Source organism: Thiocystis violacea (assembly GCF_016583565.1).
Taxonomy (GTDB): domain Bacteria; phylum Pseudomonadota; class Gammaproteobacteria; order Chromatiales; family Chromatiaceae; genus Thiorhodococcus; species Thiorhodococcus violaceus_A.
Map to the genome: position 1 here is coordinate 1 of NZ_NRRF01000033.1, position 54572 is coordinate 54572.

The following is a 54572-nucleotide window of genomic DNA, read 5'->3' on the forward strand; positions in this document are numbered from 1 at the left end:
CGCGCGGGTCGTTAAGGGGGGCGAAATGATCGACAATACTGGCAGACATGGGAACCTCCTGAGGCTGTTTCCCGATAGACTGCCGCAACCGGTTCTTTTTGAAAAATATTATACGCGCTCGCCCTGAGGCGGAAAACGATCGCCGCGCTCTTGGCGGCGAGGAGGGTGTCCGATCCCTATGCCCAGGATCTTCTGTCAGCGGATGGCATCCAGCGCATAGGGTTTCGGGTCTAGGATGGGTGCGCGATCAAGGAGGAGATCCGCGGCCAGCCTGGCGGACGCGGGGGCGGTGACCAGTCCGTTGCGGAAGTGGCCGGCGTTGAAGAAGAGGCCGGAGATGCCAGGATAGCGGCCAATGTAGGGGATGCCGCTGGGGGAGCTGGGTCTCAGTCCGGCCCAGTGGTCTTCGATCGGCGTGTGTCTGAGCACGGGGAATAGCTCGACCGCGGCGCGGTAGAGCGCTTCCTTGTCTTCGGCCGTCGTCGTCTTGGAGAAGCCGACGTGCTCGATGGTGCTGCCGAACAGCACCCGGCCGTCGCGGCGTGGGATGACATAGTGTCCGTCGCGCAGCGTGACGTGGTTGATCTGACCGGGTTTGCCGTAGAAGAGGATCATCTGCCCGCGTACCGGTTCGATGTCAGGCTTGCTGCCGAGCTGCTCAAGCAGCTTGGCGGTCCAGGCACCCGCGCAGATCAAGGTCTGCTCGGCTTCGATCCGCCCTTTCGGCGTGCGTACCCCGATGGCCCGGCCGTCTTCGACAAGAAGCTCCAGGACTTCCTCGCGCTCGCGCAGTCGAATGCGTTTCTCGAGGGCGCGTCTGACCGCCTTGGCGAGTCGCGGTGTGCGCAACTGGCCGATGTCCGGGAAGAGCAGGGCGCGATCCGGGCGAGGGCCGAGTTCCGGCTCGATCTGGTGCAGACGCGCTGCCTCGACGACCTCTAGCCGCTGGTTGTGCCGCGCGCTCCAGTCGAGCGCGGCTTCCAGATCGAGCGTGTCGAGGATGAGCAGGCCGCTCTGGGTCAGCTCTGGATCGATTTCGGTTTCGTCGTGCAGGGTAGTCGTCAGCGCGGGGTAGACTTCCTGGCTCCAGGTCGCCAGCTGGGTCACGGGCTCGGGCGCGCGCCAGGGATAGAGGGGCGAGATGATGCCGCCGCCGGCCCATGACGCCTCGCGGCCGGTCTCTCCCATCTCGATCAGGGTGACCTCAGCGCCCGCGAGTAGCAGCTCGCGCGCGGTCAGCAGTCCGATGATTCCGCCGCCGATGACGAGCACGTCTTTCATCGCATGGCCCCCTGGTCCGTTGTGATCTCGATTCTGGATGCCGGCGCCGAGACCGGTTCAGGTTCTGGCGTCGGCCGACTCGCCGGTGAGCTCGCGCGGGAGGGGGAAGACGACCTGCTCGCGGATGCCGTCCTGCTCCTCGACGCTGGCGGCTCCCCAGTCGCGCAGCTGCGCGATGACGCGCTCGACCAAGACTTCCGGGGCCGAGGCGCCCGCGGTCAGGCCGATCCGCGGCGAGCCGTCCAGCCATGCGCGCTGGATGTCCTCGGGTCCGTCGATCAGGTGGGCCATGCAACCCTGCTTCTCGGCGAGTTCGCGCAGCCGGTTGGAGTTCGAGCTGTTGGGCGATCCGACCACCAAGAGCAGGTCGATGCGCGTCGCAAGCTCGCGCACGGCATCCTGGCGATTCTGGGTCGCATAGCAGATGTCGCTCTTCTTGGGACCCTGAATGGCCGGAAAGCGTGCCTGCAGGGCGGCGATGATCTCGCGGCTGTCGTCCATGGAGAGCGTCGTCTGCGTCACGTAGGCGACGCGTTCGGGATCCGGGATCTGCAGCGAATCGATGTCGCTCGGGCGCTCGACGAGATGCATGCTCCCGCCATCGTCTTGGCATTGTCCCAGGGTCCCTTCCACTTCGGGGTGGCCGCGGTGACCGATGAGGATCACGGCCATGCCGTTCTTGCAATGCCGGGCGACCTCGAGGTGGACCTTGGTGACCAGCGGGCAGGTCGCGTCGAACACACGCAGGTCGCGCGCCTCGGCCGCTTGACGAACGGCCTGCGAGACGCCGTGGGCGCTGAACACCAGCGTCGCACCCTCGGGAACTTCGCTCAGCTCCTCGACGAAGATGGCGCCGCGCGCCCTCAGCCCTTCGACGACGAAGCGATTGTGGACCACTTCATGGCGCACATAGATGGGCGCGCCGTAGCGCTCGATCACGCGCTCGACGATGGCGATGGCTCGGTCGACGCCGGCACAGAATCCGCGGGGGTTAGCAAGCTGAATATTCATGGGTGATGAGCATAGGGGAAGAGGGGATGTTGAAACAGCTGGGGCCAAGTAAGGTTTTCCGGGGCGGGCGCCCGCGCTCTAAGGCGGCGCTGCGACCGGACTCAGACCGCTCCCTGCGTCGGCGGGTGTCGCGGCGTCCTGCGGCTCGACCGCGAGCACCTGGATGCGGATCCAGAGGGGTCGTCCGGAGAGGGGATGATTGAAATCGACCTGCACACGTCCATCCTCGACGGCCAGGATGATGCCGCTCACCTCGTCTCCACCAGGGCTCGCGAAGCTGACTACCTGCCCAGGCGTTGGATGCAGTTGCTCGGGGAAATCGTCCTGGTCCACCCAGTGGTGGTTGGCCTCGTCGTAGGTTCCGAAGAGATCGGAGCCGTTCGCGACCAGTTCGGTGTCCGCCCCGGCGCGGAGACGCTGGAGGTGGGCCTCGAAGGCCGGCGTGAAGGTGCCGTCGCCGATCCGGCAGCGGATGGGATCTTCTTCGAAGGTGGACAGCGCGATCAGGCCATCGTGGAAGCGTACCTCCAGGTGCAGGCAGACGCCGCAGCCGGGGGAGATGCCTCGATCGACGGGTGTTGCTGTCTGATCCGTCTCGGTCTGCTGCTGCATGCGCGACGACGCTCGCTCGGTCTCCGCTGGGTCCGTTTAGATCAGCTCTTGGGTGACAAAGAGATAGCCCAGAGACACGACGACCACGGCAATCGCGACATATGGGAGTAGAATACAAATGCCCGGTAGATCGTTACAGATCCGACTGTACTTACAGAGTTTACAGCTTTTCATACCCTGTCCGTTCGTCTGTGGTGAGGTTGGGATCGGGTTCGCCGGGCGATGAGGTCGACTGGCTCACAGATCACGAGCGCCGCTATCCTTGCGCAAATCCACCGCTTAATCAACGCATCCCTGGTCCGATTGGGCCGAACGCCGCCGCGTCCTGTGCGCAGGTCTCCGCGGGTCTCGTCAGGCGGACTCGCGGTCTCTATCTGGCTCGAGGCGGGCGTGGTGGAGTACCCGGCGATTCGACTCATCAACCCCGTTAATATGGATACAAGCCGAGGCATTTCACCCTTTGAACGCATCCTCTTTGAACGCAGCCTCTCTTTCTGGCATCTCGTCCTCTTCGGACTCGACCGCTGACGGCATCGGGGCACGGATCGGCTTCATCAGCCTCGGTTGTCCCAAGGCGACGGTCGACTCCGAGCGGATCCTGACCCAATTGCGCGCCTCGGGGTATGCCATACAGCCGAGCTATGAGGGCGCGGATCTGGTGATTGTCAACACCTGCGGTTTCATCGATGCCGCCGTCGAGGAGTCGCTCGAGGCCATCGGTGAGGCACTGGCCGAAAACGGCCGCGTGGTGGTGACGGGGTGTCTCGGTGCGCGCGCCGAGGTGATTCGCCGCGCTCACCCCGAGGTGCTCGCGGTGACCGGACCTCAGGCGTTGGAGGAGGTCATGGCGGCGGTGCGGCAGCATTTACCGGCCCCGCATGACCCCTTCACCAGCCTGGTGCCGCCGCAGGGGGTGCGGCTGACGCCGAGTCACTTGGCCTATCTGAAGATCTCGGAGGGCTGCAATCATAGATGCAGCTTCTGCATCATCCCAAGCCTGCGCGGCGATCTGGTCAGCCGAGGTATCGGCGCGGTGCTCGAGGAGGCGCAACAGTTGGTCGAGGCCGGCGTGCGGGAGCTATTGGTCATCTCCCAAGACACCAGCGCCTATGGGCTGGATCTGCGCCATCGCCCGGATTTCTGGGGCGGTCGACCCTTGAAGACCCATATCACCGATCTGGCGCGTGCCTTGGGCGATCTGCCCGCCTGGGTGCGCCTGCACTACGTCTATCCCTATCCGCATGTGGATGCGCTGATCCCCTTGATGGCCGATGGCCTGATCCTGCCCTATCTGGACATGCCGCTTCAGCACGGCAGCGAGTCCGTGCTCAAGGCGATGCGGCGGCCGGCGGCGACGGAGCGGGTCTTGGAGCGTTTGGCCCGCTGGCGCGAGCAGTGTCCCGAGCTGGTGCTGCGCAGTACCTTCATCGTCGGCTTCCCGGGGGAGACCGAGGCCGAATTCGAGCGGCTGCTGGATTTCCTGCGCGAGGCGCGTCTGGACCGTGTCGGCTGTTTCGCCTATTCGCCGGTGGCAGGCGCCGCGGCCAACGCACTGCCCGATCCCGTTGCGGAGGCGGTCAAGGAAGAGCGCCGTGAGCGCTTCATGGCCGTGCAGGCGGAGATCAGTCGGGAGAAACTGGCCGCGCGCATCGGCCAGCGGCTCACCGTTCTCGTCGATGCCGTCGAGGAGGACGCCATCATCGCGCGCAGCTATGCCGATGCGCCCGAGATCGACGGCGAAGTCATCATCCCGGGCGCCTGGGAGATCGAAGTCGGCGACTTCATCGAGGTGGAGGTGACGGATTCAGGCGAGCACGATCTCTGGGCCGTACCGGTCGAGGACTGATCGCGGCTGGCCGGCGCTCAGCTGTGCTCGACACTCTCAGAACGCCGATCCAGCCTCCTTGCCGAGCTTTTTCAGAATGAGCGCCAGCGGACAGAATCCGGTGAAGGCGGACTGGAAGAGATTGGCGCCGACAAAGGCGGTGAACCAGAGCCAGTAGGGGCTCACGAAGTGGGCCAGGCCGATCGAAATGACGATGAAGGCGCCTGCGACGGCAAAAACGATGCGTTCGATGGTCATGGGATTCTCTACACTTAAGGGATGAAAGGGACGAGGGATGAAAGGGACGGGCGCATACCCCGATCTTACTCAGCTCAGATGGCTTTGTTCAACCGAGCCAGTCCCTGCTGGATCACCGGAATCCGGTCTCTGGGGCGTTAGGGACGACTCGAGCGCTGGTCAACCTGGCTGCAAGGGGTGGTGGATCCATGGAACCCGAAGACTTTCCTCGGCTGCTGGCTGGCATGATGCGGCCTGACGCCTACCCGCATGCGGTCGAGACCGTCGAGCACCTCGAGACGCATATCTCCCATGTCTTCCTGGCCGGCGCCTATGCCTACAAGCTCAAGAAGCCGCTCGATCTTGGCTTCCTGGATTTCTCCACCTTGGAGCGCCGCCACCTCTGCTGTGACGAGGAGTTGAGGCTCAATTGCAGGCTGGCGCCGGAGCTCTATCTGGGCGTGGTCGCCCTGACTGGCGAACCCGACGCGCCGCGGGTCGGCGGGGAGGGTGTCGCGCTGGAGTTCGCCGTCCACATGCGGCGTTTCCCTCAGGCGTCGCTGCTCGACCGGCTGCCCCTGTCCTCCGAGCTGATGCGACGCTTGGCCGAGCTGGTCGCTGAGTTCCATGCCAGGATCCCGGTCGCTGACGAGGCGTCGGCCTATGGCGCCCCGGTCGTCATCCTCGAGCCCATGCTCGAAAACCTCCGTCAGATCAGGTCGCGCTCGGTGATTCCCGCGAACATCGCGCGCTTGGATCACCTGGAGGTTTGGACACGGAGGCGTTTCGCCGAGCTGACGCCCGTGATGGAGAAGCGTCGGCGCGAGGGCTTCGTGCGTGAGTGCCATGGCGATATGCATCGCGGCAACATCGCACTGGTCGATGGCGAGATCTGCATCTTCGACGCCATCGAGTTCAACCCCAATCTGCGTTGGATCGATACCGCCAGTGAGATCGCCTTCTTCGTCATGGACCTGGAGCAATCCGGCGAGAGGGCGCACGCCCAGCTCTTCCTCAATCGCTACCTCGAGCGCAGCGGCGACTATGGTGCGCTGAGGGTGCTCGATTTCTACAAGGTGTATCGCGCCATGGTTCGCGCGAAGGTGTTGGCCATTCGGCTTGGCCAGCGCGATCTCCAGCCCTCGGAGGAGGCGGACATTCGCCGCCAGTGCACGCATTATCTGAGCCTGGCGGAGTCCTATACGCAGCCCCGCCGGCCGCATCTGCTCATCGCCTGCGGGCTGCCGGGCTCGGGCAAGAGCCGGCTGTCCTATCGACTGCGCGAGGTTCGGCCGATGATCCATCTGCGCTCCGATCTGGAGCGCAAGCGCTTGTTCGGTCTCCACGAGCTCGAGCGCACCGCGACGCAGGTCGGCAAGGGCATCTACTTCCCCAATGCCACCAACTGGACCTACGACCGTCTGCATCGGCTGGCGGACGCCATCCTCGCGAGTGGCTACGACGTTCTGGTGGATGCCACCTTCATCGCCCGAGAGCGGCGCGAGCGCTTTCATGACTTGGCAGCCAAACATCGTGCCGGGTTTGGGATCCTGGCCTTGGATGCGCCGCTGGATGTATTGCGCGAGCGTGTGATGCGCCGCTTGTCTCGGGGCGACGACGCCTCGGAGGCGGATCTGGCCGTCCTGGAGCGTCAGCATGCCGGCCGGCAGTGCCTCAACGATTGGGAGCGCGGTTATGCCGTGCTGGTCGATACCAGTCGCGAGCCGCAGCTGGTGGATGTCCTCTCGCGCATCGACGCGATTCTCGATCAGGAGACGCCGAAGATTCAGAGGTCGGAGGCCCACCCGGAGGCGGGGGAGCGACAGCGGCTTCAGGGTTAGATCTCGCGCCTCGAACGTGGCCGCCGCGGTCTGTGTGACGTCCCGCTACACCAGGATCAGCGCCACCCCGGACACCATGATGAGCCCGGCCGGGATGCGCGCGACCATATTCTCTTCGCCGAACAGCAGGGCGCCATAGAGGATGCCGAAGAGCAGACTGGTGCGCTTGACGGCGATCATGTAGGCCACCTCCACCTGCTGGATCGCCAGGAAATGGGTGAAGACCATGACGGCGAGCAAGCCGCCCACGGTCAAGACGGCCCAGGGCCGTTTCCCGAGCTTCAGCAGTCGCCGCGGCCGTGGCAGCACCACCAGGACGAAGACCGTCAGCCCCAGCACGCCGAAGTAGAAGGCGCCGAAGGACTCCGGCGGGACGTACTGCATGGCGCCCTTGCCCAGGGTCGCGGTCACCGCGTAGATGACGGCGACGCCCAGCATCAGTCGGGATCCACGCGCGTAGAAAATGGCGGTCAGCGGTCTCATCCAGGTCCGCCAGTCAGTCATCCGTGCCTGGGTGGCGTTCAGCAGCCAAGCCCCGAGGACCACGAGCAGGATGCCGCTCGCGCCACGCGCCGAGACATGCTCGCCGAGCAGCGCCCAGGCGATCGCGATCACGAAGACCGGCGAGAAGGCCAGATAGGGCACCGTGAGCGACAGGGGATGATCACGAATGGCGGCCATGTAGAGCAGCATGGCGGCCAATTCCAGAGGCACCAGGGCGGCGATCCAGAGCCAGAAGGCGAGGGGGAGTTCGGCGAGCGGGGGAAGGCCCGACAGCAGCGGTGTCATCAGCAGTCCGGGGACGCAGAAGCGCACGATCAGAAGCTCGACGGCCGAGAATCCTTGCAGCCAGGCCTTGGTGGTGGCGTCCGCGCTGGCGAGGCTCAGGGCGCAGAGTAGGGAGAGGGTGATCCAGGTCATGTCTGTCCCGCGGCGGGTTGGCGATCCAGCATCCTGGCCCGAATGGCGATGGCGTCTGACGTGAGCGGCTCGTTCCGGATGGCTGCGCGATCAGCGGCCAGGGTCGGGATTCGGCGCCTGTGCCCCTGTGCTTGAGGCCAGATCCTTCCGCGAGTTCAGATCGTTCGCGTGGGGGCGATGATCTCGACCCCAGCGCCCGGGCGGTGTGCGTTCTCGCTGATCCGCCGCCGCCACGCCCTGGCACCGGGCTGCCCTTGGAAGAGCCCAAGCAGGTGCCGGCTCATGGCGCTCAAGGGCACACCGGCGGCGAGCTGACGCTCCGCATACGGCAGGAAAGCCGTCAGAACCTCCTGTCGCGTTGGCACGGGATGGGTGTCGCCAAAGATGCGCCGATCCGCCTCGGCCAGAATCCACGGGTTGTGATAGGCCTCGCGGCCGATCATGACGCCGTCGAGATCGGCAAGGAAGCCGGCCGCCTCATCGAGTGTCTTGATGCCGCCATTGATCGCCAGGCAAAGACTCGGAAACGTCTCTCTGAGCCGCAGCACAAGGTCGTACCTCAAGGGTGGAATGTCGCGATTTTCCTTGGGGCTCAAGCCCTTCAGCCATGCCTTGCGGGCGTGCACGATGACGGCGTCGCAACCGGCCTGCGTCACCTGGCCGATGAAGTCGATCAGCGCTTCTTCGCTGTCCCGATCGTCGATCCCGATCCGGCACTTCACCGTCACCGGCACCTCCACGACATCCTTCATCGCGGCGACGCAGTCCGCCACCACAGCCGGTTCGGCCATCAGACAGGCGCCGAAGCGCCCGTTCTGCACCCGATCCGAAGGACAGCCGACGTTCATGTTGATTTCGTCGTAGCCCCAGTCCGCACCCAGCCGCGCACAGCGCGCCATGTCCGCGGGATCCGAGCCGCCGAGCTGCAGCGCGACCGGGTGCTCGGCGGGGTCGTAGCGCAGGAAGCGGTCCCGGTCGCCGTGAATGAGCGCGCCCGTGGTCACCATTTCGCTATAGAGCAGGGTATGCCTGCTGATCAGGCGCAAGAAGTAGCGGCAGTGCCTGTCGGTCCAGTCGAGCATGGGGGCGACGGACAGGCGACGGTCCAATTCAATCACTGGCTTAACTGCTATACCGCTGTTTTCGTTGCCTTGTTGGTACATTATTCGTCACTCTTCCACACCGTTAGCGATATACTGCTACCTGATGCACTGTGCCTGATTTGTACCAACTGCACCAAGTCAGGCAGGTGGTACACCGGGAAGTGGTACATCAGGGGATTGGCCGGCGCGTGCAGCGAACACGCGCCAGCCGTTGGCACAGTCTGACGTGGAGACCGTACCGCATGGCAGCTTATCAGCAGCGCGGGAAGCGATGGCGCGCCATCGTGCGCAAGAAGGGGCACCCGCCGATCTCGAAGACCTTCCAGACGAAAGGCATGGCGGAGCGATGGGCGAAGGAGACCGAGCGAGACATGGAGGGGCGCGCGTTTCGCGATCCGCGCCAACTGGAAAACCTGACTGTCTCCGACCTGATCGTCAGGTATCGGCGCGAGATGCCAGACCAGGGCAAGACGAAGGCCGCATGTCTGCGCATGCTCGAGCACAACCTCGGCCCCTTGGTCCTGGCTGCGCTCGACAAGCCGCGCATCATCGAGTATGGCCGCATGCGTGCATCGGAGCATGGCGCGGGGCCCGCAACCGTCGCTCAGGACTTGATCTATCTCAGGGGCCTTCTGGAGACGGCTAGGGCGCATTGGGATATCCCTGTGTCCGTGGAAGCCGCTACCGACGCGCGCGCCGTGCTGAGGCGAGAGGGGCTTGTTGCAGCGTCTCAGGAGCGGGACCGCCGACCGACGCCCGAGGAGTTGGAGCGGCTGTACGCCTACTGGCAGCGTCCCGCCCTGCGCAACATGACAACGCCCATGCATGACGTCGTGTGCTTCGCGATCGCATCGGCGATGCGCCTATCCGAGATCTGCGCGATTCGATGGGATGACATCATCAAGCAGGACCGGACCATCGTCATTCGGGATCGCAAGCACCCGACCAAGAAGGCCGGCAATGATCAAACTGTCCCGCTCCTTCGGGACGCCTGGAGCATCGTTCAGCGTCAGCCGCGCACGGAGGGCGAGCCGCGCATCTTCCCCTTCAAGCCGCAGTCAGTGAGCGCCAATTTCACGCGCGCTGTGCTGCGCTCGAAGATCGACGACCTGCGCTTTCACGATTTGCGTCACCACGGGATCAGTCTGCTCTTCGAGGCTGGCTACCAGGTACAGGAGGTGGCGCTCGTCTCCGGTCACCGGGACTGGAAGCAGCTCCGGCGATACACCCAGCTCGAAGCGCGAGACCTGCACCGGGATGCGCCATGATCGGCGCCTATGAGTCGCAGCAGCAGCTACTCGAGGTCCTCAGCCGAGCGTGGAACTACAACGCCGAGATCTTGCGCCGTCACGGCTACGTGGTGACCAAGATGGGCGCGCCGCCAGTCACCCAGGACATTGCAGAGCCCGACGCGCAAGAGGCGCAGCGTGTCATTGGTGCCGTTTCCGAGGTATGGCGATCACTATTCACGGATGACAAGGCCGCAATCGCCAATGCTGGACTGTGGCTGGGGATCGTTTCGAGTGGCCAGTATTTTCGCAAGCGTCAAGCTGGCAACCGCCAGGGCAAGAATGTCTCGTCTGCGCGTGATTTCGCCATCGGCTGCACCGCTTGGGATGAGCTGCGCAAGCACCCAGGCAGGCGCCCGACCTGGAAGGCATTCGACACCGAGTTCCTGAAGATCGATCCCGACAGCAAGCCGAGCGCGACCCGGCGCGCGTTCACAGCAGTGAAGAAGCTCAAGGGCTGATAGCCTTTTTTGCGCAAGAACCGGTTCTTGCGCAAGCACCCCTGCTCTCACCGGCAGCATGGACTCGTCATCAACACGGAGACGAGTCACATGGCAAAGCGCCGAATTTTACCGAAACGCTCATTCGCCGAGATCTTCCGCCAGGGGCGTGAAGTTGGAAATGAGAACGTCCTTCTCAATGACGCCGAGTATGGAGTCATCCTCGCAGGGGGTGATAAGGAGGCTTACGCGCCCGGCAGCGTGGCCAACATGAGATCCATTGGCCGGTTGCGTTCACCCGTCGTCAAAGTCGGGAGGCAGCCGCGCACGCGCCTGAGTGACGCGCTCCGGGAGTTGGAGCGCATGACGCGGAGGGCTGCAGCGTGAAGATGAGACTCCCCAGAAATGAAGCCGCCTGCTCAGGGGGCAGCCTGGCAGGCGCAATTGAGACGAGGGCAGATGCAGAGTATTCTTTGAGCCGTCGCGGGAGCCCGGCAAGGCGTCCCGCGTAAAGCAATCCGACCGAAGATCGGCTTGCACCGGCGGGAGAGATTATACCCCATGGGTCCGTGTTCCATCACGCCCCGCGCTCTCGCCCCTGCTGCCTTCTAGGTCGAACCCAGCCTTTTTTGGAGTTCGACACATGTTCCAGAAGACCAGCACCAATGGCCCCCGCACAGGCTATGCCTGGCGCAAGGCCCGCGGCCTGCTCACCATCGGCGATCACACCCGCAGATACCAGGCCACCCGCCACCCGCGCGGCCCGTATCGATGCCCCATGCCTGAGGATCGCATCATCAGCGGTCTGGGGGCACGTCCATGACCACCGTCAACACTGACCGCCTCACGCCCGAGGTCCGGGCGCAGGTGGAATTCCAGGCCCCACCGGCCGAGGAGGCGCCGCTCCCCGAGATCAGGGAGACGAAGACCCCTGGCGTCTGGCACCTGATCGAGCCCGACGGATCCCGGACCCGCGTGACCAAGGACGGAGCCGGACACTACGTCGGCCCTGACGGCGCGTGCTGGGATACCGAAGGGTACCGACTGCGCGGCCCTGCCGGCGAGCCGCCGCTGTCTCCTGAGATGAAGAGCGCCGCCGTCGCCATCGCAACGCGCATGCTGACATCTCAGGCGCCACCGTCGCTTGAGTATCCGATAGCCGCCCTAGGCCCGCTGGCGCCCGCCTGCAATGCCCTGGCCGCTGGCGCCCAGATCCGCCCGGCGATGGCAGGGCAAAGCCTTCTCGCCGTCGCTGCCATGCTGGCGCAGTCGGTCGCCAACGTCCGCACCATCGAGAGCGTCAAACCGCTGTCGCTCTACTGCCTGACCATCGGCGAATCGGGAGACGGGAAGAGTACAGGCGACGCCGTGGCGCAATCTGCCGTGCAGGCCCGCCAGCGCAACGAGGCCCGTGAATATCTGGAGCTCGTCCGCGCGATCCAGGAGGCGCCCAAGGGCAAGGGCGAGGATCGCGCAGAGGTTCCACCGGAGCCTTACCGCATCGCCCGGGATGGCACCGTGGAAGGCATCCGCCGATCGTTCGCCCAGGGCGTGCCGTCCCAAGGCATCTTCTCGAGTGAGGCCGCCGCGATCCTCGCAGGCTACGGGATGAATGCAGACAACCGGGCGAAGTCGGCCGCGACCTTTAACGCGCTTTGGGACGATGGCGAACTGTCCGTCTCGCGCGGGACAACTGGACGGCTCCAGCTCTACGACCGCCGGCTGTCGATTCATTGGCTCATCCAACCTGGCGCCGCTGCCGATGTGATGAGCGACCCTATGCTGTCGGGAATCGGCTTCTGGCCACGGTTCCTGATCGCATGGCCGGAGCCGTCAGACCCACGCAAGGCCCGGCCCTGGAAGGCGAACGAGTCGCCAGAGATCGCCGCATTCTGGCGCGCGTGCACCGTTCTCCTTGATCGCCGACTCGGCGATGATTGCTCAGAACTGCCGATCCTTGAACCGACCGATGATGCGATGCGGCTCGCGTGCGCCTACTTCGAGCGGATGGAGGAGGCCGCCAAGGGCCGGCGGGCAGAACTGCGCGACATCAAGCCCTATGCCGTCCGCTCCACCGAGCAAGCCTTCAGAATCGCTGGCGTGCTCGCCGTCTATGGCGAAGAGGATCACATCAGCGCCGAGGCGATGCGAAACGCTATCCATCTGGCCGCCTATGCGCTGGAGACGTGGCGCGGTGTCTTCGGTGACCGGGAGGCCCGCACGGCCCGCGCGCACGCCCTGACGCTCTACAGGTGGCTTCTGGAGCAACCTGGCGCGACCGCTCGCGCGTCCGACATCCTGCATATTGGCCCTGGCGCCATCCGCTCGAAGTCTGTGCGCGATACGGCATTGGCGACGCTGGCACAGATGGAGCTCGTCACCAGTCTTGATGGAAACCGCTGGCGCGCGGAGATGCCGCAATGAGTGTACAAGCACTGATCGCCGACATCCTGTCCGAGCCCGTCGCGGCGCACGTTGCGACAGACACCCCTGCGACATCTGCGATTCCTGCGACAACCAGCGCAGTTACTGGGCTCGAAGGCTTGCGACCCGGTTGCGACTTTTGCGATTTCTCACCCGAGACTGAGGCCCCGCTGCCCGAAAGTCGCAAGGAATCGCAAGACCGTCGCAAGGCTGAATCCCGCGCCATTACTGGCGAGTCGCAGGAATCGCAACAATCGCAGGGGTCCACCGTCGCAAGCGACTTGCGATTCATCGAGACCGATCGCCGAATGTGTATCGACTGCACCAGGCTGGAGCCGGATGGCCGATGTGGCGCGGCCCGGCGCGGTGAGCTGCCGATGACATCTACCCGGTACGAACCCATCACGGATCGCTTGGAGCGGTGCGTGGGCTATCAGCCGACATCCGCCGATCCAGACAGGCGGCCCGGCCGCGAGCGATGGCCCAACCTCGCCCGGCGCCTTCAGGAGGGGTTGCTATGACACAACTCACGTTCGTAGATGACACCATCTGGGTTGACGGCCCATCGTGGGGCGCGGACATCGTGGACCTGCCCGTTGAGGAGGCCTGGGCGCTGTTCGATGGCTGGCTGCGGGCGCAGCACGCCGAGCGCGATCGAGCCACGGCCGTGCTGGAACGCCGATCGCGGCTGCGGCTGGTCCCCAGGGAGGGCGCGATATGAAGCGGGTTCGTTGCGTCGATTGCCTGCTGTGGGATGGCCTGACCGGCTGGTGTCCGTCGGGCGAGCGACTGGTGTCGGGCGGGAACTACTGGCGCAGATGCCCCGAGTTCTGGGTGAAGGCGTCGCTCGTGCCCGCGCATGCCAATGTTGTCTCTGACGATCCCGCGCCGAGCCGCGCGTGGGATGGGCGTCAGTGGGTCGAGATCCCCACGCCAGCCTCGCGCGTCCCCACCCCAAAAATCCGCATGCACTGAGTTTTCAATAGTCGCCGTCACGATCAAAAGGGGCGGTGCGCGACTTGACATAATGGCGATACAGCGCAATCGGCCCCGTTATCGTCGGGTCATCTGGGCGCAGATTCGTAATACTGAACCGGACCATCACTAACACGCGTTTGAGGATTCCTAACCGGCATTAGCGCGATGCTCGCTTCACTCTCAATCGATTTCGAGATCCGCATGGACTCAACCGCCACCCTGATCGATCAAGCCTGGCAGTCCGGCCGCATTGCAGGCCCCCAAACCGTCGCTTGGCTGAAATCGCTTCAGCCGCTAGCCGCCAGGCGCTACATCAACAGCCTCGGAGGCACCGTCATCAATCCCGAGCGGGCGCAATTCGGCAGCGACGAAGCCGGTTATCAGGCGTACCAGAAGGCCGCCGCGCGTGGTGATGTGCGCATCCTTGGGGGTGCCGCATGAGCGCTGCGCAGCTCTACCAAGCCCGTCTCGCCCTGATCGGTGAAGGCCGCGAGCTGCGCGCCGAGCAGACCGAGCTCGGACCACGCATGATCGAAGCCGGAACCCGCCAGCGCGAGGCCGCGACCCAGCTCCAGAACTGTACGGCACGCACCCGTGGCGCGCTGGATGACCCTGAGCAGCAGGCCCGCCAGATCGAAGCCGACGCCAGCGACGTGGCTTTGCGCAACCTGCGGGCACGGGGTGAAGAGATCCGCGCCCGCCTCGCCGTGCTCGAGCATGAGGCCCACCAGCCGATTGTACTGACTGACAAGGACATCAAGGGGCACCTGACGTCATTGGACGCAGCCCGTCAGGCGGTCACGAAGCTGGAAGCCGCCGCGACGAAGCAGGCTGAGCTTGTGGGTGCCCTTGCCAGCGGCCCGGACGTGCGATCTGAGCACGCGGCCCGACGTGCCGAACTGTCCGCCAAGGTGCTTCTCGGCGAAGCCGCTACGGCCGATCTGGAACGTCTGGATCAGGAAGCCGAACCGGCACTGCGGAACGCGGACGCCCTATCCGCCCGTCTGGAGGAGGCCCAAGCCGTCGCCGACGTGCTCGCCCATCGTCTGGTGCTCGCCCATCAGGCCCTGGCGGACTTGGCCCCGTTGACTGCGCTGTGTGCTCAGTCGATCGCCGCGACCGAGCTGGAGGCCGCGAGTCAGGCTTGGCAGGAACTGGCCGCTCGGGAAATCGAGGCGCGTAACCGCCTCACCGGTCTGGATCAACTTTTCCGCTCGCTCGGCGGCAATCCGCCGGCGCGTCAGAGCTTCGATCCGCTCAGTCTCACCGAAGCCGCCCGACTGGAGCGCGAACGACTGAGCAAGGCCCGCCCCGCCTTGTTCTGAGCAAGGCGCGGTCGCGGGTGGTAGGTCGCGGCCGCACCCCAGGGACGCGCGCGATGGTCCCCGGCTCCCATGAGTCGCCCCGATTCGCGCAAACATCACCGAGGGCTTGTCATGCCGCTACCTGCGAATGGGATCACCGAATGCGTCCAACTGCTCAGGATCGCGATCGAGGACGCTTTGCAGAACCAACTGCCCGCCGACCGAGCGGAGGAGGTCGCCGACCGAGCGGCGCATTCCTTCGTTAGCGTGTATGGCGGATCTGTCATTTACGTGCCGCTCGCGGCTCGCTTTGAACTGCCGAGGCGCAACGCCGCGATTTATAGCGCCTGGCTTGAGGAACGCTTCGACCGGCCGGCCGCCATCAAGCAGCTTTGTCGTAAGCACGGGCTAAGCGAGAACCAGATTTACAAGGTCATCCGGCAGGAACGTCTGAAGCACGTTCGGGCGAAGCAGGCCGACGCAGACGAGATCCAGACCTGGCGGCACGATGCCGCGTGATCTCAACGCACAGCCTTTGCGTTTTGCGTTTGAAAGGTGAATCTCGGGATTTATCAGGTTTCAGGGGAGGGCAACAGCCAATGCAAAGGCGCGAGCTGTTAGAAATAGTCAAGGCGCAGCGCGAGCGCGCATGCCGCGCGACGTCGTTCACCACCGGGCAGCGAGAGCTGAGTTTCCTTGCCTCTGGCGAGCTGCAATGGCGCCTCCTGGCGGAGCAACGGCGCACTGGCGGATCACTGGCCGATGTGATTCGCAAAGCCATCATGCGCGGTCTGGACTTGCCACCCGTGCAAGTTGATCTGCCCGACTGAGCTGAGAAAACCCGAGATCCGCCTTTCAAACCGTCGTGCGCCACCGCGAGCATCGGCATGCTTTCCCCCTGGCGGGTTTTTTATGCGTGCGCCGTTACCGATAACGGACTATCCTTGCCGTTACCGATAACAGCAAGCGAGGGAATCTCATGGCCAGCAATGCAGAACGACAACGCGCCTACCGTGAACGGCTGAAATCGAGCGGATTGACCAGGGCCACCGTCTGGTGTGACCCGGTTACAGCCAGCGCCTTGGGCCGGATGAAGCCGCAAGACCTCACCGCCTTGGTGGCTGGAGCCGATAGCCAACTGTTATCAGGTAACGCCCTGGATGAAGCGCGTGCTGAAATCGAGCGGCTGAAACGGAACCTTTCTGTTCTGAGCGAGCGGATCGCCGATCTACCGCGCGAGCCCGGCCCGTCCGGCTTCCGTGATCCTGCGCTGGAAGCGGAGTTCGAGGAGTACCTGAAGGAGCAGACCATGCAGAACACCCTCACCGACCGCGACCGCCGCATCCTCGAAGCGAAGCGCGCCGGCCTATCCGTCCGCACGATCGCCACCCGTACAGGAGCGCCAGAGCCGGCCGTGGTCGAGGCGCTTAATCGACTGCGCTCAACCGCCCGGGAGCTGCGCGACGACGGCCAGACGCCCGCAGGGATCGCCCTGGAGATGGGTATCACCGAAGCCGACGTGTCGGCTGTCCTCAAGTGGCGAGTCGTCAAGCTCGGCTAGGCGATCCACCATGACCAACCGACCCGCCGAGTGGCGGGTTTTTCATGTCCGACGCCTGATTCCTACGGAAATACTACGGCTTTTCGCACTGTACCAGATGCGCACCATGTACCAGGTGAGCGGCTATAAGCCTATGTGCTGAAAGTAGTATTTAGGCGCAGTACGTCCAGTCGAGCATCGGTGCGACGGAGAGGCGGCGGTCGAGCGCGGGCCGCTCGGCGGGCTGAAGGCGTTCGGCGGGTCGAGGATGCATCTGTGGTCTTGTGATCGGGGAAGCGGGCTGGGAGCGCCGGGCGTGGCGGCAACGCAGCAGGGGGCGCATTGCGTGCGGGGATGCTATCAAAAAGGCGCCCTTGGGATGTGACTCCGTGCGAAACAGCGGGGAAACGGCCCGCGTCGAGGTGGGCGTTTCGCGCGCGCCAACGGCCAAGCGCCTGAGCGCAGTCAGCGCCGGCGCCTGGTGTCCGGGCATGGGCGGCTTTGAAAGCCGCTCTTGCCGTCAGGGTTGCTCGCCGGGACGTCGAACGGGCTCCTTCATGGTTACCAGCTCTTCCGCGCTCCCAGGATGGATGGCGACCGTGTTGTCCAGGTCGGCCTTGGTGGCGCCCATCTTCACCGCGACCGCGAAGCCCTGCAGCATTTCATCAACACCGTCGCCGATGAGATGGATGCCGACCACACGCTCTTGCGGACCGGCGCAGACCAGCTTCATCGCGGTCTGGGGGCCGTGCGCGTTCAGCGCATAGCGCATGGGCGTGAAGCTGGTCTCATAGACGGTGAGCACGTCGCCGTAGCGCTCGCGTGCCTCCGGCTCGGTCAGGCCGACCTTGCCGAGGGCCGGGTGGGCGAAGACGACCGTCGGGATGTTGTCGTAGTCCAGCTTCAGGTCCGACTTACCGTTGAACAGTCGCTCGGCCAGGCGTCGGCCCGCGGCGATCGCGACCGGGGTGAGCGGGTCGCGGCCCGTGATGTCGCCAAGCGCGTGGATGCCCGGCACGTTGGTGTTCTGATACGCATCGGTTGGGACGATCCCATTGGGTTTGACCTCGACGCCAGCCGCCTCCAGGTCGAGCATGCGGGTGTTGGGCGCGCGCCCCACGGCCCAGATGACCTGGTCGAAACCTGTGAGCCTTTGGCCGTCACTGGCGGCCAGGACGAGCCCGGACGGCTCGCGCTCGAGCCCAGCGACCTCGAACTCCAGATGGATGTCGGTTCCGGCGGCCTTCATGTTCGCTTCCAGCGTCGCGCTGATGAGTGGATCGAACAGCCAGAGCAGGCGGTCTTCCAGGGCGACGATCGTCACCTCGGTGCCGAAGGCCCTCAAGACCCCGGCCAGCTCGACGCCGATGTAGCCGCCGCCGATGATGGCGACGCGCTTGGGCTGCTCCTCCAGTGCGAAGAAACCGTCCGAGGTGATGCCCAGCTCATTGCCTGGCATGCCGGGCACGATCGGCCGACCGCCGGTCGCGATGACGATGTGGTCGGCGCTGTAGTGTTGGTCGCCGACGGCGATGGTGTGCGCGTCGACGAAGCGCGCGTAGCCGTCGATGCGGGTGATGCCCAACCGCTCGACATAGCCATCCCAATAGCTGTTGATCTTGGCGACATAGCCATTGCGTCCGTCGATCAGCGTCTTCCAGTCCAGGCCCTGGGCGCTGGCCCGGACGCCGAAATCCGGGGCATCCGCCACGGCCTCGGCGAGGTGGGCGGCGTACCACATGACCTTCTTGGGAACACAGCCGGCGTTGACGCAGGTGCCGCCGAGTTTGCCGCCTTCGACGATGGCGACGCGCTGACCGAACTGGGCGGCCTTTTCCGCCACCGCGAGACCGCCGCTGCCGCCGCCGATGGCAATCAAGTCGAAATGCTGACTCATGTTGCTGTACCTAGCCGATTGCTTTACCTAGCAGATTGCTCTGCCTAGGGTGAATTCAGTGCCGTATCCGTGAGCCTGCGGCTGTGTTCGGGCGTCGCGACCCGATGGTCGCTGCGCGAGGCCCGGAGCGCGCCGCTCGGCTGTCGCCTGCCCCAGAGCGCAGAACGCCCTCCGCCCCAGGGTCGGGGAGGAGGGCGCCGGCCGGACATGCGAAGGATGGGGCGTACTAACGCTCGGCCAGCCAGGCCAGGACGGCGTCGGAGCCGCCGATGTGCTTGCCGTTCACGAAGACCTGGGGAACGCTCGCCGCGTTGGAGACCGCGCGCAGCCCCTGCTCGGTGTAGTCCTTGTTCAGCACCAGTTCCTCGAAATGGATACCGGCATTGCGCAGCGCCTCTTTGGCCTTGACGCAGAAGGGGCAGCCGTCGCGACTGAAGACCGCGACATCCATCGGCTTGGGTGCTTCCGGTGCGATGTAGCCGAGCATGGTGTCGGCATCCGAGACTTCGTAGGGGTCGCCTTCGACGTCCGGCTCGATGAACATCTTCTCGACGACGCCATCGCGCACCAGCATGGAATAGCGCCAGGAGCGCTTGCCGAAGCCGAGCGCGTCCTTATCGACCAGCATGCCCATGCCGGCGGTGAAGTCGCCGTTGCCATCGGGGATGAAGGTCACGTTCTCCGCGCTTTGCGACTCCTTCCACTCGTTCATCACGAAGGTGTCGTTCACGGACATGCAGACCACCTCGTCCACGCCATGCGCCTTGAAGGCCGGGACCATCTGGTTATAGCGCGGCACATGCGAGGAGGAGCAGGTTGGGGTGAAGGCACCCGGCAGCGAGAAGACGACGACGGTCTTGCCGCCGAAGATCTCATCCGTGGTCACATCGACCCACTCGTGGCCCTTGCGGGTGTGGAAGGTCACACTGGGGACGCGGCTGCCTGTACGATCTTCGAACATGGTAAAGCTCCTGGCTGTCATCAAAAGATTGGTTGATGTAACACGGACTGATATCGGGGGTTGAGCCTGCGCGTGCCGCTGTCTGCGGCCTGCTGGAGTATCATCCTACGCAATGATGCGTAATCTGGAAAATGGATTGTTAAAATCGTTCCGATCGTTAATGCCGATAAATGGGCGCCTGCCCCAATACCATGACGGCATCTGTGGTCTTGCGGCGCTTGGATCAAGCCCGATCACGTCTTCAGTGGTCGAGCCTGATCCCCTGGCCCCGCACGTCCTCCGCCGAGGCCATTTGCGTTGCGGCTGACTCGCGGTCGTAACCGGCAGCCGAGGATAGCGATCCCGCGGTGACGACCCCGTCGCAGAACCCGCTCGCAAGCCACAGAAACGCCGATCGGATGCAGCAGTGCCGGAATTTCGCCGCCGCTGCTGCAACTTGCTATCATCGCCGCCCATTGATCGACGGCCTGTCTTAACCAGCTGACGATGACGGCATGCTCGCCGCCTCGAGATTTGGAGACTGGATATGCGCTTTTTGGTGGGTGATATCGGTGGAACCAAGACAGCACTTGCCGTCGCGCAGACGGACGGTGAGCGCGTCGAGCTCTCCGAGCCCAAACGCTATCCGAGCGCCGCATTCGGCACCTTCGATCAGATCGTCCAGCGCTATCTCTCTGAAACGGGGATCGATTGCCGCTTCGCCGCCTTCGCGGTTGCCGGTCCCATCCAGGACAGGCGCTCCGAGACCACCAACCTTCCCTGGGTGCTGGATGCGGATGCCCTGGAGCAGACCTTCGGTTTCGCGGGCGTGGAGCTCCTCAACGATCTGGAGGCCGTGGCTTGGGGCGTTCCCGCCCTGCAGCCGCAGGACCTCGCCGAGATCCACTCGGGCGATGCCATGAGCCGCGGTAATGCCTGCGTCGTCGCCGCCGGCACCGGGCTCGGGCAGGCCGGCCTCTTCTGGGATGGCGTCTGCCATCATGCGTTCGCGACCGAGGGCGGACATACCGACTTCGCGCCCGTCGATGACCTGGAGTTCGCGCTCCTCTCCTACCTCAAGCTTCGCTACGGTCGTGTCAGCTGGGAGCGCTTGGTCTCTGGTCCAGGCATCGCCAACATCTACGAGTTTCTGCTGGCTCGCCACGATGTCCGCCCGCCCGACTGGATGCAGAAGGCCATCGACGAGGGCGGCGACACGGCGGCGGCAGTCGCCCAGGCCGCGGCGGATGCGCGCTGCGCGCTGTGCGCCGAGGCGATGGATCTCTTCATGCGGCTCTACGGGCGCGAGTCCGGCAACGTGGCCCTCAAGCACATGGCGCTCGGCGGCGTCTATCTGGGCGGAGGCATTGCGCTCAAGAACCTCGCGTATCTGCGCAAGGGCGGCTTTCTCGAGGGCTTTTTCGATAAGGGGCGCATGGGCTCGCTGATGCGGCGGATGCCCGTGCGCGTGATTCTGCAGCCGCACACCCCGTTGCTCGGTTCAGCCCGTTTCATGGCGGCGCGATGAAGCCGGCCGCTGTTGTCCGCGATCGGGGAGGGCGTGGGGTCGGACCGGGCATCGCCCGCTCGAGCGCGCGCAGGCGGCGCGCACGGTCTGGTCGCGGCATTTGCGGCAGGCGGCTACACTGCGGCTACGGCATGACCCCGATAAGGAAGTGAGTGTGACCTCTAGATCCTTCGCCGTTCAGCAGGCCGATAAACCCCAGATCCAGCCGCGGCATCCGACGACACCGCGCCGAATCCTCGCGCCGCCCGCCAGTGTCCTGCTCTTCTTGCTCGCTGTGTTGGTCTCGACGCCGGCCTTGGCGCTCAAGTTGAACGTGCGTGTCGAAGGGCTCCAAGGCGAGCAGGAGGCCAACGTCCTGGCGCTGCTCGACATCTATCAGGAGCGCAGCGAGAAGGAGCTGAACGCGGCACGGGTCCAGGCGCTGCATCGGATCGCGCCCGAGCAGATCCAAGACGCCCTGGCGCCCTTCGGCCTTTACAGGGTGCAGGTCAAGGACAGTCTGGAGGCGCCGCCGGGTGGGGATGGCACTTGGACCGCCACCTATCGCGTCGATCCGGGTGCCCCGGTGAAGATCGCGACAGTGGACTACCAAGTGACGGGCGCGGGCGCGGAGGATCCGGCCTTCCCCAAGACCTTCCCGATGAAGGTGGGGGATGTGTTGCTCCACGCCAGCTACGAGAAGGCCAAATCGGACATCCGCTATGCCGCCTCGTCCAATGGTTTTCTCGACTACCAGCTCACTCGCCACCAGGTGCTCATCGATCCGGTCGCCTATCAGGCCCACATCTTCTTCGACATGGAGACCGGGCCGCAGTATCGCATCGGCAAGGTCAGCTTCACCCAAGACCTCCTCGACGAAAGCCTCTTGAATCGCTATGTGCGGATCAAGTCGGGCGACGTCTATGATCCGGATCGGCTCATGGGGCTGCAGGCCAGGCTGCTGGGGACCGAGTATTACGGCGACGTGGAGATCGTGCCGCATACGGACGAGGCTGGTGCGGACAACGAAGTGCCCATCGAGGTCATTGCCGAACGTAACAAGGCCAACAAGTACCGGATCGGCTTCGGCTATGCCACCGACGTTGGCCCCCGCGTCACGCTCGACTACAGACGGCGTTACCTCAATCGCTACGGTCACAAGCTCAGGGCCGAGCTGAGCCTGGCGCCCGCCCTGTCGCAGCTCGAACTGGACTACCGCATCCCCATCCAGGATCCGACCCGCGACTACATCGTTATCAAGCCCAGCTCCAGCCTCTACGATACCTCGACCCGTCAGGGCTGGATCTATTCGGTCCAGGCGGCCCATTCGACGCTCACCCCGCGCGGCTGGCGCCGCAACATCGGTATCGACTACAGCTATGAAGATATCGAAACGGCCGCGGACTCTCTGGGCGCCACCAACGAGCTGGCCCCCAACATCTCCTGGTCCAAGACCGTCTCGGACGACCCCATCAACACCAACAAGGGCTATCGCCTCAAGTACACCCTGCTGGGGGCCTTCCAGGGTCTGGTCTCCGAGACCTCCTACCTGAGCGGCCTGCTCCAGTTCAAATGGGTGAAGCGCCTGTCGGAGAACTACCGCTTCATCACGCACACCGATCTTGGCGCCACCTGGGCCGACAGCGTCGACGACCTGCCCGCCAGCCGCCGCTTCTACGCCGGTGGCGACAGCTCCATTCGCGGTTGGGGCTTCGATGCCCTGGGCCCCAATGCTCCGATCACCAATGATACGGTCGGCGGGCGCTATCTAGCGGTGGGAAGCCTCGAGCTGGAGCGTCGTATCACCGGACCCTGGAGCGCGGCGGTCTTCACCGATTTCGGCAATGCCTTCGATCCCGACTATGAGCAGGAACTGGAGCAGAGCGTCGGCGTCGGCGTGCGCTGGGCCTCGCCCATCGGGCAGGTGCGTATCGATGTCGCCTTTGCGCTGACCAAGGACCAAGGCGACTACGAGGGCATCCCGCCCGCCCGGCTGCATATCGTGATTGGACCAGACCTATGAACGAGTCGAGCCAGAACCCCGCGGAGAACCAGGACGCACCGGGGGGCGAAGCACCGCCGGAGCCGCGCCGGCCGGCCATCGGCTGGCGGATCCTGCGCTGGTTGGGCGGCACGGTCTTGGTGTTGCTGCTGGTGGTGTTCGGCCTGCTCTTCTACCTCTTGGGAACCCAGTCGGGGCTGCGCACGGCCTTTGCGCTTGCCGACCGCTTCGTGCCTGGCATGCTGAGCGTCGGTGTGGCCGAGGGCCGCGTCCTCGGCCGGCTGCACCTGGAGGACCTGGCGCTGCATCTGCCGACGACGGATGTCGGTGTCGGCGCCTTCGACCTGAATTGGTCGCCGGGTGCCATTTTTTCCGGCGTCTTGTCAGTCGAGCAGCTCGCCGCGCGCGACATCGACGTGACGCTCGGTCCATCGCCCGAGAAAGAGAAGGAGCCCTTCAGCCTGCCGAACATCGTCATCCCTTTCCGCTTCGATGTCGGTGAGGCGTCGGTGGATCGGCTGAGGATCCTGGAGCAGGGCGCGGACGCGCCGCTCTTCGCGCTGGAGCATGCCGCGCTGAGCGCGAATCTGGTGGGCAGCGAGCTACAGGTCGCGAGCCTGGAGGCGCTGCTGGAGCAGCCCCAACTGGCGGCGAATGCCAAGGGGCGTGCCAACCTGACCGGCGACTATCCGCTCGGACTCGACCTCGACTGGCAGCTGGATCTGCCGCCGGACGCCAAGCTGGCGGGCAAGGGCAAGATCAGCGGTGACCTGCAGCGCCTGGCCGTCGAGCACAGCCTGCGCGGGTCGGTGGACGCTGACCTGAAGGCCCAGGTGCGGGACGTCCTCGGCCGGCCCGCCTGGGACGGTTCGTTTGCCGTCCTCAAGGTCGATCTCCCGGCCTTTCAGTCGGACCTTCCCGCCGTCGAAACCGGCGCCAAGCTCGAAACCCGCGGTGATCTGGACCAGGCGACCCTGGTCGGAACCCTGGACGCGCGCGCGCCGAATCTCCCGGACTTCGGTCATCTCGCCCTTGCCCTCGATCTGCTCTGGAAGGAGAAGCGACTCACGATCAACCGGCTCGACATGACCGAGCAGGTGTCCAAGGCATCCTTGGACGCCAAGGGCGAGCTGGATCTGAATCCTCAGCCTGGGCGTTTCTCGATCAAAGGCGATTGGAAGCAGCTGCGTTGGCCGCTGAGCGGAGATCTGCTCGCCCAGTCGCCCGAGGGCAAGGTCGATGCCTCCGGCAGTTTCGAAGACTTCGTCTATGCGCTCGATGCCCTGGCTCAGGGGCCGAGCTTCCCGAGCGCCAAGATCGCCGCAAAGGGCAGGGGCTCGGCGCAGAACACTCAGCTCGACGTGCTCCGGGTCGAGACCTTGGACGGCGTCCTGGAAGCTGGCGGCACTCTTGCGTGGGCACCCGAGCTGGGCTGGGACTTCAAGCTGCACGGCAAGGATCTCAATCCCGGCAGCTTCGTCGAGGGGCTCGACGACCGCATCGCGCTCAATCTCCAGACCAAGGGTGCCCTGGCGCAGTTCGACTACGACCTGGTGACCACCACCCAGGGTCCAGGTCTGCCGCCGGCAAGTCTGACCCTGATCGGCGCCGGCGACCTCAAGCAGACGCAGGTCGAGACCCTGAAGCTGGACATCCTCGACGGGCGGATCCAGGGGCAGGCCAAAGTGGATCTGGCTCCGAAGATCGGCTGGGATGCCGCGCTCAGCATCGCCGGCATCAATCCCGGAAGCTATGCGCCCGAGTGGCCGGGCCGGATCGACGGCAGGCTCAGCAGTCAAGGGACACTGGAGGAATCCGGTCCGAATCTCACCGCGGTCATCGAGCAACTGAAGGGCACGCTGCGCGGCTATCCCATCGCGGCCGCCGGCAAGGTCGCCGTGGCGGGCAAGCAGGTGCGCCTCGACGGCGTCACCGCGGAGTCCGGCCCCAGCAAGCTGCGGGTCGACGGCGAGATTGCGGATGCCCTGGATCTCAGCTTCGCGCTGGCGTCGCCGGATCTCGCGAGCGTCCTGCCGGAGGCCAAGGGCAGTCTGGATGTTCAGGGCAAGGTGCGGGGCGCGCTGGATGCGCCCGACGTCAAGCTCGACCTGCGCGCGCGGGATGTCGAGTTTGCGGGCAATGGCATCGCCAGCCTCACGGGAGACGCGGATGTCGGGCTTGGCTCGGACGGACGTTTCGCCGTGCGGCTCGATGGCAAGGATCTCGCCGCCGGCGGTCTGCGCTGGAACCAGCTCGCGGTGCGCGGCGATGGCTCGCTGCCGAATCATCAGCTCTCGGTGTCGCTGACCGGTGAACAGCTGTCGACCAAGGTCGCCCTGTCCGGAGGGCTGACCGATGCGGGCGGCTACAAGGGACAGCTCACGACGCTGGACTTGAGCGCGCCGGACGCCGGTGCCTGGCGTTTGCAGCGTGCCGCGCCCTTTGCGGCCGAACCGCCGAAGATCGCGGCGGGTCCACTCTGTCTGCGCCACGCCAAGGGGTCGGGCGGCTGCGTCGACTTCGACCAGTCCAAGGCCGGTCAATGGACCGCCAATGTCGATCTGGACAAGCTCGATTTCGCCCTGCTTGAGCCATTCCTGCCCGCGAATCTGACTGCCAAGGGGCTCGGGCGAATCAAGGGACGGTTTACGGCTCAGGGTGCGACCTTGACCGGCGGTGCCACGGCTGAGATCCCCGAGGGCGTGCTGAGTCTGGATCTGGGCAAGGGGCAGCGCGAGAAGCTCGACTTCTCCAGCGCGCGGCTGCGGGTGGATGCTAAGGGTGGCGGGCTCTCGGCCAGCCTGGGCCTGCCGCTCAAGGCGATTGGCGAGGTGCGGGGCGAGTTGAGTCTGCCTGGCTGGCGGCTCGATGATCCGGCCCGTCCGGACCAATCGCTGCGTGGCAATCTCAGGGCCAAGGTCGATAACCTCTCCCTGATCGCCAACATGGCGCCTCAGCTCAGCGGGCTGAGCGGCGGTATGAATGCCGACCTCACGCTTGGTGGCACCCTGGCACGCCCCGGCGTCAAGGGGCTTGCGGAGATCAAGGGCGTGGGTTTTCAGATCCCGCTGATCGCGCTCGACGTCAAGGATGTCAATCTCAGCGCCAAGGCGCCGACCATGGAGCGCATGACCATCCAGGGCGGTGGACTGATCGGCGGCGGGCGCTTGGACATCAAGGGTGATGCCGGCTTCGGTCAGCAGGGCTTCAAGGCTGAGATCAAGATCGCCGGCGACAAGCTGAAGGTGGCCAATACCAAGGAGTATTTCGCGCTCGTCTCGCCGAAGATCGACATTCAGGCCGACACCACGGGTGCGTCCATCCGTGGTGAGATCCGCATCCCCGAGGCGCGCATCCGTCCGCGCTCGGTTCCTTCTGGAACCGTTTCGCCATCGGCTGACGTGACCATGGAGGCGAAGGAACCGGCGCCACCCTATCCCCTCTCCATCGACCTGCGTGTGGTCATGGGTAGGGATGTCACCATCGACGCCTTTGGTGTGCGTGGCCGGCTTGGCGGGAACCTAGCGATCCTCCAGGCGCCGGGCAAGGACATGCTGGGTGACGGTCAGCTTCAGATTACCGATGGCGAATACCGGCTGTCCGGCGGCTTTGGTATTGCCGCCGAGCTGGGCCCTCCGCTGAAGATCACTCAGGGCCGTTTGGTCTACGCCAAGAGCCCCATCGATAATCCGGGCCTTCTGCTTCAGGCCGAGCGCGATGGGGGCGACACCACCGCCGGTGTGCGCGTGCTGGGCACGCTCAGAGATCCCAAGCTGGCCTTCTTCTCCGAGAGTGATCCCGGCATGACTCAGGCCGAGATCACCAAGTACCTCATGACGGGTATTCCGCCTTCGGGCAGCGATAAGAACGATGAGGCCGGGCTTGCGGTCGGCACCTATGTCGCGCCCAAGATCTATATGGAGTACGAGAGCGGACTGGGCGACGAGGCGAATAAGGTCAAGCTGCGCTACGACCTCTCCCGTCACATCGAGCTACAAACGGAAACCGGTGATAGCCAGGGTGCCGACATCTACTTCAAGTTCGAGAACTGATCCCGCACTCCTGCATCCGAGGTATTGGCCAAGCTGGCTTGCCGTCGCCGTCGTCTTCGCGCTGGGGCGTCTTCCCTTTGTCCTCATCTGGGCACTCGGGGGTCTGGTGGGCCGAGTCGGCTATCTCCTGGCCGGCTCGCGCCGGTTGGTTGCGCGGCGCAACCTGGCACTGTGCCTGCCGACGCTGAGCCGGTTTCAGCGCGAGCGCATCATGATCGCGCATTTTGGCTGGCTCGGCGTCGCCGCGCTGGGGCAGGGGGTCGGCTGGGGGGCATCGCGCGAGCGGTTGGCTAGGCTCGTGCGCTTTCGCAATCGAGACATGATCGATACCTACATCGCCGAAGGTCGACCCGTGATCGTGCTGGTCCCGCACTTCATCGGCCTCGAGCTGGGCGGTGCCGCCTTCACCGCCCTGGTGCACTCCGGCGTCTACATGTACCAGAAGATCCGCAACCCGGTCGTCGATCTTCAGGTTCGGCGTGCGCGTCAGCAATATGGCAGCGTTTCGGTCGAGCGACAGGACGACCTACGCGCCCTGGTGCGCGAGATGAAGCGGGGGACGCCCTTTTTCTATCTGCCCGACCAGGATGGCGGGCGCCGTGGACTCTTCGTGCCCTTTTGCGGCGTGCCGGCCTCGACCGTGCCCATGCTGGGGCGCTTCGCGAGCATGGCCAAGGCCGTCGTCATCCCCACCTTCGCCCGCTTTCTGCCCTGTGGTCGAGGGCTTGAGCTGATCTTCGACCCGCCCCTTGAGGACTTTCCGAGCGGCGCCCCGGAGACTGACACGGCACACATGAACGCCGTCATCGAGGCCCGGATCGCGACCATGCCGGAGCAATATTTCTGGGTTCATCGACGCTTCAAGACGCGCCCGCCCGGCGAGGAGTCTGTCTATCCGCCGAAACGCCGGCGTAAGAAACGCGCCTGACAGGCCGTGCTGTTCAGACTGGCAGCCAGGCTTGGGAGAACCGACAAGGCGGCGGTTGGACAGGGGGGATGTGATCGAGATGCCACAAAGAAAAAGCCGGCAATGTTGCCGGCTTTATTCTTGACTTGGTCGGGGTGACAGGATTCGAACCTGCGACTTCTGCCTCCCGAAGACAGCGCTCTACCAAGCTGAGCTACACCCCGTAAAGGTGCGGCAGGTCAATGCGTGCGGCTGACAGCAAAATCGGCGAGCAGCAGGAGTGCCTCTGTCGCCTCGGACTGTGGAAGAACGCGAATGGCGTCCTTCGCGCGTGCCGCATATGACTGCGCGAGCTGCGTAGTATAGGCGATTGCATCGGTGGACGCAATTGCCTGTGCAACGGCGTCGATCTGATCGCGCCCGCCGCGCTCGATCGCGCCGCGCAACAGCGTCCGCTGTGCCTCGGTGCCGACCTGCATGGCGCGGATGACCGGTAACGTGGGCTTGCCTTCGTCGAGGTCATCACCGACGTTCTTGCCGAGTTCTGCATTGTCGACGCTGTAGTCCAAGGCGTCGTCGATCAACTGGAAGGCGACGCCGAGGCAGAGCCCGTATTCCTTCGTCGCCTCTTCGATCTCGGGCGGTGAGTCGGCGAGCACGGCGCCGAGGCGGATGCCGGCCTCGAACAGGGTTGCGGTCTTGCGGGTGATGACCTCCATGTAGCGCGACTCGTCGGTGTCAGGATCCTGCGTATTGAGGAGCTGCAGCACCTCGCCCTCGGCGATGCGATTGGTCGCGTGCGAGAGGATGTCCATGACCCGCATGCTGCCGACGTCCACCATCATCTCGAAGGCGCGCGAGTAGAGGAAATCGCCGACCAGCACGCTGGCTTCATTGCCCCAGACGGTGTTGGCGGTTTCACGGTTGCGCCGCAGCTCGGAGCCGTCGACGACGTCGTCGTGGAGCAGGGTGGCGGTATGGATGAACTCGACCACGGCGGCCAGGTCGATGTGGCGCTCGCCGGTGTAGCCGCAGGCACGCGCGGAGAGGAGGACTGAGAGGGGACGCAGTCGCTTGCCGCCGCTGTTGACGATGTAGTGGCCGATCTGATTGATCAGTACGACGTCGGACTGGAGCCGGCGCAGGATCAAGGCGTCCACGGCCTTCGAGTCCTCTGCGACGGGGTGTCGAATCGTGGAGAGGTCCATGCGTGTGTGATGTCTATCAATAATGGCGGCGGATGCTAGGTTCGGGGCTGGTGGCTGTCAAGCCGAGCGCCGGGACACTGCGCGAATTCCATAGATTACGTCATCTCGGCGGCGGCGGTCGACTCCCCCGGCGATAATTGTGCTTCGGCGGTTGACGTGGATTTGACCAAACGTTTAGAATTCCGCTTCTTTGTTCCGGCGCGGAGCGTCGGTCATTCCGAACACTCCTGGGGATCTCAGACATGTACGCGGTCATTCAAACCGGTGGAAAGCAATACCGGGTTTCCGAAGGCGACACGGTCAAGGTCGAGAAGCTGGCGGCCGAGCAGGGCGCGAGCATCGACATCGAGCAAGTCTTGATGGTGGCCGATGGTGACGACGTCAAAGTCGGCGCGCCGTATCTCGCCGGTGGCAAGGTGACCGCGACGGTCGAATCGCATGGTCGGGCCAAGAAGGTCAAGATCATCAAGTTCCGTCGCCGCAAGCACCACATGAAGCGCCAGGGCCACCGTCAGTGGTTCACCGCGCTCAAGATCACTGGCATCAGCGCCGGTTGAGGAGTCGATACCAATGGCACACAAAAAAGCAGGCGGCAGTTCTCGTAACGGTCGCGATTCAGAATCCAAACGCTTGGGCGTCAAAGTCTTCGGCGGCCAGAAAGTGACGGCCGGAAGCATCATTGTCCGTCAGCGCGGCACGCGGTTCCACAACGGTGTCAATGTCGGTTGCGGCAAGGATCACACCCTCTTCGCCTTGTCGGATGGCGTGGTGAAATTCGTGGTCAAGGGCCCGAAGAACCGCAAGTTCGTCACCGTCGACAACGCCTGATCCCCGTCCAACGGGGACCGTCAGGTGCCGACGCTGGGCGCAAGGCCTCGTCCCTCGGGCGGGGCTTTATTCGTTCTGGGCCATGGGTTGCTGACGGAGTCGTAAGCCAGTCATGAAATTCGTCGACGAAGCATACATTAGCGTCGAGGCCGGAGACGGCGGCGGCGGCTGCGTGAGCTTTCGCCGGGAGAAATACATCCCCAAAGGCGGGCCGGACGGTGGCGATGGCGGGGATGGCGGAAGCGTCTATCTCCTCGCGGACAACAACATCAACACCCTGGTCGACTTTCGCTACCAGCGGCGGCACCGGGCCGAGCGCGGCCAGAATGGCATGGGGCGGCAGATGACCGGGCGCAGCGGTCAGGATCTGGTGGTTCGCGTGCCCGTGGGAACCCGTGTCATGGATCGGGAGACCGAGGAACTGATCGGGGAGTTGCTGACGCCGGGCCAGCGACTTCTGGTTGCGCAGGGCGGCTTTCATGGCATCGGCAATGCACGCTACAAGTCGAGCACCAACCGCACCCCGCGCCAGTCGAAGCCAGGCTCACCGGGTGAGCGTCGAGATCTCTTCCTGGAGCTGATTCTGCTTGCGGACGTCGGTCTCCTGGGGTTTCCCAATGCGGGCAAATCCTCGCTCATCCGCAAGGTTTCGAGTGCGCGTCCCAAGGTTGCGGATTATCCGTTCACGACCCTCCACCCCAATCTCGGTGTCGTCCGTGTCGGTCAGAGCCGCAGCTTCGTCATCGCCGATATCCCCGGTGTGATCGAGGGCGCCGCCGAAGGTGCCGGACTGGGTATCCTCTTCCTCAAACACCTCTCGCGCACGCGACTGCTCCTGCATCTGGTTGATTTCGCACCGCTGGACGAAACGGAGGATTCCGCCGATCAGATTCGCAAGATCGAAGCCGAGTTGGCTGCGTTCGACGACGATCTTCTGGACAAGGAGCGCTGGCTCGTCCTGAACAAGATCGACCTCTTGGATCCGGAGGTCTATGAGGAGCGGCGGGCTCGTCTTCTCGAGCAGCTCGCATGGACGGCACCCGTGTATGGGATCTCGGCCTTGAACGGCGAAGGAACCAAGATGCTCGTCGGGGACTTGATGTCGCGGCTCGAGCGTTTGCGGCTGGAGTCCGGTGAGTTGCAGGACGCGGCTTCGGGGCCAGAGAGCACGCACGGGGACGATCAGGTCGCTCCGGATGCGGATAGCGAATGGCACCCACTCGGCTGAGGTTGGGCGTCGCATCCGATGATCTCGCGAGACACGATTCCCTCCACCCGTCGCTGGGTCGTCAAGATCGGTAGCGCCCTGCTGACGCGTGACGGTCAGGGACTGGAGCGCGACATGCTCGTGCCCTGGGTTGAGCAGATGGTCGAGCGGCGCAGGGCTGGCTGCGATGTCGTGCTCGTCTCTTCCGGCGCCGTGGCCGAGGGCATGGCGCGCATGGGGTGGCGACGACGCCCTAAAGCGCTGCATGAGCTGCAGGCCGCCGCGGCCATCGGACAGATGGGTCTGGTGCGCGCCTACGAGGATTGCTTTCAGAGGCGTGGCTACCACACCGCACAGGTCCTGCTCACGCGGGACGATCTCGCGGATCGCCCGCGCTATCTCAACGCGCGCAGTACCCTGCGCACCCTACTGAAGCTCGGCGTCATTCCCGTCATCAACGAGAACGACACCGTTGCCACCGATGAGCTGCGCTTCGGCGACAACGACACCCTGGCCGCCTTGGTCGCCAACCTGATCGAGGCGGACCTGCTGGTCCTGCTGACCGATCAGGATGGGCTCTTCGATCAGGATCCCAGGGGAAATCCGGACGCGCGACTCATCCCCGAGACCTGGGTCGACGACCCGCAGCTCGATGTCGTTGCCGGCGGGAGTGTGACCGGGCTCGGCACGGGTGGCATGGTCACCAAGGTCCGTGCGGCGCGCCTCGCCGCGCGCTCGGGAGCCCCAACCATCATCGCGCCTGGGCGTGGCGAACAGGTCTTGACCCGCATCGGGCAGGGCGCCGCCGTTGGGACCCTCTTGATCCCTTTCCAAGGGGCGCAGGCGGCACGCAAGCAGTGGCTGGCTGGCCACCTACAAGCGCGTGGCCGATTGATCCTGGATCCCGGGGCCGTCAAGGCATTGCGGGAGAAAGGCACCAGTCTTCTCGCCGTCGGCGTCAAAGAGGTGCGTGGCCGCTTTCATCGCGGCGAAGTCGTTGCCTGCTTTGACGAGGAAGGCCGAGAAGTTGCGCGCGGTCTCGTGAACTACGACGCGGATGCGGCCGAACGGATCAAGGGCAGGCCCTCAGCGAGTTTCGAGTCCATTCTCGGTTATCTGGATGACGAGGAGCTGATCCACCGGGACAATCTGGTACTGCTGTAGCCGTTGTTTGCGATAGGGCGTGACAGAAGCACCATTGTTGTCTAGAATATCCGGCTCTGGCTGAGTGGCAGAGTGGTTATGCAGCGGCCTGCAAAGCCGTGTACCTCGGTTCGATTCCGGGCTCAGCCTCCACGATTCTCAATTCCTTACGACCGATCCAAGCCTCCTCTTCGGTTAGTATTTGCCTCCGACGACCACTGGAAATCAGTTGCGTGCGCGCGGGTTAGTGGCGCCGCCACTCGTTCAGCGGCGCAGAAGGCCGTTTGCTCGAGTGGGGTTCCGTAGCAGCCAAGCGAAAACGCGGTAATGCCTGGCACGATAGGGTCAGACGCCGAGGCGTGCTTCCCAAACCTGTCTACCGCTCGTTCACAGAGCGAGTTCGAAGGCGATCCCTACGTCGAGCGGCTGGAAACGCTTCTCACCCATCGGCGGTAGATGCCGCTAGCACTTCGGATCGAGCCGCGGACACGACAGCAATTGCATCTCTGTATGACCACGCAACGAGCTCAAGTCAGCGAGCATCCTGTCGCCGTCCGCGCTGGGACGCATGCCCGTTGCGCGAAGGCGATGTCCCGTGAACAAGGACGCCCCGGTCACTCGGGGCTAGCGACGCCCGTGCGACCGGGTTCGTTCGGATCATCGGCTCTCCGAGGATGGCAATCTCCGGCGTTCTCCGAAGGGCTCGACCGCGGGGCTGCGGATTCTTCGCTGAGGCTCAAGAGGAGATGAGGCTCAAGAGGAGATGAGGCTCGAGAAGATCCGCCTGGCCGGATTCAAGTCGTTCGTCGACCCGACGAGCGTCTCCTTTCCCAGTAACCTGGTCGGGGTCGTTGGCCCCAATGGCTGTGGCAAGTCCAATGTCATCGACGCCGTGCGTTGGGTCATGGGCGAGAGCTCGGCGAAGATGCTGCGTGGCGAGTCCATGGCCGACGTCATCTTCAATGGCAGCACGGGCCGCAAGCCGGTGGGTGTCGCCACCATTGAGTTGGTCTTCGACAACAGCGACGGCGGCGCGGGCGGCGAGTTCGCCGCCTTCAATCAGATCTCGGTCAAGCGTCAGGTCTCGCGCGACGGCCAGTCCAGCTACTTTCTCAATGGTTCCCGCTGCCGCCGGCGCGATATCCAGGACCTCTTTCTGGGGACGGGTCTGGGTCCGCGCTCCTATGCCATTATCGAGCAGGGGATGATCTCGCGGATCATCGAGGCCCGCCCCGAGGATCTGCGCCTCTTCCTGGAGGAGGCGGCGGGCATCTCCAAGTACAAGGAGCGCCGTCGCGAGACCGAGAATCGCATGCGTCATACGCGCGAGAACCTCGAGCGCCTCGATGACGTGCGTGAAGAAGTCGGCAAGCAACTGCTGCACCTGGAGCGACAGGCGGCGACCGCCGAGCAATACACCCAGCTCAGGGCCGAGGAGCGCCAGCTCGATCTCGAGCTCAAGGCATTGCGCTGGCGCGCCCTGGATAGCGAGGTCCAGGCCATGGACCGCCGCCTGGCGGAGGCCGAGAACCTCACGGAGGAGGGGGTCGCGAGACAGCGCCGGCTGGAGGCCGACATCGAGGACCGGCGGGCCGCCTACAATGCCGCCTCCGACAGCTTCAACGAGGTTCAGGGCCGCTACTATGCCGTGGGCGCAGAGATCGCCCGCGCCGAGCAGGCCATCCAGTTCGCCAACGAGGAGCGGGGGCGCCGCGAGGCCGAGCTGGTCCGCCTGGATCAGGAGCTCTACGAGGCCGAGCATCATCTCCAACGCGACCAGGCGCGTTTGGCCGAGATCGAAGAGGGCCTGGCGCGCGACGAACCCGAGCTGCGTGTGGCCGAGGCGGCGCTCGGCGAGGCGAGTGGCGTCTTGATGACCGCCGAGGACCAGCTCAAGGGTTGGGAGTCCGAGTGGGATGCCTTCAATCAGGCGGCGGCCAAGCCATCCGAGCAGTCCCAGTTGGAGCGCGCGCGCATCAACGGCCTAGAGCAGTCGATGGCCCGTGATCGGGAGCGTCTGCGGCGTGTCGAGGAGGAGATCGGGCGTCTGCAATCCGCCGATGTGACGGCGCGGTTCGAAGAGCTGAGCGAGCAGGAGGGTCTGCTCGACGCGCAGCGCGCGGAGCAGGAGGCGCGGCAGCAAGAGGCCGTCGCCGCCCTGGCTGGTCGCGACGAGGCGCTGCGCCAGCTCGCGGATACGCTGGACGCGTTGCGCACCCAGGTGCAGGAGGCCAAGGGGCGCCTGGCGTCCTTGACGGCCCTGCAGGATGCCGCCATGGCGGATACGGATGCCGAGCGTGCGCGCTGGTTGGCCGAGCACGGGCTGGCGGATGCGCCCAGGCTGGTCGATCACCTGGAGGTCGATCCCGGCTGGGAGCGCGCCGTGGAGACCCTGCTCGGCGATGCGCTCAGGGCCGTGGGTGCCGAGGGGCTCGACGCCTATCGTGACACCCCAGGGGCATTGATTCCGGGATTGGTCCTCCTCGACACGCAGGCGTCGGCCGTCGGCTCCGAGTCTCCGGCGAGCCTCTTGAGCCGATACGTCCGTGCGCCCTGGCCGATCGAAGGACTGCTTGGGGGCACGGGGATCGCGGAGGATCTGGCGGCCGCGCTGGATGCGCGCGATGGCCTGAGCTGGGGGCAGTCGCTCATCACGCCGGACGGCACGCGCGTCGGGCGCAACTGGCTGAGTACGCCGGCGGCCAGCGCGGAGGGCGGCGTGCTGGCGCGGGCCGACGCGATCAAGGCGCTGCGCGGCGAGATCGCGTCCCTGATCTCGCGCGAGAGCGCGCTGCTGGCGGAAGAGTCCGCCATCCGCGCCGCGCGGGCTGAGGCCGAGGCGCGGGGTGCCGATGCCGCCCGCGCGCTGTCGGGTGCGACGCGCGAGCTGTCTGTGCTGCGCTCCGAGTTGAGCAGTCTGCGCACCCGCCGCGAGCATCAGGCGGAGCGGCTGCGTGTCCTCGCCGAGGAACGGGCCGAGCTCAACGAGCAGGCGGCCGAGTCGCTGGAGGCGATGGAGGAGGCGAGGGAGCGTCTGCATGCCTGGCTGAGCGAGGTCGATCAGCTCGCCGAGCGCAGGGAGGCGATGGAGGGCGAGCGCACCCGGTTGCGGGCCGTGGTGGCGCAAGGGCGTGCGCAGGAGCGCGAGTGCCGGGAGCGCACCCAGGGTCTGCGCATCAACGTCGAATCCAACCGCGCGGCGCTGGCCGCGACGCGCCAGAGCCTCACGCGGGCGAGCGAGCAGCAGGCGCAGCTGCGCGAGCGCCGCAATGAGGTCCAGATTCAGCTCGAAGAAGGCGTCGAGCCGCTGATCGAGCAGCGCGACCGCCTCGACGAGCAGCTCGTGCTGCGTGTCGAGGTCGAGGAGTCCCTGCAGGAGGTGCGCGCGCGGCGCGAGTCGCTCGACGCGGAGGTGCGGCGCCTGGAGCAGGAGCGCCAGCGCACGGAGCAAGCGGTGCAGGGCAGCCAGCGTGGCCTGGATACGCTCAGGCTCGAGCGCCAAGAGCGCCTGGTGCGGCAGCGCACGCTCGAAGAGCAGCTCGGCGAGTCGAGCGTCAGTGCGGCCGGCGTGCTGGAGTCCATGGACCCGCAGGCGAGCGAGGCGACCTGGCAGGAGCGGCTGACCAAGATCGGCGCGCGCATCCAGCGTTTGGGCGCCATCAACCTCGCGGCCATCGAGGAGTTCAAGGAGCAGTCGCAGCGCAAGACCTACCTGGATGCGCAGCATGAAGACATCTCGCGCTCACTGGACACCCTGGAGCAGGCGATCCGCAAGATCGACCGCGAGACGCGCAACCGCTTCAAGGAGACCTACGACCAGGTCAACCAGGGCTTTCAACAGCTTTTCCCGCGGTTGTTCGGCGGCGGGCACGCCTATCTGGAGCTCACCGACGAGGATCTGCTGGAGACCGGCGTCACCGTCATGGCGCGCCCGCCCGGCAAGCGCAATTCCAGCATCCACCTGCTGTCGGGTGGCGAGAAGGCGCTGACGGCGGTGTCCCTGGTGTTCGCCATCTTCCAGTTGAATCCGGCGCCCTTCTGTATGCTCGACGAGGTCGACGCGCCCCTGGACGATGCCAACGTCAGCCGCTTCTGCGAGCTGGTGCGCTCCATGTCGGACCGTGTCCAGTTCATCTTCATCAGTCACAACAAGGTGACCATGGAGATCGCGAGCCATCTGCTCGGCGTCACCATGCACGAGCCCGGCGTCTCGCGCCTGGTTGCGGTGGACGTCGACGAGGCGGTGAAGCTGGCGGGCGTTTCCTGAGCCTTGGGTGTCATCCGGTCGTCCGCGCGGTCGCGATTCCGGCGTCGGTTGGAACGCGCAGCGGTTCCTCCCCGCGGCGTTCGGGCCGGTCGCCTGCGTTGCAGAGGCGGATCGCCCGATCGGGCATCCGTCCTGCCCAGCGGCGCGATGAGCGAGGCCCAAGAGCCTCGATCCGAGCTGACTCGCTCGGGAGGGGCATCGCTCTCGGGCGGGTGGCTTGCAGTGGATACAGGCACCACCGGCGTTGATATACTCACCGCTCAACGATCAACACCCCGAAAGCAACCAGAATTCGAATGGACGCCAGTACTATCCGCCTGATCCTGATTGTCGTTGGAGCCCTCGCGATCCTGCTGCTTTATCTGTGGGAGCGTCGCCGCGAGCATCAGGACGACGAAGATGACGCCTACCTCGACGAAGAGGATGACGTGGGTGTGCCCTATGCCATACAGACACGCAAACACGAGCCCGACATCGACGATGACGATGACGAGGCTCGCTATGAAGCGCCCTATGAAGCGCCCTATGAAGCGCCCTATGAGGCACCCCATGAAGCGCCTCGCCCGTCCAGCTGGTCGCAACCTTCGCACCCGGTGGATGCGCGGATGGACGACGAAATGGACGACGAAGACGCTGATATCGACGGTGAGGAAGAGCTAGAAGAGGATTCCAACTCAGTGACGGACATGCCTACGCCAGAACCCCTGCTGATCCAAGTGAGTGTCAGTGCACGCCGCTATCCCTTCAAAGGAACGGACCTCATGGAGGTCGCCGAGCGCTGTGGGCTCTACCCCGGCGACATGGATATCTTCCATTGCCTCGATGAGTTCGACGACCACACCCGGGTCTATTTCAGCATGGCCAACATGATCAAGCCGGGGATCTTCCCCTTCGAGACCATGGAGAGCTTCTCGACACCGGGGCTGATGCTGTTCGCGCAGCTCGAGGGCGACCCCGAGGACATGACCATCCTCGACGAAATGATCGCGACCGCGCGCAAGCTGGCCTTGGCGCTGAACGGCGACGTCCTGGACGACACGCGCAGGCCGCTGACCGTCAAGAAGGAGGAGCAGATGCGCCAGGCCGTGCTCGACAACGAGATGCGTTGGGCCAAGGCCATGATGCGGTGACCAGTGCAGAGTCCGTGCGCCAGCGCGTGGAGGCCCTGCGCGCCGAGATCCGGCATCACAATCACAGATACCATGTGCTGGATGATCCGGAGGTTCCGGACGCCGAGTACGATCGTCTCATGGCCGCGCTGCGTGAGTTGGAGCGCGACCATCCCGAGCTGATCACCGCGGACTCTCCGACACAGCGTGTCGGTGCGGAACCGCGCGCCGATCTCCTGGAAGTGCGTCATCGTGTTCCCATGATCTCGCTCGACAACGCCATGAGCGACGAGAAACTGGCGGAGTTCCACCAGCGAATCCAGACCGCGCTCCCGGACGCGAGGGCGGTTCTCTACACGGCCGAGCCCAAGCTCGACGGCCTTGCCGTGAGCATCCGCTACGAGGCCGGTGTCCTGGTGCAGGCCGCGACGCGGGGCGATGGGAGCCGCGGCGAAGATGTGTCCCACAATGTCCGCACCCTTCAGACCGTGCCCCTGCGACTACTCGGCGACGATTGGCCCGAGGTGTTGGAGGTACGTGGCGAGGTCTACATGACCCGCAGTGGATTTGCCCGTCTGAATGCGCAGATCGAGCGCCGGGAGGAGCGGCCCTTCGCGAATCCGCGTAATGCCGCGGCGGGGAGCCTGCGGCAGCTCGATCCGCGCGTCACGGCCGGCCGGCCGCTCAAGTTCTGCTGCTACGGCTGGGGGGAGCGCTCCGACCCGCCTGGTGAAAGCCAATATACCCAGCTCAAGCGGCTGGAGGGCTGGGGGATCCCGGTGTCCAAGGAGCTGCGGCAGGTTGAGGGACTGGACGGCTGTCGCCGCTATTTCGAAGACCTGGGCCGGCGCCGCGATGCCCTGGACTACGATATCGATGGGGTCGTTTTCAAGCTGGATCAACTCGCCAGCCAGCAGCGTCTGGGCGCGACGATCCACCACCCGCGCTGGGCCATTGCCCGCAAGTTTCCCGCGCAGGAAGAGCTGACCCAGGTCGAGGCCGTGGAATTCCAGGTTGGCCGCACGGGCGCCGTGACGCCGGTCGCGCGGCTGCGGCCGGTGCAGGTTGGCGGTGTGACGGTGTCGAACGCGACACTCCATAACATGGACGAGGTTCTCCGCAAGGACGTGCGCATCGGCGACTTCGTCTTCGTGCGGCGCGCCGGTGACGTGATCCCAGAGGTCGTGCGGGTCGTTGCTGAGCGCCGACCGCCGGATGCGCGGCCGGTCGAGCTGCCGCTTCAGTGCCCGGTGTGCGGCTCCGACGTGATCCGCCCGGACGGCGAGGCCGTCGCCCGTTGCACCGCCGGGCTCTATTGCCCTGCTCAGCGCAAGGAGTCGATCAAGCACTTCGCCTCACGCCGTGCCATGGACATCGAGGGTCTGGGCGACAAGCTGATCGAACAGCTGGTGGACTTGGACTGGATCCACGAGCCCGCCGACCTCTACCGCTTGACGCAGGCGCAACTGGCCGGGCTCGAGCGCATGGGCGAGAAGTCCGCCGCGAACCTCATGGCGGCGCTGGAGCGCAGCAAGGAGACCAGCTTCGCGCGCTTCATCTTCAGCCTGGGGATTCGCGAGGTCGGCGAGGCGACGGCCAAGGCGTTGGCCGAGCGTTTCGACGGCATGGCCGCGCTCATGGCGACCCGTGAGACGGATTTTCTCCGAGAGCGTGGTCTCAAGGGGATCGGCCTGGAGACGGCCAAGGCGCTGAAGGCCTATTTGGACCACCATCCGAACGAGGAGACCGAAGGCACCTTGGCGGACTGGCTGGCTGGGCTCGGGATCCGTGGACTCACGCGCGGGCGCGCGGGCCTGCTCGCCGAGCACTTCGCCGATGCGCGGGCGCTGCGCGCCGCGGAGCTCGAAGCGCTCTATTTCAACAGTGCGCGCCTGGTCGAGGGCATTGGCCCTATCGTTGCAGCCCATATTGCCGGCTTTTTCAGCCAGGTCCACAATCGGGAGGCCATCGAGCATCTGCTGGCCGCCGGCATTCATTGGCCAGCGCCGGATGCGGCGGGCGAGGCCGCCTCAGGGCAGCCGCTCGCTGGCAAGACCTTCGTCATCACCGGAACCCTCAGTCGGCCGCGTGATGAGATCAAGGCGCAACTGCAGGCCTTGGGCGCCAAGGTCACAGGCAGCGTTTCCAAGAACACCGATTATCTGCTGGCCGGGGCCGACGCCGGCTCCAAGCTGGACAAGGCGCTGAGCCTCGACGTCGAGGTGATCGACGAGGCCGGCCTCGCGGCCTTGCTGTAGGTTGAATCAGCCTGGGGCGGGCTTCTTCCCGGCGGTCCTCCCGCCTTTTTTTCCAGGGGATGCACGATGACCGAGCTGTCCAAAGAACAGGCCATCCTGATCGCGATGCGCAAGACGCTGACGGCGATCGTCAAGGACGTGACGCCACCGCCCGGGATGCGCCATCCGCTGTCGCCGAACACCATCGAAGACGTGCGTCAATGCTTGGGGCTCATCGCGGCGCGCGAGAAGGAGCTGGCCGACGAGCAGGGGCGTGGCGGCGAGCGCCCCTACTATGCCGATGAACCCCAGACGGCGCAGTTGGTGTCGATCGAGGGTCTGAAGAGGCGAAAGGAGTAGCGCGGATGGCGAACAGACACCTGCCTGGGCCGAGCTCGGCGCGGCGGCGAGCGCTGCGTGCGAGCACGCTGGCGCTGGCGCTCGCCGTTTTCAGCACCCCTGGTGTGGCCGTGCGCACCAGCACCGAAGCTGGGCCGAGCTGGAGTTATTCCGGCGAGACGGGTCCAGACCGCTGGGGCGACCTGGCAGAGCCCTACTCGGCCTGTAAGACGGGCCAGATGCAGTCGCCCATCGATATTGCCCAAGCGCGGCCTCTGGGTTACACGCCATTGGTCTTCCAGTACCGCTCGCACCTCTTGGAGATCCTGAACACGGGCACTGGGGTTGAGGTCGTGACGCCGCCCGGCAGTGCCTTGCTGGTGCGTGGATCCGCCTATGACTTGGAGCGATTGGAGTTCCACGTTCCAGGCGAGCACCACTTCAATGGCTTCCAGGCCGAGGGCGAGATCCAATTGGTACATCGCGACGAGCGAGGCGGCTACGTCGTGGTCGCCGTACCCCTGCAGACTGGGGACCGGGAAAACCGCATCCTGTCGCGAATCCTCGACTACTTTCCGATGACGGCGGGCGAACGCGTGAGACACCGCCAGGTTGGGATCAATCCCTTGTTCCTGCTTCCCTCGGGGCGCGGCTATTACCGCTATACGGGCTCACTCACGGCCCCACCCTGCACCGAGCCGGTGCTCTGGTACGTCATGAGCGACCCGCTCATCATCAGTCCCGATCAGCTGCGGCGTATCTCTGAAGCCATCGGCTTCAACGCCCGTCCGGTCCAGCCGCTCAACGGCCGGGTCGTCAATGTGATGGGGCGCTGACCTCGGGCCCACTCGGCACCATCGCAGTCGGTTGTCAGTGTCTCTTGCGGGGCTCTTTGCGATGCCCTGCCGGACGTATCGAGACTCACGGGGGGCAGAGCGCACCGGTCGGTGCCGATGCGCTCTGGCGCGAGGGGCCTGCCCGAGTTCGAACGAATCGGCTGCGCAAGCGGGAGAACAGCTGCGTTCGTCCGGCTTTCCGTGACATAGCGTCCGCTATGCACCTCAAAAGCACGAGGAAATGGCCTTGCTCTCCCGGTGTGCGCTTCGATTCCTCTGAACCGGCCAGGCTCCTGCGCTCAGCAGATCAGTCTTCGATCTGATCCTCGGCGACCGCGATCAGGACAGGCGAAGTCACCTCTTTCGGGAGTTGGTCGAACTTCTTGGCGAGAGAGGGCCAGAGCAGATTGTAGTAGAGCTCGGCACGCACCAGGGCGACGCCTTTCGCCGGGATCTCATACTCCAGGTCGCGGATCTCGTGTGGCTTGAGGCGTGTGTCTTTGCCCGGCTTGGTTGCCGTCGGCGGGGGGGCGGGGTGTCCTTTGTCGTCGGCCAGTCCGTAGGCGAAATAGGCCTGGGGATCGTCGTCCGACGGGTGTCCGTCCGCGTTCTGCCACAGGACGTTTCCAGTGGCGTCATAGGCCGTCAGTGTCAGATGCAGATTCCGGAAGGGCGCCCCGGTCGGCATGGCGTGGGGCTGCAGATTGCGAATCTGAACCCGGGTCTTGATGGCGTCGCCCGCGGCCTTGGTCTTGAGGTCGAACACGACCGAGCGTTCAAGCATGGCGTCATGATGACCGCCACCCATGGTGTGGTCCGCGAATCCGCCTGCGACGGGCATGTGGCAGGTCTGGCAGGCAACACGGCTCCCGCTCTCGACGAACTCTCCCCCCGTCTGGCAAAGCGGAACGCCCTTGGGGTTGTCGCGTTGGTCGTGGCAGCCCATGCAGGCATCGGATGTCCGCAGCTGGATGGAATTCGGCTCCAACTCCAGCGCAGGGATGGACTTTCCGCCCAGCTCGACGGGTTCGCCGAGATGAGGATTGGGTTTCTGGTCGTCCGAATTCGTTGTGGTGGCGCCGCCGAAGAGATCCTCTGAGGCTGTGAGCTGCTGCAGGCCGCGAGGAAATCCAACCGGCCCTTGAAGACGGTCCGCGACCTCGTAGGCCATGAGACCGTAGCGGATCTTGCCGTTCTCGCCCTTGATGCCCTTGTAGTCCTTGAGGGTATGGCAGGCGACGCAGTTCACCCCTTCGCTGTAGGCCGGCAAGGCGTCCAGCTTGGTGGTCTTGTCACGCGCCGCATTGGGGGCGTGACACTGGAGGCAGATCGGGAATTTGCCGGACTTCTTGTGGAGCATACCTTCCGCGCTCGGGTCTCCGACCTCCTGCTTGTAGAAAACGCCGTGAATCGGGTCCGACAGGGCCGTGCTCTGCGCGTGCATGGAGCCTTTCCATTGGCGGTAGATGTCCTGATGACAGGTCTCGCAGACCTCGGAAGAGACTCTGTGGATGGGTTCGGGCTCCGCCGCGAGCGCCATCGTAGCGCTCAAGGCGAGCGCGATGATCACTGCCTGTGCCCCGGGAATGGCCGTCGGCCATTGATTCAGTCGCATGCGTTGTCACTCCTCTTTATCGCTGTTCTATCGCTGCCTTGGCATTATTTTCCATTCTGTCTCGAAACAGAAGGGCGGAGTGCTCAATGAGCGGGCTCCTGTGCCTGATCAGGAATTACGGAATTTTATTAACTAGTAAAGTTACCGAGTTCCAATCTGTTGCGCTTGCTTCTAAAGGGTTGCAGTCATTGGTATCTTGTTGGGCCGGGGAGAGAGCGCTTGCCTGACTTCTGGATGGGAAAAGCAAATGGAATATTTGTTTTTCATTATGATTTCCGGATCGCTCGAAACTGTTCGGTGATATCGTGAAGACATCTCCTGTGCGTGACAGCTGCCGTGCGGTGAACATAGGCTGGGTGCATGTGTCGATCCATGCATTCGCGCTTGGCGTCGAGTCGTGCCGAGCCTTCGTCAGGAGGGGCAGATTGAGGGCAAGGAGGCGTTTTCGCCTGGATTCATTCGATCGAGGAGGCTGAGGTGATCGTGATTAGGAAGCTGCGAGTTCTGTTGCTGTTGCCGATCTTCGGGGGAGTCGCCCTCGGCGCGATCCTGTTCTCTGGCCAGGCGATGGCCGAGAAGGTCACGCTGGACCCCAGCCTCTGGGGGCACCCGGCGGGGGAGGCTTGCGTCAGCTGTCACGCCAAGGCCTCGGCCGGGCTCACGGATCAGTGGCGCGAGAGCGCCCATCAGGCCGCGGGCGTGAACTGCATGGATTGCCACCAGGCGGATCGCGCGGACGTCGACGCGATGGAGCATGAGGGTCAGATCATTGCGACCATTGTGTCCCCAAAGGACTGTGGGCGCTGCCATGACAAGGAGTTCGAGGAGCAGCGGGGCTCGGTGCACGCGGAGGCCTTCGCCATCATCGAGACGCGGCTTCCCGCCCTGGCCGACAACGTTGGCGGTCCGGCCATGCGCTCGGCCTCGTGCGACCAGTGTCATGGCTCCCAGGTCAAGGTGCGCGGGGATGGCACGCTGGATTCGGCGACCTGGCCGAATTCGGGCATCGGACGGATCAATCCGGACGGCTCCAAGGGATCCTGCTCCGCCTGTCATGGGCGGCATCGGTTCTCAAAGGCCCAGGCCCGCGAACCCGATGCCTGTGTGCGCTGTCACTCCGGCCCCGACTCCCCGGACAAGGAGATCTTCGAGGCATCCAAGCACGGCATGATCTACGCCGCCCAGCGGGATGACATGCATCTCGCTGCCGACGCCTGGATCGCCGGGCGTGATTACACGGCGGCACCGACCTGCGTGACCTGCCACATGGGGGGTGCTGGCAAGCTTCCTGCCAGCCATGACGTGGGCATGCGCAACGTTTGGAGCCTCAACACCCCGGTTTCCGAGCGGCAGTACCTGGTCGTCTTCGAGGACGGCGCCAAGATGGAACTCCCGGAGAGCGCCGAGATTCCCAAGCGCGGGAGCGAGCTGACGCGCCCCGATGGCAGTCTCGGGACGGTCAAGGTCGTGGCGACGCCCGAGCGGCGTCGCCAGGCGATGTCCATGGTCTGTCTGGAGTGCCATGGCAAGGGGTTCACCCAGGGCTTCATGGCTCAACTCGACGGTGTCGTGGGCCTGTTCAACACCAAGTTCGCCGAGCCGGCCAAGACGATCATGCAGGGTCTCTACACCGAGGGTCTGCTCACGCCGACGCCCTTCGATGAGCCGATCGAGTTCACTTACTGGGAGCTGTGGCACGACGAAGGCGCCAGGGCGCGCCATGGCGCGGCCATGATGAGTCCGAACCACGCCTGGTGGGAAGGGATGTACCTGGTCGGACGCAATTTTTACGCGCGCTTCCTGCCGGAGGCACGCGCGGCGGCGGGCTTCAAGTCCGTCGAGCTGGTCGATACGGTGCTGGATGCACAGGGCCCGCACCAGTGGTTGAAGGATCCGAATCGAGCGAATCCGATCCTTGGCTTCGGTGGCGAGGAGGCGGACTGATGCGTACCTGGGGCGTGTCTCTCGTCATCACCCGCCATGTCCTCATCGCCCTGGTGATCGGCGGTCTTGGCGGCTTGCTCGTGATGGCCTTCCTCATCGAGCTGGACCACGCCACCAGCCGCAGCGAGTTTTGCACGAGCTGCCATTCCATGCGCTTCGCCGAGCAGACCTATCAAGCCTCGCTGCACTTCGACTCGCCATCGGGCGTGCGCGCCAGTTGCGGCGATTGCCACGTCTCGCCCGGGCTGATGGCCGCGACCTGGGATCACCTGGTCGGTCTCCGCGACCTCTTCAAGGAATTCTTCGGGCCAGACTACGCCGACCCCGCGGTCAATCTCTTGCACTTGCCCGAGGCCGCCTTCTCCGCGCGGGAGTGGTTCCGCAAGCGGGATTCCGCCACCTGCAGGCGCTGCCACACCCAGGAGGCGATTCTCGGCGAGCGGGCCAATACAGCCGCCATCCATCGCGAGGAGGCCGAAGGCAAGACCTGTATCGACTGTCATTACAACCTGGTCCACCGTAGGGTGCCGGACGAACAGACGTTCAAGCGGGATGCCTGGAATGCGATGGTCGAAGAGGAAATGGGCCTTGAGCCGGGGGAGGCCGCCAGGCTGCTGGAGGGACCGGGCTCCGGCTGCGGCGAACCCTGAATGCCGATGCGCTCAGGCGAGTCCTGGGCAGGCGTTGGCTTGGTGGATTCGCGCGTTCGGGGCTCGCGCCTGGCTTCAGTGCTGGCAGTTGTTGAGTCGATGACCGCCGCCAGGGAGCACGGCGAACAGGAAGGCGAAGCCAAGCACCGCGGCGCCGGCCAAGACCATCAGGAGCGCGATATGGGCCATGGGGATCATGAGTCCGCTGGTTTCGGCGACCAGCAGGAGGAGGATCCCGGACGCCAGTAAGGTTGCGGAAAGCGTGACGGCGACACGCATGGTGCTGCAAGAGGTCATGATCTGACTCCAATCATTACTACATAACTATATTCTAATATTTATTCAGTCAATTACAAGTCGCGCTTTCCTGGAATGTGACCTGGTCGAGGTCAACCGCTCTGCTGGGTCAGCGGAACGCGGCAGGATCTCGCTCATCCAGTAGGGGCGGCGCGCACCTTCTCGGCGAAGAAAAGCCTCACCGTGGCCTTTCAATCGCCCTGTTGCGCCGTCACACTCCCCGAGCTGGGCGATCACCGGCGACTCGCCTACCTGGCAGCGATGCTTGTGCTGCCGATTGGAGGATCGACGGGATGCCGCGGCTCGGTGTTCTTATGCGAGCCGCGTCACTGTGTGCGACGGCGCGGCGCGCGGCGATGGCTTGTGCGTCCGGAGGATGCGCGCCCCACGGGCTGGGTCGCTGGATGTGCTGCGCGCGAATCGTCCTGCCTGCCTTGATGGCGCATGGCCTGGCCAAACTGAATCTGCTCTCTCCCCCTCCCTCAGGAGTTCATCGTCGATGCATCAGACCTCTCTCATCCGCAGGCCTCTTGGCCTCTTGCTCGCTTTGACGATTGCGGCGCCTGGCGTCGCCCTTGCCTATGACACCAAGGACGCAATCCGCGATTGCGAGGATCGTCTGCGCAGCGAATACGGTCTGATCGACCTGCGTGAGAGCCGCGGCGTCCAACTGCCCGGCGACAAGACCTACCGGGTCGAGGGCAAGACCAAGATCGACGGCGAGAAATATCCTTGGACCTGTGACGTGCAACGTCGACGGGTGGTCAACCTGGAGTATCGCGGACGCCGACCGTCCCGCGCCGGAGGTCCGCCGGGGGGCGGTGGACCCGAGGTCGTGCCGCGCCGCTCCGGTGAGGTCGAGGTCCGGCTGCCGGGCGGTTGCATGACGCTCTACGACCGCCGCGGTGATCTGATCAACCGCGGCAGCCGTTGCAGTCCGGGTGATCGTCGCCGTGCCGACGATGCCGCCGCCGCCTACTTCCGTGAGCAACGGCATGGCGGCGATCGCCGCAATGACGATCGTCGCAATGATGATCGTCGTAATGACGATCGTCGGTACGATGACCGCGGAGGATCCGGGCGCGGCAATCAGAGAGACTCGGAGCTGGACATCGACCTGAGCAAACGCGGCAGTGGCAGGGTCAGGTTCGATAACGACTGCGTGGTCTATTACGAGAAAGGACGGCGCTCGACGGTCTCGCCGCAGTGCAGTGGGCGCCAGGTCGATCGCGCGGACAAAGCGGTGGATGACTCCCTGCGCTAGTCGATCGGCGGGCTAACCGCGGACCTCCGGCAGCGTCGCGCGGTTGGCCTGCCTCGACTGGCCGGGCATCGCCGTTTCCTCGACGCCTGTTTGGTGCGTAGCCATCGCCAGATCTTGACGCCGCCGCCAACAAAAAAGCCGACCCCGCAGCGGGGTCGGCTCCTTGAAAACACCAGCCTGGGCTACCCGACTATTTGGCTGAGGTCGGATCCTCTTTCATCTTCACGACCTCTTCATTGAGCTCAACCATGGCGCCTTCGCGCATCTCGTTGACCTTGGACGCGATCTTCTGACGTTTGACGAGGGCGGTGAGCTGTGGCTTGGCATCCTCGAAGGACGGAGGCTCTGCCTTGCGGGTCTCTTGCAGCTCGATGACGTGCCAGCCGAACTGGGTTTGAACCGGCTCTTTCGTGTAACTGCCGGGCTTCATGGCGGCGACGGCCTCGGCGAACGGGGCGACCATCTGTTTGGCGTCGAACCAGCCCAGGTCGCCGCCGTCCTTACCGGTTGGTCCCTGCGAGTGCTTCTTGGCCAGGTCGGCGAAGTTCCCACCCTTGTCCAGCTGCTTGATGATCTTCTTCGCCTCGTCCTCGTCCTTGACGAGGATGTGGCGGGCCTTGTACTCGGTGCGCGCGGATTGCTCCTTGACCTTCTCGTAAGCGGACTTCAGCTCGTCCTCGGTCGGTTCCATCTCTTCAGCCATGGCCGAGAGCGCGGCATTGGACATGACCTTCATGCGCTCCAGCTCCAGGGCCGCGACGACGTTGCGATCGCCCTGCATCTTGCGGCGATCGCCTTCCTGCGAGGCCACGATGAGGCCCATGAACTCGTCGAACACCTGCTGCTGGAACGCCGGGTTGTTCTGCTGGCCCTGATTGCCCTGGAGGCGCTCCATGTAGAAGAGGCGGAAGACATCCAGCTGGTAGGGGGTTCCGTTGACGGTTGCGATGAGGGTGTCCGGGGAGTCCGTGTCCTTCGCCTCTTCCGCGAAACCGGTTGCGGTGGCGAGGAGGGCGCAGAGCAACAAGGGCAAACGAGCTGTCTTCATGATCTAAGGATTCCATGGATGAAAGAAGTGGTGCGCCCCGACCTGCGTCGGGGCATCGAGGAAAGACGGCGTCAAGGATTACTGCTTCGGGGAAACACTTGCTTGAACGGCTTCACCTCGACCGTTCGATAGACCCCGGCCATGCGATAGGGATCGGCCGCGGCCCAGTCTTCGGCAGCCTTCAGATCGATAAATTCCGCGACGATGAGTGAGCCCGTGAAACCGGCTTCGCCGGGATCGGGGCTGTCGATCGCGGGGTGCGGACCCGCCAGCAGGAGCTGTCCCGCATCCTGCAGGGCTTGGAGTCGCTCCAGATGGGCCGGTCTGGCCTTCAAACGGGCCGCGAGCGAGTCCGGATTGTCGACCGCGATGATGGCGTAGAGCACGTCAGTCCGCCTCCAGGGTGTGGGGATCGTCTTTTACGTGGCGGGAGAGGTAGAAGGCTTGGGCGATCACGAACGCGATCGTCAGTCCCATCATACCGAAGAGTTTGAAGTTGACCCAAACGTCCTCGCGTCCTTGCGCGTCTTGGCAGAGCGCCAGCAGGGTTCCGGAGAAGGTCGCTGCACAGGCGGACAGGTCCACGCCGGTCTGACCCGAGGCCGCGAGCAGCGCCTGCTGTGCCTGGTAGAAGCCGCTGCCGACATAGACGACGAAGAGGTTCGCCAGTCCCAGGAAGACGAAGAAGGCGGTCCACAGCAGGTTGAGCCGCGACCAGATGGGCTTGGGCAGCTCGATGCTGTGGCCCATCATGCGCTCGATCAGGGTCCGCTCGCCGATCAGTTGACTGCCGATGAAGGCCGCGGCGAACAGCCAGTTGACCAGGGTCGGCTTCCACATGACGAAGATGGGATCCTGCAGGGCGATGGTGAGCCCCCCGAAGACGGTGAGCAGCCCGAGCGTTACCAGGTGCATCTTCTCGGCGCGTCGATGCCGTATCAAGGACCAGCCGACCTGCAGCGCCGCGGCCGCGATGGCGACACCTGTCGCCCAATAGATTCCCGCCAGCTTGTAGGCGGCGAAGAACAAGAGCACCGGAAAGAAATCGATCAGTAGCTTCATGGTGGATCCTCGCCGCGTCTCGTCCCATCGAGCGGGTGCGGGCGGCGTTATCGTCTCGGCTGGCTCGGCCAGCCTGTCCCAAGGTGGCGCGGATGGCGGCTCCGGTCCGCGTGTCCCGTCCCTGCGTGGCTCCGCCACGGGTCGGCTGACGATCAGCGTCAGGAGCGCAGCGGCGCAGGATACGGCGTGCGAGGGCTTGGGGTAAAGCCCGACCTCCGGCGGCGGGAGAGGCTGTGAAGCCGACCTGTCCCCTTGTATAGTGCCCGGCGAACGCTTGAGTCCTTGGAATTCTGGAGGATCGTGGTGGAACAGATGACAACGTGGGTGAACGCGCTGAACGGCCTGGTCTGGGGGCCGCCGATGCTCGTCTTGATCTTGGGGGTCGGCTTTTTCCTGATGGTCGGGCTGCGCCTCATGCCGCTCATGAAGCTCGGCTACGGCTTCCGGATGCTGTGGCGAGGTCGCGTCAAGCAGGGGGATGGCGACATTCCGCCCTATCAAGCCTTGATGACGGTGCTATCGGCGACCGTGGGCACGGGCAATATCGCCGGAGTTGCGACGGCGATCTTCCTCGGCGGGCCGGGCGCGCTCTTCTGGATGTGGTGCACGGCACTGGTCGGGATGGCGACCAAGTACGCCGAGGCCGTCCTTGCGATGCACTACCGGGAGGTGGATGGCAAGGGCAGCCACCTGGGCGGTCCCATGTATTACATCAAGCTCGGACTGGGCGAGAAGTGGCTGTGGATGGCGAGCGCCTTCGCGCTGTTCGGCCTGCTGGCCGGCTTCGGCATCGGGAACACCGTGCAGGCGAACTCGGTCGCGCATGCCACTCAGAGCACCTTTGGCGTTCCGGTCTGGATCACGGGCGTGGTCATGGCTATCTTCGCCGGACTGGTGCTCATCGGCGGGATCAAGCGCATCGGCGAGGTCTCCGCGGCCTTGGTGCCCTTCATGGCGATCGTCTACGTCAGTGGCGGTTTGGTCGTCCTGGCGCTGCACCTGGATCAGATCGGTCCGGCGCTCGACTTGATCTTCGTCCATGCATTCACGCCCACGGCGGCGACCGGTGGCTTCGCGGGCGCGACGCTGGCGGCGGCGATCCAGTTCGGCGTTGCCCGCGGCATCTTCTCCAACGAGGCCGGTCTGGGGAGCGCGCCCATTGCCCATGCGGCGGCGCAGTCCAATGATCCGGTCGCTCAGGGCACGGTCGCCATGATCGGCACCTTCATCGACACCCTGGTCATCTGCACCATCACCGGCCTGGTCATCCTGGTCACCGGTGTCTGGAATTCGGGCGAGACGGGGGCGGGTCTGTCGACCCTGGCGTTCGAGACGGCGCTGCCGGGTGTCGGCTCCTACATCGTCGCCATCGGCCTGGTGCTGTTCGCCTACACCACCACGCTTGGCTGGAGCGTCTACGGCGAGCGGTGCGCCGAGTACCTCTTCGGCGAGCGGGCCATCCTGCCCTTCCGCATCCTCTGGGTGGCCGTTCTGCCGCTCGGTGCCATGGCGCAGCTGGATTTCATCTGGTTGGTCGCGGACACCCTCAATGCCTTGATGGCCTTGCCGAACCTGGTGGCGTTGCTGCTCCTGAGCCCGGTCGTCTTCAAGCTGACGCGGGATTACTTCGCGCAGAAGCGCGTCTGATCGCGGCGAGGCCGCCGCACCCGCGGCGGTGGCCTCGCGCGCGTCTCTAGCCGGTCGCCTTCGAGCCGCCCTGACAGGGAGGTGACTCCGGGACTCCACCCTTCTCCTGCCATTCGTCCGCTGTCCAGGTATGCATCGTCACGGCGTGCAGACCCGCGCCCAGCTCCTCGCCAAGCAGTTCGTTGATGCGCCGATGCCGTTCGATCAGCGGCATGTCCTGGAAGCTGTCACTCACTACGAGCAGCTTGAAGTGGGACTCCGAGTCCGGCGGGACGGCGTGCATGTAGCTCTCGTCGACCACGTCCAGGTGCACCGGCTGGATGGCGTCCTGGATCTTGCTTTCGATACGTTGTTTTCGATTCATCGTTGGACCTCTGCGTAGTGGCCACAGTCTGGCCGTTGCTCTGAGCCCCGATCAGCACCCTGGTCGACGCCCACTCAGCTCACTCCTGTCACTCAGGATGCCCACGTCGGTGCTGGGGGCCTGAGAGTTCGATATGCTCTGACACGAGCAGCGCTTGCGCTGCCTCGACGACCTGCTGCAGATGTGTGCGGTGGGCCGGGTCTTCCAGGGTGTTGCGCTCCACGCCTTCGGTCCGCCCATAGAGGCTGAGCTGCAGCTGCGCGGGCGTGCGCACGTGCAGCTGCAGATCGCAGAGGATGCGCGTCAGTTCGCTCTGTGTCGGCGCGGCGCCCAGGGATCGAAAGAGCGCGGCGAGGGCGTCGAAGAGCGGCTGTGCCTCCTGCCCCAGGCAGAAGTCGTCCGGTCGGTAGATCAGGTGCTGCTCGGAGACGCGGTTGATCCAGATCCGAAAGCTCTCCTTCTGCAGCGCGTGGTAGAGCGGCTCCTCCGAGATCAGAAAGAGCAGGAGGTGGCGCGGATTGGCGAAGTAGCGCCCGTCGCGGACGTTCCAATAACAATTCGAGACCAGACGGTGAATGCGGATGTGCTCGCGGAAATCCGTCGCGTGGAGCTGGTCGAGGATGAGCACGGTTGGATCGCCCTCGCTCTGGGCGCAGGCCTCGCTCACGATCTGGTCGAGCGGCTCGATGGGCGGCTCCTCGCGCCCCAGTTCGTCGCGGCTCGGCGGCAGGATCACGTCCGGCAGCGGCGGGTTCTCGTCCGTGAAGTCGTGGTAGAGGACGTGGGGAAACTCCAGCGCGTGCGCGAGTGCATTGGCGAATGCCGTCTTGCGTCGCTCGCCATCGCCCGTGATGTTGAGGGTGCGGATTCCGCGGGTCGGACTTTCCAGTAGACAACGGAGCTGGAATTCGTAGTCGTCGTTCGACTCGAAACCGTTCTCCGCCATCTTTGCTCTCAGACTTGGCATGCGCGAAGCATAGCCGGCCCGAGGTCCAAGCCCAAGCCGTGATTCGGCTGTCCCCGCAAGGCCCCGCTCAACCCGTCCAGGCTCGCTGAAAAAATGTCGGACGCATGGTCCTGGCGTTCTGTCCCTGGATGCGCCGGTGGCCGGGCGGTCTCGCTAGTCGTTGCCAGGTCCGGAGGCGGGCGACGACGTGCCTTCCAACGCCTCAAGCCGCTCGCGCAAGGCGTCGAGCTCGCGCTCCTGGCGTCGGATCTGCTTGAGCAGCTCGGGGAGCTGGGTCAGGGCGGCGAGCTCTCGGAGCGTGTCCTTCATGGGTCTGGCCGGCGTTCCGAAGACGGTCGCGCCCGCTGGCACGTCTTTGGTGACGCCTGACTGGCCGCCGACCCGGGCGCCGGCGCCGACCGAAACATGGTCGGAGATGGCGACCTGCCCGGCGATGACCGCGCCCGTGCCGACGCGGCTGCTGCCCGCCACGCCAGCCTGGCTGACCAGGATGACGTGCTCGCCGATATCCGTGTTGTGGGCGACCTGCACCAGATTGTCGATCTTGGTCCCACGCCGGACGCGGGTGATACCCAGAGTCGCGCAGTCGACGCAGCAGTTGCAGCCGATCTCGACGTCCGCCTCGATCACGACCCGGCCCAGTTGGGGAATCTTGCTGTGCCTCTGACCGTCCCAGTGGAAGCCGAAACCATCCCCGCCGATCACGGTGCCTGGGTGGATGATGCAGCGCTCACCCAGCTGGCTTGCGTTGAGGATGGTGACATTGGCCTCGATCACGCAGTCGGCGCCGATGCTGACGTCGCGGCCGATGAAGCAGCCGGCTCCGATGCGGGTGCGATCCCCGATGCGGGCGCCCGCGGCGATGACGGCGCAGGCGCCCACGGCGACCTCGGCGCCGATGACCGCCTCCCGATCGACGACCGCGCTCGCATGGATACCCGGCGGCTCTGGCGCGGGGGCAAAGGCCGTGGCGAGCTCAAAGAAGGCGCGCCTCGGATTCGGGGTGCGAATGAGCAGCCGGCCGGGCGTCTCGGGGAAATCCGGCGGCACCAGCACGGCGCCGGCATCAGTGGCCGCGACGGCCTCCGCCTGGTCCGCACGCTCGGCGAAGCAGAGATCCGCGCCGCTTGCCAGCGCAAGCGTGCTGACCCCGCTGATGCGCAGCGGGTCGGCGGCGAAATCGGGGGGGGCGAGGCCAAGGCGTGCGTAGAGCTGAGATCGGTCGAGGACCATGGCGGTCTCCTTCAGTGGCGGGAGGGCAGGCGTCGGCGTTCTTCAGGGCGCCGATTCTGCGTCTGACGAGGGTTCTTGCACCGTGGTCACTCCGCTTGGGCCGCGTCGATGGCGGTCGGAGCGCGCGGCGAGTTCCGCTGGCTGAGTGATGCTCGGCGGGACGCGACGCAGGCATCCCGATTTTGAAGCGACCTGGAAGCCGATGGCAAGAACCCCGCGTGTCGATCTCCCGAATCGATGCGGGGGAGGGCGGTGGTTCGTTCGGAAGGGGTCGATCGATTTCCGGGCGGATGGCGCACCTGCCACCCGCTCCGCGTCGGTCTCGATCCTCGGGGCGGTGGTCGGACGTGACTGTGCTGGCGTTAGCCCGCCGTCTGGCCGCTGCCTTGCTGCAGACCGAGCAGCTGATCGTGACCTTCCTCGCGCGCCCAGTCGAGCGCTGTCTTGCCGTCGGAGTCTTTGAGGGTCGCGTCGGCCCCCTGCTTGAGGAGGGTCTCGACCGTTTTGGCATGGCCCTGTTTGGCCGCCCAGATGAGGGCTGTCCAGCCCTTGGTGGCCTCTTGGTGATCGATCATGGCGCCATGGCGGATGAGTAGATCGACGGTCTCGGCGTGGTTGTTGGAGGCTGCCAGCAACATGGCCGTGTAGCCGCCCTTGTCCACGGCGTCCACCTTGGCGCCGGCCTGGATGAGTCGCTCGACGACGGCCTGGTGCCCGTAGAGCGCGGCCTTCATCAGCGGGGTCCAGTTGCAGCTGTCGCGTACGTCCGGCTGGCGATGGCGCGCAAGCAGTTCGTTGAGGGCGCCAAGGTCGCCTTGCTCCGCGACCTCCAGCAAGGCCTCGCCCGGGCCTCCGGCAGGGGCTTGATTGCTCGACTGGCCGCAGGCGCAGAGGCCCGAGAGGGCGGCGAGGGTGAGAATGAACGTGTATCGAATTTTCATCCCAGTATCTTGCTCGGATCCCATCCGCTGGGCCAATGAGAATGCGCAAAGGACCCCACGGAGCCAGACTTCGGGAACCGGTCTCCCGATTCCGCGGTCGCTTCATCCGAGGTTGGGCAGGCTCCTAGTGGTCTAGAGTGAAAGTCCTAATACTGTTTCTGGGCGATCGATGGCATCCTACTCATCTGTCTTGAGTTTCGCCGATGAGTTGATGACACGATGCCACGCTGCACCCCGATTCCCGTTTCCCTCACC

48 protein-coding genes and 2 tRNA genes are annotated in these 54572 nt (G+C 64.9%); 31 read left to right on the plus strand and 19 right to left on the minus strand.

Annotation, left to right across the window (positions count from 1 at the left end; all coding sequences use genetic code 11):
- Positions 1-195: 195 nt before the first annotated feature.
- The 3 genes from thiO to CKO23_RS14035 all read right to left on the minus strand — a co-directional run bounded on the left by thiO (position 196) and on the right by CKO23_RS14035 (position 2904).
- A complete protein-coding gene (thiO, locus tag CKO23_RS14025) occupies positions 196-1281 on the minus strand; it encodes a glycine oxidase ThiO (RefSeq protein ID WP_200332209.1) in 1086 nt (361 codons plus the stop codon).
- A gap of 57 nt (positions 1282-1338) precedes the next feature.
- Positions 1339-2292, minus strand: a complete 954-nt coding sequence (ispH, locus tag CKO23_RS14030) for a 4-hydroxy-3-methylbut-2-enyl diphosphate reductase (protein WP_200332211.1) — start codon at positions 2290-2292, stop codon at positions 1339-1341.
- A 78-nt stretch (positions 2293-2370) separates the two neighbouring features.
- Positions 2371-2904, minus strand: a complete 534-nt coding sequence (locus CKO23_RS14035; protein WP_200332213.1) for an FKBP-type peptidyl-prolyl cis-trans isomerase — start codon at positions 2902-2904, stop codon at positions 2371-2373.
- A 499-nt stretch (positions 2905-3403) separates the two neighbouring features.
- Here CKO23_RS14035 and rimO point away from each other — a divergent pair, with 499 nt between their 5' ends.
- Positions 3404-4750, plus strand: coding sequence for a 30S ribosomal protein S12 methylthiotransferase RimO (gene rimO, locus CKO23_RS14040; protein ID WP_200332306.1), 1347 nt, complete (start codon positions 3404-3406; stop codon positions 4748-4750).
- 36 nt (positions 4751-4786) lie between these two features.
- Here the strand turns inward: rimO and CKO23_RS14045 are convergent, their stop codons facing one another.
- Positions 4787-4987, minus strand: coding sequence for a YgaP family membrane protein (locus CKO23_RS14045; RefSeq protein WP_200332215.1), 201 nt, complete (start codon positions 4985-4987; stop codon positions 4787-4789).
- 188 nt (positions 4988-5175) lie between these two features.
- Between CKO23_RS14045 and CKO23_RS14050 the strand changes: the two genes are divergently transcribed.
- A complete protein-coding gene (locus CKO23_RS14050; RefSeq protein ID WP_200332217.1) occupies positions 5176-6807 on the plus strand; it encodes an AAA family ATPase in 1632 nt (543 codons plus the stop codon).
- A 45-nt stretch (positions 6808-6852) separates the two neighbouring features.
- Here the strand turns inward: CKO23_RS14050 and CKO23_RS14055 are convergent, their stop codons facing one another.
- Both CKO23_RS14055 and dusA read right to left on the minus strand, forming a co-directional pair.
- Entirely contained in the window at positions 6853-7728 is an 876-nt protein-coding gene (locus CKO23_RS14055) for a DMT family transporter (RefSeq protein ID WP_200332219.1), read from the minus strand.
- A gap of 155 nt (positions 7729-7883) precedes the next feature.
- Positions 7884-8891: a tRNA dihydrouridine(20/20a) synthase DusA gene (gene dusA / locus CKO23_RS14060; RefSeq protein ID WP_200332221.1), complete on the minus strand. Its 1008-nt coding sequence runs from the start codon at positions 8889-8891 to the stop codon at positions 7884-7886.
- 182 nt (positions 8892-9073) lie between these two features.
- Here dusA and CKO23_RS14065 point away from each other — a divergent pair, with 182 nt between their 5' ends.
- The 11 genes from CKO23_RS14065 (at position 9074) to CKO23_RS14115 (ending at position 16827) form a co-directional block, all read left to right on the plus strand.
- Positions 9074-10099: a site-specific integrase gene (locus tag CKO23_RS14065; protein WP_200332223.1), complete on the plus strand. Its 1026-nt coding sequence runs from the start codon at positions 9074-9076 to the stop codon at positions 10097-10099.
- Entirely contained in the window at positions 10096-10581 is a 486-nt protein-coding gene (locus tag CKO23_RS14070; RefSeq protein WP_200332225.1) for a hypothetical protein, read from the plus strand. Before CKO23_RS14065 ends, CKO23_RS14070 begins: the two co-directional genes overlap by 4 nt.
- A gap of 622 nt (positions 10582-11203) precedes the next feature.
- Positions 11204-11383 carry a hypothetical protein gene (locus CKO23_RS14075; RefSeq protein WP_200332227.1) on the plus strand — a complete coding sequence of 60 codons (180 nt, stop codon included), beginning with the start codon at positions 11204-11206 and terminating at the stop codon, positions 11381-11383.
- Positions 11380-12984, plus strand: coding sequence for a DUF3987 domain-containing protein (locus CKO23_RS14080; RefSeq protein WP_200332229.1), 1605 nt, complete (start codon positions 11380-11382; stop codon positions 12982-12984). Before CKO23_RS14075 ends, CKO23_RS14080 begins: the two co-directional genes overlap by 4 nt.
- A 517-nt stretch (positions 12985-13501) precedes the next feature.
- A complete protein-coding gene (locus tag CKO23_RS14085) occupies positions 13502-13705 on the plus strand; it encodes a hypothetical protein (protein ID WP_200332231.1) in 204 nt (67 codons plus the stop codon).
- Positions 13702-13959 (plus strand): hypothetical protein, encoded by a 258-nt coding sequence (locus tag CKO23_RS14090; RefSeq protein ID WP_200332233.1) that lies wholly within the window; start codon positions 13702-13704, stop codon positions 13957-13959. Before CKO23_RS14085 ends, CKO23_RS14090 begins: the two co-directional genes overlap by 4 nt.
- Positions 13960-14163: 204 nt before the next feature.
- A complete protein-coding gene (locus tag CKO23_RS14095) occupies positions 14164-14403 on the plus strand; it encodes a hypothetical protein (protein ID WP_200332235.1) in 240 nt (79 codons plus the stop codon).
- Positions 14400-15287 carry a hypothetical protein gene (locus CKO23_RS14100; protein WP_200332237.1) on the plus strand — a complete coding sequence of 296 codons (888 nt, stop codon included), beginning with the start codon at positions 14400-14402 and terminating at the stop codon, positions 15285-15287. The genes CKO23_RS14095 and CKO23_RS14100 overlap by 4 nt, the downstream gene beginning before the upstream one ends.
- Positions 15288-15398: 111 nt before the next feature.
- Positions 15399-15785: a Mor transcription activator family protein gene (locus tag CKO23_RS14105; protein ID WP_200332239.1), complete on the plus strand. Its 387-nt coding sequence runs from the start codon at positions 15399-15401 to the stop codon at positions 15783-15785.
- A gap of 80 nt (positions 15786-15865) precedes the next feature.
- Entirely contained in the window at positions 15866-16096 is a 231-nt protein-coding gene (locus CKO23_RS14110; protein WP_200332241.1) for a hypothetical protein, read from the plus strand.
- Between the two features lie 149 nt (positions 16097-16245).
- Positions 16246-16827, plus strand: a complete 582-nt coding sequence (locus CKO23_RS14115; RefSeq protein WP_200332243.1) for a hypothetical protein — start codon at positions 16246-16248, stop codon at positions 16825-16827.
- Positions 16828-17326: 499 nt separating this feature from the next.
- Here the strand turns inward: CKO23_RS14115 and gorA are convergent, their stop codons facing one another.
- Together gorA and CKO23_RS14125 are read right to left on the minus strand one after the other, a co-directional pair.
- Complete coding sequence (gorA, locus tag CKO23_RS14120) at positions 17327-18703, minus strand: glutathione-disulfide reductase (protein WP_200332245.1); 1377 nt, start codon at positions 18701-18703, stop codon at positions 17327-17329.
- 226 nt (positions 18704-18929) lie between these two features.
- Positions 18930-19664, minus strand: a complete 735-nt coding sequence (locus tag CKO23_RS14125; RefSeq protein ID WP_200332247.1) for a glutathione peroxidase — start codon at positions 19662-19664, stop codon at positions 18930-18932.
- 526 nt (positions 19665-20190) lie between these two features.
- Between CKO23_RS14125 and glk the strand changes: the two genes are divergently transcribed.
- From glk to CKO23_RS14140, 4 genes are all read left to right on the plus strand, one after another.
- The gene (gene glk, locus CKO23_RS14130; protein WP_200332249.1) at positions 20191-21171 is read left to right on the plus strand and encodes a glucokinase; all 981 of its coding nucleotides are present in this window, start codon (positions 20191-20193) and stop codon (positions 21169-21171) included.
- A gap of 232 nt (positions 21172-21403) precedes the next feature.
- Positions 21404-23173, plus strand: a complete 1770-nt coding sequence (locus tag CKO23_RS14135) for an autotransporter assembly complex protein TamA (protein WP_346014611.1) — start codon at positions 21404-21406, stop codon at positions 23171-23173.
- A complete protein-coding gene (locus tag CKO23_RS25680) occupies positions 23170-27204 on the plus strand; it encodes a translocation/assembly module TamB domain-containing protein (protein ID WP_242482439.1) in 4035 nt (1344 codons plus the stop codon). The genes CKO23_RS14135 and CKO23_RS25680 overlap by 4 nt, the downstream gene beginning before the upstream one ends.
- A complete protein-coding gene (locus CKO23_RS14140) occupies positions 27173-28132 on the plus strand; it encodes a lysophospholipid acyltransferase family protein (protein WP_346014609.1) in 960 nt (319 codons plus the stop codon). Before CKO23_RS25680 ends, CKO23_RS14140 begins: the two co-directional genes overlap by 32 nt.
- Before the next feature lie 126 nt (positions 28133-28258).
- Here the strand turns inward: CKO23_RS14140 and CKO23_RS14145 are convergent.
- Together CKO23_RS14145 and CKO23_RS14150 are read right to left on the minus strand one after the other, a co-directional pair.
- A tRNA-Pro gene (locus tag CKO23_RS14145) sits at positions 28259-28335 on the minus strand.
- 15 nt (positions 28336-28350) lie between these two features.
- The gene (locus CKO23_RS14150; RefSeq protein ID WP_200332253.1) at positions 28351-29319 is read right to left on the minus strand and encodes a polyprenyl synthetase family protein; all 969 of its coding nucleotides are present in this window, start codon (positions 29317-29319) and stop codon (positions 28351-28353) included.
- A gap of 242 nt (positions 29320-29561) precedes the next feature.
- Here CKO23_RS14150 and rplU point away from each other — a divergent pair, with 242 nt between their 5' ends.
- The 10 genes from rplU to CKO23_RS14200 all read left to right on the plus strand — a co-directional run bounded on the left by rplU (position 29562) and on the right by CKO23_RS14200 (position 41285).
- Complete coding sequence (rplU, locus tag CKO23_RS14155) at positions 29562-29876, plus strand: 50S ribosomal protein L21 (protein WP_200332255.1); 315 nt, start codon at positions 29562-29564, stop codon at positions 29874-29876.
- A 13-nt stretch (positions 29877-29889) separates the two neighbouring features.
- On the plus strand, positions 29890-30147 hold the full coding sequence (gene rpmA / locus CKO23_RS14160; RefSeq protein WP_200332257.1) for a 50S ribosomal protein L27: 258 nt from the start codon (positions 29890-29892) through the stop codon (positions 30145-30147).
- Between the two features lie 112 nt (positions 30148-30259).
- Positions 30260-31375, plus strand: coding sequence for an Obg family GTPase CgtA (gene cgtA, locus CKO23_RS14165; protein WP_200332259.1), 1116 nt, complete (start codon positions 30260-30262; stop codon positions 31373-31375).
- An 18-nt stretch (positions 31376-31393) separates the two neighbouring features.
- Positions 31394-32518: a glutamate 5-kinase gene (gene proB / locus CKO23_RS14170; protein ID WP_200332261.1), complete on the plus strand. Its 1125-nt coding sequence runs from the start codon at positions 31394-31396 to the stop codon at positions 32516-32518.
- A 58-nt stretch (positions 32519-32576) separates the two neighbouring features.
- Positions 32577-32650: transfer RNA gene (locus CKO23_RS14175), tRNA-Cys, on the plus strand.
- A gap of 610 nt (positions 32651-33260) precedes the next feature.
- Positions 33261-36764, plus strand: a complete 3504-nt coding sequence (gene smc / locus CKO23_RS14180; protein WP_200332272.1) for a chromosome segregation protein SMC — start codon at positions 33261-33263, stop codon at positions 36762-36764.
- A 296-nt stretch (positions 36765-37060) separates the two neighbouring features.
- Positions 37061-37894 carry a cell division protein ZipA gene (gene zipA / locus CKO23_RS14185; protein ID WP_200332274.1) on the plus strand — a complete coding sequence of 278 codons (834 nt, stop codon included), beginning with the start codon at positions 37061-37063 and terminating at the stop codon, positions 37892-37894.
- A complete protein-coding gene (ligA, locus tag CKO23_RS14190) occupies positions 37891-40131 on the plus strand; it encodes an NAD-dependent DNA ligase LigA (protein WP_200332276.1) in 2241 nt (746 codons plus the stop codon). The genes zipA and ligA overlap by 4 nt, the downstream gene beginning before the upstream one ends.
- 66 nt (positions 40132-40197) lie before the next feature.
- Positions 40198-40470, plus strand: coding sequence for a segregation and condensation protein A (locus CKO23_RS14195; RefSeq protein WP_200332278.1), 273 nt, complete (start codon positions 40198-40200; stop codon positions 40468-40470).
- A 5-nt stretch (positions 40471-40475) separates the two neighbouring features.
- Positions 40476-41285: a carbonic anhydrase gene (locus tag CKO23_RS14200; RefSeq protein ID WP_200332280.1), complete on the plus strand. Its 810-nt coding sequence runs from the start codon at positions 40476-40478 to the stop codon at positions 41283-41285.
- A gap of 307 nt (positions 41286-41592) precedes the next feature.
- Here CKO23_RS14200 and CKO23_RS14205 read toward each other — a convergent pair whose 3' ends face one another.
- Positions 41593-42900 carry a cytochrome c family protein gene (locus CKO23_RS14205; RefSeq protein ID WP_200332282.1) on the minus strand — a complete coding sequence of 436 codons (1308 nt, stop codon included), beginning with the start codon at positions 42898-42900 and terminating at the stop codon, positions 41593-41595.
- A gap of 477 nt (positions 42901-43377) precedes the next feature.
- On the opposite strand from CKO23_RS14205, the gene CKO23_RS14210 reads away from it, so the two are divergent.
- Together CKO23_RS14210 and CKO23_RS14215 are read left to right on the plus strand one after the other, a co-directional pair.
- Positions 43378-44844: a multiheme c-type cytochrome gene (locus CKO23_RS14210; RefSeq protein ID WP_346014610.1), complete on the plus strand. Its 1467-nt coding sequence runs from the start codon at positions 43378-43380 to the stop codon at positions 44842-44844.
- On the plus strand, positions 44844-45494 hold the full coding sequence (locus CKO23_RS14215; RefSeq protein WP_200332284.1) for a cytochrome c3 family protein: 651 nt from the start codon (positions 44844-44846) through the stop codon (positions 45492-45494). Before CKO23_RS14210 ends, CKO23_RS14215 begins: the two co-directional genes overlap by 1 nt.
- Before the next feature lie 75 nt (positions 45495-45569).
- Here the strand turns inward: CKO23_RS14215 and CKO23_RS14220 are convergent, their stop codons facing one another.
- Positions 45570-45791, minus strand: a complete 222-nt coding sequence (locus CKO23_RS14220) for a hypothetical protein (protein ID WP_200332286.1) — start codon at positions 45789-45791, stop codon at positions 45570-45572.
- A gap of 499 nt (positions 45792-46290) precedes the next feature.
- Between CKO23_RS14220 and CKO23_RS14225 the strand changes: the two genes are divergently transcribed.
- Positions 46291-47055 carry a hypothetical protein gene (locus tag CKO23_RS14225; RefSeq protein ID WP_200332288.1) on the plus strand — a complete coding sequence of 255 codons (765 nt, stop codon included), beginning with the start codon at positions 46291-46293 and terminating at the stop codon, positions 47053-47055.
- A gap of 190 nt (positions 47056-47245) precedes the next feature.
- Here CKO23_RS14225 and CKO23_RS14230 read toward each other — a convergent pair whose 3' ends face one another.
- The 3 genes from CKO23_RS14230 to CKO23_RS14240 form a co-directional block, all read right to left on the minus strand.
- Entirely contained in the window at positions 47246-48103 is an 858-nt protein-coding gene (locus CKO23_RS14230) for a peptidylprolyl isomerase (protein WP_200332290.1), read from the minus strand.
- Between the two features lie 71 nt (positions 48104-48174).
- The gene (locus CKO23_RS14235) at positions 48175-48489 is read right to left on the minus strand and encodes a YciI family protein (RefSeq protein WP_200332292.1); all 315 of its coding nucleotides are present in this window, start codon (positions 48487-48489) and stop codon (positions 48175-48177) included.
- Position 48490: 1 nt separating this feature from the next.
- Positions 48491-49165 (minus strand): septation protein A, encoded by a 675-nt coding sequence (locus CKO23_RS14240; RefSeq protein WP_200332294.1) that lies wholly within the window; start codon positions 49163-49165, stop codon positions 48491-48493.
- A gap of 303 nt (positions 49166-49468) precedes the next feature.
- On the opposite strand from CKO23_RS14240, the gene CKO23_RS14245 reads away from it, so the two are divergent.
- Positions 49469-50812 carry an amino acid carrier protein gene (locus CKO23_RS14245; RefSeq protein WP_200332296.1) on the plus strand — a complete coding sequence of 448 codons (1344 nt, stop codon included), beginning with the start codon at positions 49469-49471 and terminating at the stop codon, positions 50810-50812.
- Between the two features lie 46 nt (positions 50813-50858).
- Here the strand turns inward: CKO23_RS14245 and CKO23_RS14250 are convergent, their stop codons facing one another.
- From CKO23_RS14250 to CKO23_RS14265, 4 genes are all read right to left on the minus strand, one after another.
- Positions 50859-51176, minus strand: coding sequence for a BolA family protein (locus tag CKO23_RS14250; protein WP_200332298.1), 318 nt, complete (start codon positions 51174-51176; stop codon positions 50859-50861).
- 88 nt (positions 51177-51264) lie between these two features.
- Positions 51265-52122 carry a hypothetical protein gene (locus CKO23_RS14255; RefSeq protein WP_440870569.1) on the minus strand — a complete coding sequence of 286 codons (858 nt, stop codon included), beginning with the start codon at positions 52120-52122 and terminating at the stop codon, positions 51265-51267.
- Between the two features lie 174 nt (positions 52123-52296).
- Entirely contained in the window at positions 52297-53376 is a 1080-nt protein-coding gene (lpxD, locus tag CKO23_RS14260; RefSeq protein ID WP_200332302.1) for a UDP-3-O-(3-hydroxymyristoyl)glucosamine N-acyltransferase, read from the minus strand.
- A gap of 362 nt (positions 53377-53738) precedes the next feature.
- Positions 53739-54317, minus strand: coding sequence for an ankyrin repeat domain-containing protein (locus tag CKO23_RS14265; RefSeq protein WP_200332304.1), 579 nt, complete (start codon positions 54315-54317; stop codon positions 53739-53741).
- Positions 54318-54572: the final 255 nt, after the last annotated feature.

Excerpts from the sequence above, each read along its gene's own strand:
- CKO23_RS14070 (WP_200332225.1), top strand. The coding sequence starts at position 10,096 with ATGATCGGCGCCTATGAGTCGCAGCAGCAGCTACTCGAGGTCCTCAGC.
- CKO23_RS14045 (WP_200332215.1), bottom strand. The coding sequence starts at position 4,987 with ATGACCATCGAACGCATCGTTTTTGCCGTCGCAGGCGCCTTCATCGTC.
- dusA (WP_200332221.1), bottom strand. The coding sequence starts at position 8,891 with ATGTACCAACAAGGCAACGAAAACAGCGGTATAGCAGTTAAGCCAGTG.
- CKO23_RS14075 (WP_200332227.1), top strand. The coding sequence starts at position 11,204 with ATGTTCCAGAAGACCAGCACCAATGGCCCCCGCACAGGCTATGCCTGG.
- CKO23_RS14090 (WP_200332233.1), top strand. The coding sequence starts at position 13,702 with ATGAAGCGGGTTCGTTGCGTCGATTGCCTGCTGTGGGATGGCCTGACC.
- CKO23_RS14255 (WP_440870569.1), bottom strand. The coding sequence starts at position 52,122 with ATGGCGGAGAACGGTTTCGAGTCGAACGACGACTACGAATTCCAGCTC.
- CKO23_RS14150 (WP_200332253.1), bottom strand. The coding sequence starts at position 29,319 with ATGGACCTCTCCACGATTCGACACCCCGTCGCAGAGGACTCGAAGGCC.
- glk (WP_200332249.1), top strand. The coding sequence starts at position 20,191 with ATGCGCTTTTTGGTGGGTGATATCGGTGGAACCAAGACAGCACTTGCC.
- thiO (WP_200332209.1), bottom strand. The coding sequence starts at position 1,281 with ATGAAAGACGTGCTCGTCATCGGCGGCGGAATCATCGGACTGCTGACC.
- CKO23_RS14215 (WP_200332284.1), top strand. The coding sequence starts at position 44,844 with ATGCGTACCTGGGGCGTGTCTCTCGTCATCACCCGCCATGTCCTCATC.
- CKO23_RS25680 (WP_242482439.1), top strand. The coding sequence starts at position 23,170 with ATGAACGAGTCGAGCCAGAACCCCGCGGAGAACCAGGACGCACCGGGG.
- CKO23_RS14035 (WP_200332213.1), bottom strand. The coding sequence starts at position 2,904 with ATGCAGCAGCAGACCGAGACGGATCAGACAGCAACACCCGTCGATCGA.
- CKO23_RS14105 (WP_200332239.1), top strand. The coding sequence starts at position 15,399 with ATGCCGCTACCTGCGAATGGGATCACCGAATGCGTCCAACTGCTCAGG.
- CKO23_RS14205 (WP_200332282.1), bottom strand. The coding sequence starts at position 42,900 with ATGCGACTGAATCAATGGCCGACGGCCATTCCCGGGGCACAGGCAGTG.
- CKO23_RS14065 (WP_200332223.1), top strand. The coding sequence starts at position 9,074 with ATGGCAGCTTATCAGCAGCGCGGGAAGCGATGGCGCGCCATCGTGCGC.
- CKO23_RS14125 (WP_200332247.1), bottom strand. The coding sequence starts at position 19,664 with ATGTTCGAAGATCGTACAGGCAGCCGCGTCCCCAGTGTGACCTTCCAC.
- CKO23_RS14055 (WP_200332219.1), bottom strand. The coding sequence starts at position 7,728 with ATGACCTGGATCACCCTCTCCCTACTCTGCGCCCTGAGCCTCGCCAGC.
- CKO23_RS14085 (WP_200332231.1), top strand. The coding sequence starts at position 13,502 with ATGACACAACTCACGTTCGTAGATGACACCATCTGGGTTGACGGCCCA.
- CKO23_RS14225 (WP_200332288.1), top strand. The coding sequence starts at position 46,291 with ATGCATCAGACCTCTCTCATCCGCAGGCCTCTTGGCCTCTTGCTCGCT.
- cgtA (WP_200332259.1), top strand. The coding sequence starts at position 30,260 with ATGAAATTCGTCGACGAAGCATACATTAGCGTCGAGGCCGGAGACGGC.
- rpmA (WP_200332257.1), top strand. The coding sequence starts at position 29,890 with ATGGCACACAAAAAAGCAGGCGGCAGTTCTCGTAACGGTCGCGATTCA.
- CKO23_RS14100 (WP_200332237.1), top strand. The coding sequence starts at position 14,400 with ATGAGCGCTGCGCAGCTCTACCAAGCCCGTCTCGCCCTGATCGGTGAA.
- CKO23_RS14230 (WP_200332290.1), bottom strand. The coding sequence starts at position 48,103 with ATGAAGACAGCTCGTTTGCCCTTGTTGCTCTGCGCCCTCCTCGCCACC.
- zipA (WP_200332274.1), top strand. The coding sequence starts at position 37,061 with ATGGACGCCAGTACTATCCGCCTGATCCTGATTGTCGTTGGAGCCCTC.
- CKO23_RS14080 (WP_200332229.1), top strand. The coding sequence starts at position 11,380 with ATGACCACCGTCAACACTGACCGCCTCACGCCCGAGGTCCGGGCGCAG.
- CKO23_RS14110 (WP_200332241.1), top strand. The coding sequence starts at position 15,866 with ATGCAAAGGCGCGAGCTGTTAGAAATAGTCAAGGCGCAGCGCGAGCGC.
- smc (WP_200332272.1), top strand. The coding sequence starts at position 33,261 with ATGAGGCTCGAGAAGATCCGCCTGGCCGGATTCAAGTCGTTCGTCGAC.
- CKO23_RS14220 (WP_200332286.1), bottom strand. The coding sequence starts at position 45,791 with ATGACCTCTTGCAGCACCATGCGTGTCGCCGTCACGCTTTCCGCAACC.
- lpxD (WP_200332302.1), bottom strand. The coding sequence starts at position 53,376 with ATGGTCCTCGACCGATCTCAGCTCTACGCACGCCTTGGCCTCGCCCCC.
- CKO23_RS14195 (WP_200332278.1), top strand. The coding sequence starts at position 40,198 with ATGACCGAGCTGTCCAAAGAACAGGCCATCCTGATCGCGATGCGCAAG.
- CKO23_RS14200 (WP_200332280.1), top strand. The coding sequence starts at position 40,476 with ATGGCGAACAGACACCTGCCTGGGCCGAGCTCGGCGCGGCGGCGAGCG.
- rplU (WP_200332255.1), top strand. The coding sequence starts at position 29,562 with ATGTACGCGGTCATTCAAACCGGTGGAAAGCAATACCGGGTTTCCGAA.
- CKO23_RS14115 (WP_200332243.1), top strand. The coding sequence starts at position 16,246 with ATGGCCAGCAATGCAGAACGACAACGCGCCTACCGTGAACGGCTGAAA.
- CKO23_RS14050 (WP_200332217.1), top strand. The coding sequence starts at position 5,176 with ATGGAACCCGAAGACTTTCCTCGGCTGCTGGCTGGCATGATGCGGCCT.
- CKO23_RS14265 (WP_200332304.1), bottom strand. The coding sequence starts at position 54,317 with ATGAAAATTCGATACACGTTCATTCTCACCCTCGCCGCCCTCTCGGGC.
- CKO23_RS14095 (WP_200332235.1), top strand. The coding sequence starts at position 14,164 with ATGGACTCAACCGCCACCCTGATCGATCAAGCCTGGCAGTCCGGCCGC.
- proB (WP_200332261.1), top strand. The coding sequence starts at position 31,394 with ATGATCTCGCGAGACACGATTCCCTCCACCCGTCGCTGGGTCGTCAAG.
- ispH (WP_200332211.1), bottom strand. The coding sequence starts at position 2,292 with ATGAATATTCAGCTTGCTAACCCCCGCGGATTCTGTGCCGGCGTCGAC.
- gorA (WP_200332245.1), bottom strand. The coding sequence starts at position 18,703 with ATGAGTCAGCATTTCGACTTGATTGCCATCGGCGGCGGCAGCGGCGGT.
- CKO23_RS14240 (WP_200332294.1), bottom strand. The coding sequence starts at position 49,165 with ATGAAGCTACTGATCGATTTCTTTCCGGTGCTCTTGTTCTTCGCCGCC.
- CKO23_RS14250 (WP_200332298.1), bottom strand. The coding sequence starts at position 51,176 with ATGAATCGAAAACAACGTATCGAAAGCAAGATCCAGGACGCCATCCAG.